The sequence below is a fragment of the Oryzihumus sp. genome, assembly GCF_054325275.1.
Genome location: NZ_JBTCWL010000030.1, coordinates 1 through 43,162, shown reverse-complemented (window position 1 = coordinate 43,162; position 43,162 = coordinate 1). Strand labels below are relative to the sequence as shown.

General features: G+C 73.0%; 49 protein-coding genes. 29 read left to right on the top strand and 20 right to left on the bottom strand.

Going from position 1 to position 43,162, the window contains the following annotated elements; all coding sequences use genetic code 11:
- Window positions 1-630 (top strand): DUF6390 family protein (locus ACXVGS_RS09845; protein ID WP_458536899.1); only part of this gene is annotated, 630 nt, incomplete at its 5' end.
- Here the strand turns inward: ACXVGS_RS09845 and ACXVGS_RS09840 are convergent.
- From ACXVGS_RS09840 to ACXVGS_RS09810, 7 genes are all read right to left on the bottom strand, one after another.
- Window positions 600-1,604 carry an ABC transporter ATP-binding protein gene (locus ACXVGS_RS09840; RefSeq protein ID WP_458529138.1) on the bottom strand — a complete coding sequence of 335 codons (1,005 nt, stop codon included), beginning with the start codon at window positions 1,602-1,604 and terminating at the stop codon, window positions 600-602. The genes ACXVGS_RS09845 and ACXVGS_RS09840 overlap by 31 nt on opposite strands.
- A gap of 34 nt (window positions 1,605-1,638) precedes the next feature.
- Window positions 1,639-3,324 (bottom strand): ABC transporter permease, encoded by a 1,686-nt coding sequence (locus ACXVGS_RS09835; RefSeq protein ID WP_458536898.1) that lies wholly within the window; start codon window positions 3,322-3,324, stop codon window positions 1,639-1,641.
- A complete protein-coding gene (locus ACXVGS_RS09830; RefSeq protein WP_458532165.1) occupies window positions 3,321-4,322 on the bottom strand; it encodes an extracellular solute-binding protein in 1,002 nt (333 codons plus the stop codon). The genes ACXVGS_RS09835 and ACXVGS_RS09830 overlap by 4 nt, the downstream gene beginning before the upstream one ends.
- A gap of 3 nt (window positions 4,323-4,325) precedes the next feature.
- Window positions 4,326-4,703, bottom strand: a complete 378-nt coding sequence (locus ACXVGS_RS09825; protein WP_458534771.1) for a helix-turn-helix domain-containing protein — start codon at window positions 4,701-4,703, stop codon at window positions 4,326-4,328.
- Window positions 4,704-4,782: 79 nt separating this feature from the next.
- Window positions 4,783-5,073: a muconolactone Delta-isomerase family protein gene (locus ACXVGS_RS09820; protein ID WP_458529134.1), complete on the bottom strand. Its 291-nt coding sequence runs from the start codon at window positions 5,071-5,073 to the stop codon at window positions 4,783-4,785.
- Between the two features lie 10 nt (window positions 5,074-5,083).
- The gene (locus ACXVGS_RS09815; protein WP_458536897.1) at window positions 5,084-5,842 is read right to left on the bottom strand and encodes a cache domain-containing protein; all 759 of its coding nucleotides are present in this window, start codon (window positions 5,840-5,842) and stop codon (window positions 5,084-5,086) included.
- Window positions 5,843-5,868: 26 nt separating this feature from the next.
- Window positions 5,869-6,627 carry a FadR/GntR family transcriptional regulator gene (locus ACXVGS_RS09810; RefSeq protein WP_458532167.1) on the bottom strand — a complete coding sequence of 253 codons (759 nt, stop codon included), beginning with the start codon at window positions 6,625-6,627 and terminating at the stop codon, window positions 5,869-5,871.
- Window positions 6,628-6,807: 180 nt separating this feature from the next.
- Between ACXVGS_RS09810 and ACXVGS_RS09805 the strand changes: the two genes are divergently transcribed.
- Genes ACXVGS_RS09805 through ACXVGS_RS09790 form a run of 4 tightly spaced genes read left to right on the top strand, consistent with a single transcriptional unit; the run spans window position 6,808 to window position 10,825 of the window.
- A complete protein-coding gene (locus ACXVGS_RS09805) occupies window positions 6,808-7,881 on the top strand; it encodes an ABC transporter ATP-binding protein (protein ID WP_458529131.1) in 1,074 nt (357 codons plus the stop codon).
- Between the two features lie 38 nt (window positions 7,882-7,919).
- Entirely contained in the window at window positions 7,920-9,140 is a 1,221-nt protein-coding gene (locus ACXVGS_RS09800) for an ABC transporter substrate-binding protein (RefSeq protein WP_458529130.1), read from the top strand.
- Between the two features lie 4 nt (window positions 9,141-9,144).
- Window positions 9,145-10,011, top strand: coding sequence for an ABC transporter permease (locus ACXVGS_RS09795; RefSeq protein ID WP_458532168.1), 867 nt, complete (start codon window positions 9,145-9,147; stop codon window positions 10,009-10,011).
- A 10-nt stretch (window positions 10,012-10,021) separates the two neighbouring features.
- A complete protein-coding gene (locus tag ACXVGS_RS09790) occupies window positions 10,022-10,825 on the top strand; it encodes an ABC transporter permease (protein WP_458534770.1) in 804 nt (267 codons plus the stop codon).
- Between the two features lie 49 nt (window positions 10,826-10,874).
- On the opposite strand, the gene ACXVGS_RS09785 is transcribed toward ACXVGS_RS09790, so the two are convergent.
- Both ACXVGS_RS09785 and ACXVGS_RS09780 read right to left on the bottom strand, forming a co-directional pair.
- Window positions 10,875-11,687: a spermidine synthase gene (locus tag ACXVGS_RS09785; RefSeq protein ID WP_458532170.1), complete on the bottom strand. Its 813-nt coding sequence runs from the start codon at window positions 11,685-11,687 to the stop codon at window positions 10,875-10,877.
- Window positions 11,688-12,734, bottom strand: coding sequence for a zinc-dependent alcohol dehydrogenase family protein (locus tag ACXVGS_RS09780; RefSeq protein WP_458529126.1), 1,047 nt, complete (start codon window positions 12,732-12,734; stop codon window positions 11,688-11,690). It lies immediately after the preceding gene.
- Between the two features lie 54 nt (window positions 12,735-12,788).
- Here ACXVGS_RS09780 and ACXVGS_RS09775 point away from each other — a divergent pair, with 54 nt between their 5' ends.
- The 5 genes from ACXVGS_RS09775 to ACXVGS_RS09755 are packed head-to-tail and all read left to right on the top strand — an operon-like array spanning window position 12,789 to window position 16,454.
- Window positions 12,789-13,160, top strand: coding sequence for a sterol carrier family protein (locus tag ACXVGS_RS09775; protein ID WP_458536896.1), 372 nt, complete (start codon window positions 12,789-12,791; stop codon window positions 13,158-13,160).
- 20 nt (window positions 13,161-13,180) lie between these two features.
- On the top strand, window positions 13,181-13,987 hold the full coding sequence (locus ACXVGS_RS09770; RefSeq protein ID WP_458529124.1) for a transporter substrate-binding domain-containing protein: 807 nt from the start codon (window positions 13,181-13,183) through the stop codon (window positions 13,985-13,987).
- 6 nt (window positions 13,988-13,993) lie between these two features.
- Window positions 13,994-14,788, top strand: coding sequence for an amino acid ABC transporter permease (locus ACXVGS_RS09765; RefSeq protein WP_458536895.1), 795 nt, complete (start codon window positions 13,994-13,996; stop codon window positions 14,786-14,788).
- The gene (locus tag ACXVGS_RS09760) at window positions 14,785-15,564 is read left to right on the top strand and encodes an amino acid ABC transporter ATP-binding protein (protein WP_458532859.1); all 780 of its coding nucleotides are present in this window, start codon (window positions 14,785-14,787) and stop codon (window positions 15,562-15,564) included. The genes ACXVGS_RS09765 and ACXVGS_RS09760 overlap by 4 nt, the downstream gene beginning before the upstream one ends.
- Window positions 15,565-15,569: 5 nt before the next feature.
- Window positions 15,570-16,454, top strand: coding sequence for an LLM class flavin-dependent oxidoreductase (locus ACXVGS_RS09755; protein WP_458529121.1), 885 nt, complete (start codon window positions 15,570-15,572; stop codon window positions 16,452-16,454).
- Between the two features lie 37 nt (window positions 16,455-16,491).
- On the opposite strand, the gene ACXVGS_RS09750 is transcribed toward ACXVGS_RS09755, so the two are convergent.
- The 4 genes from ACXVGS_RS09750 to ACXVGS_RS09735 form a co-directional block, all read right to left on the bottom strand.
- The gene (locus ACXVGS_RS09750) at window positions 16,492-17,334 is read right to left on the bottom strand and encodes an anti-sigma factor (protein ID WP_458529120.1); all 843 of its coding nucleotides are present in this window, start codon (window positions 17,332-17,334) and stop codon (window positions 16,492-16,494) included.
- Window positions 17,331-17,960, bottom strand: coding sequence for an ECF RNA polymerase sigma factor SigK (gene sigK / locus ACXVGS_RS09745; protein WP_458529119.1), 630 nt, complete (start codon window positions 17,958-17,960; stop codon window positions 17,331-17,333). Before sigK ends, ACXVGS_RS09750 begins: the two co-directional genes overlap by 4 nt.
- A 24-nt stretch (window positions 17,961-17,984) precedes the next feature.
- A complete protein-coding gene (locus ACXVGS_RS09740) occupies window positions 17,985-18,635 on the bottom strand; it encodes a fasciclin domain-containing protein (RefSeq protein ID WP_458532858.1) in 651 nt (216 codons plus the stop codon).
- An 87-nt stretch (window positions 18,636-18,722) separates the two neighbouring features.
- Window positions 18,723-20,285, bottom strand: coding sequence for a molybdopterin-dependent oxidoreductase (locus ACXVGS_RS09735; RefSeq protein WP_458536894.1), 1,563 nt, complete (start codon window positions 20,283-20,285; stop codon window positions 18,723-18,725).
- A gap of 64 nt (window positions 20,286-20,349) precedes the next feature.
- On the opposite strand from ACXVGS_RS09735, the gene ACXVGS_RS09730 reads away from it, so the two are divergent.
- From ACXVGS_RS09730 to purM, 3 genes are read left to right on the top strand one after another with little or no spacing between them, the layout of a single operon-like run.
- Window positions 20,350-20,577, top strand: coding sequence for a hypothetical protein (locus ACXVGS_RS09730; RefSeq protein ID WP_458529116.1), 228 nt, complete (start codon window positions 20,350-20,352; stop codon window positions 20,575-20,577).
- 30 nt (window positions 20,578-20,607) lie between these two features.
- The gene (purF, locus tag ACXVGS_RS09725) at window positions 20,608-22,191 is read left to right on the top strand and encodes an amidophosphoribosyltransferase (protein ID WP_458529115.1); all 1,584 of its coding nucleotides are present in this window, start codon (window positions 20,608-20,610) and stop codon (window positions 22,189-22,191) included.
- Between the two features lie 55 nt (window positions 22,192-22,246).
- Window positions 22,247-23,368: a phosphoribosylformylglycinamidine cyclo-ligase gene (gene purM, locus ACXVGS_RS09720; RefSeq protein WP_458534766.1), complete on the top strand. Its 1,122-nt coding sequence runs from the start codon at window positions 22,247-22,249 to the stop codon at window positions 23,366-23,368.
- A gap of 290 nt (window positions 23,369-23,658) precedes the next feature.
- On the opposite strand, the gene ACXVGS_RS09715 is transcribed toward purM, so the two are convergent.
- Complete coding sequence (locus ACXVGS_RS09715) at window positions 23,659-23,856, bottom strand: DUF3073 domain-containing protein (RefSeq protein ID WP_141790715.1); 198 nt, start codon at window positions 23,854-23,856, stop codon at window positions 23,659-23,661.
- Between the two features lie 249 nt (window positions 23,857-24,105).
- Window positions 24,106-25,215 carry a Glu/Leu/Phe/Val dehydrogenase dimerization domain-containing protein gene (locus ACXVGS_RS09710; RefSeq protein WP_458529113.1) on the bottom strand — a complete coding sequence of 370 codons (1,110 nt, stop codon included), beginning with the start codon at window positions 25,213-25,215 and terminating at the stop codon, window positions 24,106-24,108.
- A gap of 200 nt (window positions 25,216-25,415) precedes the next feature.
- Here ACXVGS_RS09710 and ACXVGS_RS09705 point away from each other — a divergent pair, with 200 nt between their 5' ends.
- The 3 genes from ACXVGS_RS09705 to ACXVGS_RS09695 all read left to right on the top strand — a co-directional run bounded on the left by ACXVGS_RS09705 (window position 25,416) and on the right by ACXVGS_RS09695 (window position 27,497).
- Window positions 25,416-25,634, top strand: a complete 219-nt coding sequence (locus tag ACXVGS_RS09705; protein ID WP_141790685.1) for a BldC family transcriptional regulator — start codon at window positions 25,416-25,418, stop codon at window positions 25,632-25,634.
- Window positions 25,635-25,719: 85 nt separating this feature from the next.
- Window positions 25,720-26,424 carry an SDR family NAD(P)-dependent oxidoreductase gene (locus ACXVGS_RS09700; RefSeq protein WP_458529112.1) on the top strand — a complete coding sequence of 235 codons (705 nt, stop codon included), beginning with the start codon at window positions 25,720-25,722 and terminating at the stop codon, window positions 26,422-26,424.
- Window positions 26,421-27,497 carry an S-adenosylmethionine:tRNA ribosyltransferase-isomerase gene (locus ACXVGS_RS09695; protein ID WP_458532855.1) on the top strand — a complete coding sequence of 359 codons (1,077 nt, stop codon included), beginning with the start codon at window positions 26,421-26,423 and terminating at the stop codon, window positions 27,495-27,497. Before ACXVGS_RS09700 ends, ACXVGS_RS09695 begins: the two co-directional genes overlap by 4 nt.
- A 107-nt stretch (window positions 27,498-27,604) precedes the next feature.
- On the opposite strand, the gene ACXVGS_RS09690 is transcribed toward ACXVGS_RS09695, so the two are convergent.
- The 3 genes from ACXVGS_RS09690 to ACXVGS_RS09680 form a co-directional block, all read right to left on the bottom strand.
- The gene (locus ACXVGS_RS09690; protein WP_458536893.1) at window positions 27,605-28,159 is read right to left on the bottom strand and encodes a sugar O-acetyltransferase; all 555 of its coding nucleotides are present in this window, start codon (window positions 28,157-28,159) and stop codon (window positions 27,605-27,607) included.
- 145 nt (window positions 28,160-28,304) lie between these two features.
- Complete coding sequence (locus tag ACXVGS_RS09685) at window positions 28,305-29,429, bottom strand: alkaline phosphatase family protein (RefSeq protein WP_458536892.1); 1,125 nt, start codon at window positions 29,427-29,429, stop codon at window positions 28,305-28,307.
- The gene (locus ACXVGS_RS09680) at window positions 29,426-30,688 is read right to left on the bottom strand and encodes an alkaline phosphatase family protein (RefSeq protein WP_458532853.1); all 1,263 of its coding nucleotides are present in this window, start codon (window positions 30,686-30,688) and stop codon (window positions 29,426-29,428) included. Before ACXVGS_RS09680 ends, ACXVGS_RS09685 begins: the two co-directional genes overlap by 4 nt.
- Before the next feature lie 92 nt (window positions 30,689-30,780).
- On the opposite strand from ACXVGS_RS09680, the gene ACXVGS_RS09675 reads away from it, so the two are divergent.
- The 5 genes from ACXVGS_RS09675 to ACXVGS_RS09655 all read left to right on the top strand — a co-directional run bounded on the left by ACXVGS_RS09675 (window position 30,781) and on the right by ACXVGS_RS09655 (window position 34,588).
- On the top strand, window positions 30,781-31,305 hold the full coding sequence (locus ACXVGS_RS09675) for a 2'-5' RNA ligase family protein (protein WP_458529107.1): 525 nt from the start codon (window positions 30,781-30,783) through the stop codon (window positions 31,303-31,305).
- 5 nt (window positions 31,306-31,310) lie between these two features.
- A complete protein-coding gene (locus ACXVGS_RS09670; protein ID WP_458532258.1) occupies window positions 31,311-32,126 on the top strand; it encodes a hypothetical protein in 816 nt (271 codons plus the stop codon).
- A 66-nt stretch (window positions 32,127-32,192) separates the two neighbouring features.
- Window positions 32,193-33,251 (top strand): maleylacetate reductase, encoded by a 1,059-nt coding sequence (locus ACXVGS_RS09665; RefSeq protein WP_458529149.1) that lies wholly within the window; start codon window positions 32,193-32,195, stop codon window positions 33,249-33,251.
- An 11-nt stretch (window positions 33,252-33,262) separates the two neighbouring features.
- Window positions 33,263-34,078: a maleylpyruvate isomerase family mycothiol-dependent enzyme gene (locus ACXVGS_RS09660; RefSeq protein ID WP_458536891.1), complete on the top strand. Its 816-nt coding sequence runs from the start codon at window positions 33,263-33,265 to the stop codon at window positions 34,076-34,078.
- 9 nt (window positions 34,079-34,087) lie between these two features.
- On the top strand, window positions 34,088-34,588 hold the full coding sequence (locus tag ACXVGS_RS09655; protein ID WP_458529104.1) for a VOC family protein: 501 nt from the start codon (window positions 34,088-34,090) through the stop codon (window positions 34,586-34,588).
- A gap of 157 nt (window positions 34,589-34,745) precedes the next feature.
- On the opposite strand, the gene ACXVGS_RS09650 is transcribed toward ACXVGS_RS09655, so the two are convergent.
- A complete protein-coding gene (locus ACXVGS_RS09650) occupies window positions 34,746-36,323 on the bottom strand; it encodes an MFS transporter (RefSeq protein ID WP_458536890.1) in 1,578 nt (525 codons plus the stop codon).
- Between the two features lie 123 nt (window positions 36,324-36,446).
- Here ACXVGS_RS09650 and ACXVGS_RS09645 point away from each other — a divergent pair, with 123 nt between their 5' ends.
- Together ACXVGS_RS09645 and ACXVGS_RS09640 are read left to right on the top strand one after the other, a co-directional pair.
- On the top strand, window positions 36,447-37,217 hold the full coding sequence (locus ACXVGS_RS09645; protein WP_458532261.1) for a TetR/AcrR family transcriptional regulator: 771 nt from the start codon (window positions 36,447-36,449) through the stop codon (window positions 37,215-37,217).
- 41 nt (window positions 37,218-37,258) lie between these two features.
- The gene (locus tag ACXVGS_RS09640; RefSeq protein ID WP_458532852.1) at window positions 37,259-38,215 is read left to right on the top strand and encodes a CapA family protein; all 957 of its coding nucleotides are present in this window, start codon (window positions 37,259-37,261) and stop codon (window positions 38,213-38,215) included.
- A gap of 18 nt (window positions 38,216-38,233) precedes the next feature.
- On the opposite strand, the gene ACXVGS_RS09635 is transcribed toward ACXVGS_RS09640, so the two are convergent.
- The gene (locus ACXVGS_RS09635) at window positions 38,234-38,461 is read right to left on the bottom strand and encodes a hypothetical protein (protein WP_458529100.1); all 228 of its coding nucleotides are present in this window, start codon (window positions 38,459-38,461) and stop codon (window positions 38,234-38,236) included.
- A 123-nt stretch (window positions 38,462-38,584) separates the two neighbouring features.
- On the opposite strand from ACXVGS_RS09635, the gene ACXVGS_RS09630 reads away from it, so the two are divergent.
- The 6 genes from ACXVGS_RS09630 to ACXVGS_RS09605 all read left to right on the top strand — a co-directional run bounded on the left by ACXVGS_RS09630 (window position 38,585) and on the right by ACXVGS_RS09605 (window position 43,057).
- Window positions 38,585-39,448 carry an alpha/beta fold hydrolase gene (locus ACXVGS_RS09630; protein ID WP_458532851.1) on the top strand — a complete coding sequence of 288 codons (864 nt, stop codon included), beginning with the start codon at window positions 38,585-38,587 and terminating at the stop codon, window positions 39,446-39,448.
- A 10-nt stretch (window positions 39,449-39,458) separates the two neighbouring features.
- On the top strand, window positions 39,459-39,944 hold the full coding sequence (locus ACXVGS_RS09625) for an N-acetyltransferase family protein (protein WP_458532264.1): 486 nt from the start codon (window positions 39,459-39,461) through the stop codon (window positions 39,942-39,944).
- A gap of 7 nt (window positions 39,945-39,951) precedes the next feature.
- Window positions 39,952-40,860: an AEC family transporter gene (locus ACXVGS_RS09620; RefSeq protein WP_458534794.1), complete on the top strand. Its 909-nt coding sequence runs from the start codon at window positions 39,952-39,954 to the stop codon at window positions 40,858-40,860.
- Window positions 40,861-40,946: 86 nt separating this feature from the next.
- Window positions 40,947-41,693, top strand: coding sequence for a hypothetical protein (locus tag ACXVGS_RS09615; protein ID WP_458532266.1), 747 nt, complete (start codon window positions 40,947-40,949; stop codon window positions 41,691-41,693).
- A 75-nt stretch (window positions 41,694-41,768) separates the two neighbouring features.
- Window positions 41,769-42,164, top strand: coding sequence for a nitroreductase family deazaflavin-dependent oxidoreductase (locus ACXVGS_RS09610; protein ID WP_458529095.1), 396 nt, complete (start codon window positions 41,769-41,771; stop codon window positions 42,162-42,164).
- Window positions 42,165-42,214: 50 nt separating this feature from the next.
- Window positions 42,215-43,057 carry an SMP-30/gluconolactonase/LRE family protein gene (locus ACXVGS_RS09605; RefSeq protein ID WP_458536889.1) on the top strand — a complete coding sequence of 281 codons (843 nt, stop codon included), beginning with the start codon at window positions 42,215-42,217 and terminating at the stop codon, window positions 43,055-43,057.
- Window positions 43,058-43,162 lie beyond the last annotated feature (105 nt).

The following is a 43,162-nucleotide window of genomic DNA, read 5'->3' as shown; positions in this document are numbered from 1 at the left end:
CGGCAGTTCGAGGGCGCCTGGCCCTACCTCGAGCTCATCGCGGGGGCGGTCGGGGTCGCCGACCCGCTCGACCCCCGGGTGGTCGAGGCGTACTGGGTGGGCAACGGGCTGCTGCCACGGGTGGGCACCGCCGTGGTCGGCGACTCGATGGAGGACCGGTTCCGCCACCGGGCCGGGTCGCGGTTCGCCAGCCTCGCCGAGGGGGTCCTGGCGGGCGGGCTGCCCACGCACAGCTTCCACGTGCTCTGCATCTACCCCTGGATCGGGCTGCTCGGCGACGACCGCCGGCACCAGGCCGCGCTGACCGTCCTCGACCGGTGCCGGATCCGGTGGGGTCAGGTGCTCTCGGTCACCGGCGACCAGGTAGTCGTGGAGTCGCGGGCGCTGACCTGGGACGGCCGCCGCCTCGAGCTCGGACCACCGGGGGTGGAGACCGCGGTGCGGGCCCTCGACGGGTTCACGCTCGCGCCCGACCTCGTGCCCGGCGACTGGGTGGCGCTGCACTGGGAGTGGGTGTGCGACCGGCTCAGCGCCCGGCAGCTGGCCTCCCTGAAGCACTACACCCGGCACCACCTGGGGATCGTCAACAACGGGGTCGATCACCCCGGGCCGGCAGCGGTGCTGGGCTGAGGCACCACCCCGGCGCGGGCCTGGTCGGCGGCACCCGGCAGCACCCAGCGGTGCAGCAGCCGCCAGGTCAGCGGCTCGCCGACCGACCGCGGGCTGTACCCCGGCTCGCGCAGGAGCAGCTCTCCGCCGGCGGTCTCCACGACCAGGTCGGTCCACGGCCCGCGGTAGCGCAGGGCCACCAGCCGTCCGGGCTCCGGACCGTCCGGGGCTGCCCACTCCGGTCGCACGAGGACCCGCCCCTCTGGCAGGTCCAGCACCGCGCCCGGACCGGTGATCCGCGCGGCCCACTCGTGCACCGGGTGGTCGTACACGTCCTGCGGCGTGCCGACCTGCACCACCCGGCTGGCGTCCAGCAGGGCCACCCGATCGGCCAGCGCCAGGGCCTCGGCGGCGTCGTGGGAGGAGTAGACCGCCGCCGCGCCCGTCGCCCGCTGCCGCTCCGCCATCTCCTGCAGGAACACGTCCCGCACGTGCGTGTCCAGGTGTGCCGTGGGCTCGTCGAAGAGGTAGAGCGAGGCACCGCGCGCCAGGGCCCGGGCCAGCCCGACCCGCTGCTGCTCGCCGCCGGACAGCTCCGCGGGGCGCCGCGCGGCCAGGTGCCCCACGTGCAGCCGCCCCAGCAGCTCGGCCGCCTGGCGCCGTGCGGCCTCCCGGGGCACGCCCCGGCGCCGCAGCGGGTAGGCCACCGTGTCGACCGCGCTCAGGTGCGGCCACAGGGCGTTCTGCTGGAACACCACGGCGACGTCGCGGCGCTCCGGCGGCACGGTCTGCCCCGCGCCGGCGACCACCCGACCGCCCAGGAGCACCGTGCCCGAGCGGGGCTGGACGAACCCGGCGACGGTGTCCAGCAGCGTCGACTTGCCCGACCCGGACGGCCCCAGCAGCGCCAGCACCTCCCCGGTGGACACCTGCAGGTCGACACCCTGCAGGGCGGGGACGCCGCCGTGGTCCACGGAGAGGTCGCGGACCTCCATGCTGTATTCGCGGGTGGTCCCGACCGGGGGCGGCTCACCGCGCACGGTGCGCCCCCACCGCGTCCGCGGGCGTGGGGGCGCCCGCGGACGGCATACGCAGGTGTCGGGCCAGCAGCCAGACCAGCAGCCCGGGCACGAGCACCAGGAGGGTCAGCAGGACCGACAGCGCCGAGGTGACGCCGATGCCGCCGAGCTCCTGCGCATTCAGCACCACCACGGCCACGGTCTGGCTGCCCGGGCCGTAGAGCAGGGAGGACATCGTGAGCTCGTGCAGGCAGGTCAGCAGGCAGACCAGCCAGGCGGTGAGGAGGGCGGGGGCGAGGGGGCGCAGCGCGACGGTCCGGGCCGCGGTGAGGGGCCCGGACCCGGAGACCCGGGCCGCCCGCAGCTCGTACACCGGCATCCTGTCGAGCGCGCCGGAGACCGGACGGTGGGCGTAGGCCCAGAGCTTGGTGACGTAGGCGAGCAGGATGATCGCCAGCGTGCCGCCCAGCCACCGGCCGTAGGCGATGAGCAGGGCGACCGCCACGGTGGACCCGGGCAGCACCAGGGTGAGCGTGACGACGGTGCCCAGTAGGCGGCCGCCCCGGCGTCGTTCGAGGACGGCCACGGCGCCGCCGAGGAGGGTGAGGAGGGTGGCCGCCGTGACGCCCAGGAGCACGCTGCGGCCGATGGCGGCCAGCGTGTCCGGGCCGGCCGCGGCGCGGAAGTGGTCAAGGGTCCAGTTCGACGGGGTGGGGGGCACGCCGACGGCGCGGGTGACCGACGCGGCGCCCAGGGCAAGGAGCGGGACCACTGCCGTGAACAGCAGCCAGAGCGCCAGCACCCCGGCCACGACCCGGCCGGCCGCCCGGCTGCCCTCGGCGGACGCGACGGGCGAGGTGTGGCCCTGACGCGCTGCCCTCAGCCGCGGGGCGAGCACGACGTCCGCGGGGGCGACGACGGCGGCGGCGATGACGACGAGCAGGAGGGCGAGGGCGACCGCCTCGGTGAACGAGCCGGGGGCGGACCCGAGGGCCAGGTCCGAGTAGATGCGCGTGGTGACCGTCGTGAAGGACGCGGGTGCGCCGAGCACCTGCGGGACGGCGAAGCTCTCCAGCGTCACGACGAACACCAGCACTGCCGCGGCGGCGATGCTCGGGCGCAGCAGGGGCACGGTCACGGTGCGCAGGGTCGCCAGCTCGCCGGCGCCGCTGGCCCGGGCGGCGCGGGCCATCTCTGGCTCGGCACGGGCGGCGAGCCCGGCCGCGGTCACGGCATACACGATCGGCACAGCCGTCACGACGAGGACCACGAGGACCCCGGCGACGCCGAGCACCGCAGGCCAGTGCACTCCGAGGAGCTGGTCGGTGAACCCGGCGCGGGCATAGGCCTGGGTCCAGCTGTAGCCGAGGACGAACTGCGGCACGAGCAGGGGGAGCAGGACGGCCACCTGCCAGAACCGGCGCGCCGGGACGGCGGTGTGGGCCAGCGCAAGGGCACACGCCGTGCCGAGCGGGACGGCCACGAGGGTCACCCCCACCGCCAGCAGCAGTGTCCGCAGGACCGTCGCACCGAGACCGGGTGAGCCGGCGAGACCCGCCACCGTGTCAGGACCCTCGGCGACGGTCTGGACCAGCCGGGCCAGGGGCACCACCACCAGCGCGAGCACGGCGGCGACGACGAGAGCGGCAATGAGGCCCGGCACGGACGGGCCGCGACGCCGGCCGGTGCGGCTCATCCGCCGAAAACCCGCCGGTAGTCCGCGAGGAGCTCAGGCGCCCGGTCACCGAGGCCGGCCCAGTCGGGGGACACCACCGCGGCGCCGGCGGGCACCGGCGGACCGCTCACACCCGGCAGCGTCGGGTAGGCCCCGGTGGACGCCAGGGCCTGCTGTCCGGGCCGGCTGACCACGAACGTGATGAGGTCCTTGGCGGCGGCGGGGTGCTTCGAGCTGCGGGACAGCGCGACGGGTCCCCAGACGGCGATCGCACCCGGCTTCGGCCAGACGACCTCAACCGGCGAGCCAGCCTTCTTCGCGGCGTTGGCGGAGCTCGAGATCGTGATGCCGGCGCGGTAGACCCCCTGCGCGACACCAGTGGTCACCTCGTCGGGCGTCTTCACGACGACGGCGCCGTTGGCCTTGAGCGCTGTGAGGTACGCCGTGCCGAGCGAGGGGTCCTGCGCGAACCAGCCGAAGGCCCCCAGCGCGGACGCGGCGAACGAGGGGTCGGCCAGGGCGACGGCGTCACGGTAGGCCGGCGTGGCCAGGTCCGACCACGAGGTGGGCGCGGGGGTGCCGGTGTGGTGCACCGCCACGACGTACAAGAGCGCACCTCCCACCGCGTCCCTGGTGCGGTAGGCCGCCGGGATGGCGCCGGCGTTGGGCGGCGCCCAGCCGCCGACCAGGCCCTGCGCGGCATAGTGCTCCACGGTCAGCGGGTCGCAGGCCCACACGACGTCGGCACGCAGCCCGCCCGAGCGGACGTCCCCGGCGACACGGGCGTTGATCTCGCCGGTGGGCGCGCGGAAGACCTGGACCCTGACGTCGGGGTGCTGCTTGGCGAACGCGGCAAGGACCGCCTTCTGCGTCGTGTCGGTGACACAGGTATAGAGCGTCAGCGAGGTCGGCGCATGGGCATCGGGGCCGGAGGCGCTGCCATGACAGGCGGCTGCGACCAGCGACGCCAGCGCGAGGCCAGCCATCGAGATGGTCCGGGTGCGTCCTCGCGCGGCCACGGCTCAACCCTCCGGAGGCAGTGGCCCGAGGATCCACGAGCGGCGGGCAGCCGCCGTGACGCTGCTGGCTGCGACCGGGGACGCAGCCTCGAGTCCCGGGCGTGCCGAGGTGTCCGGGGACCAGCTGACGGGGTCGTCGGTCAGGCCGAGCAGCCAGGTGACCGAGCAGTCCAGGGCCTGCGCCAGCTCGGGGAGCTTGGCCAGGTCGAGGCCGGTGCCGTGCTCCAGGCTGCTGACCGCCTTGTTGGTGGTCGTGACGCCGAGCCGTGCCAGGCGGGTGACGACCTGCTTCTGGGTCAGGCCGAGTGCGCGACGCCGGAGCCGGAGCCGCTGGCTCACGACCATGTGCCGGTCCGAACCGAGGTCGCCGGGTGCACCCATGACCATCTCCCCGCCCGATTCCCCTGGGGACATTTCAGTCTCGACCCGCTCGGGGAGTCCGTCAATCAGCGAATGATGGTCACGCGGGAGTGGCGTCCTCCGGCGGCGCCGCCTCCATGTCGGCCAACGCGTGGACCTCGTAGGTGGCGTAGTTGAAGACCGGCGCGAGGCCGAGGAGCTGCTCGAACTCCTCGTGCGAGTCGACGTCGTAGATCCACGCACCGCCGTGGCTGCCGACCACGTGGTAGCGGGCCAGGACCTTGCCCTGCGCCTCCAGTCGCTGTCCGTAGGCCGGCATCCGGCCGATGGCCCGGGCCAGCTCGCCGGAGACCAGGGTGAGGTCGATGCGCCACAGCACCAGGAACTTCACGGCCGGCCCATCACGGGTGTCGCCCGGCGGCCAGCGCCTCGCCCACGACCAGGCCGAACGGCAGGTCGCCGCACGCGTTGAGGTGCAGGCCGGGCACCGCGGCGCCCTCCCACAGCCGGGCCAGCGGCAGCGAGCGCAGCAGGTCGCCGGTCACCACGCCGGGGGCGGAGGAGACCAGCACCCGGCCGTCGCGGCTGACGAAGGCGGCGGGCCCCTCGACGAGGTCGAGCCAGCCCTCGGCCAGCTGCTCGACGTGGCGCACGTAGACGTCGCAGCCCACGACCCCGGCCAGCGCCTCGCCGCGGTGCACCGGCATGGTGAAGGTGAGGGTGTACTCGTCGGTGCACAGGTAGTCGACGTACGGCCCGGTGATGTGCCGCCGTCCGGTCGTGGCCGGCACCGCGAACCACGGCAGGGTCGTCCAGTCCCGGAAGGTGTCGCCGGCCGGGTCGGTCTCGACGACCAGCCGCTGCGGTGCGTCGCCCGGCTCGTCGGCGGTCCACCACTCCAGCCAGTACGCCGTGTCGTCCAGGGCCGCGGGCGCGGCCACGAAGCCGGCACCCACCACGGCGAGGTCGGTGTCGGCGAGCAGCCGCGTGGCCACGGGGGCGACCAGGCGCGCCATACCGGCGGTGGTCGGCTCCTCGGCGAGCGCACGCCGGGTCGCGGCTTGAAGGGGCGCGAGGCGGGCGAAGTGGTCCTCGGCCCAGGCGAGGAGGGCACCGGCCGCGCGAGCGGGGCCGTGAGCGGCCGTCGGGGCGAGGCTCATGGTCTCCACGGTAGGTCCGGCGAGGCTCATGCGCGTCGTCCTTGTGCCTGACGTCGCAGGCTGAGGGCCAGCCCGACCGCGTCGGCGACGTGCGCCTCGGCCAGGGTGCGCGCCCTGTCGGCGTGGCCGCGGCTGATCGCCCGGGTCAGCGTGCGGTGCGCGGTGCAGGCCGACTCGTGGGCGTCGCCGTCGTCGAGGGCCAGCCACAGCAGCGGGCCGACCTCGGACTGCAGCCGGATCTCCTCCCGGGTCAGCCGGGGCGACTGGGCCGCGGCGGCCACCTCGACGTGGAACTGGCCCTCGGCCCGGCGGCGCTCGCGGGCGGTGGCGGCGTTGTCGAGGTCCTTCATGGCCTCCTCCAGCCGGGCGAGGTCATCGGGCCCGGCCCGCTCCGCGGCCAGCCGGGCCGCCGAGCCGGACAGGGCGGCGTAGTGGTCGCCGAGGTCGCGCAGGTCGCGCGGGGACACCTCCTCCAGTCGGGCCAGCAGGGCCGAGGCGGCGGGGTCGGGTGGCGCGGTGACGAAGCTGCCGCCGCCCCGGCCGCGGCGGGTCTCGACCAGCCCGCGGTGGCGCAGCGTGGTCAGCGCCTCCCGCACGGTGACCGTGGCGACGCCGAAGCGGGCGGCCAGGTCGGCCTCGCTGGGCAGCTGGGTGGCGTCGGGCAGCAGGCCCAGCGCGATGGCGTCGGACAGGCGCCGGGCGACGATCTCGGCGCGGCTCTCCTGGGCCAGGGGGGCGAAGACGGCGCTGCGGGCGCGCTGGCTCAGGTGCATGGCCTCCGGCACGTTGCGTCCTCCTCACTTCGCCGCGGTCCCCCGAAGGGTAGGCGACCGGCCGCGGGTCACAGTGTGGTCACTCGCCCTTTCGACCCTTGTGCAATGACCTATGAAGTCATACGTTAAGCGCCACGTCCAGAGCCTGTGGACCGATTTCCGCACGTCCCCACATCGCACAGGAGCTCACCGATGGCGCAAGCAGCGACGCCCGGACAGCAGACCCGGTCGGCGGTGACCGCCCCAGCCATCCGCCTCGAGGCGGTGCGCAAGTCCTTCGGCGAAGTGGACGCGGTGCGCGGGGTGGACCTCGACATCGCCGACGGCGAGTTCTTCTCCATGCTCGGCCCGTCCGGCTCAGGCAAGACCACGGTCCTGCGGATGATCGCCGGGTTCGAGGCGCCGACTGGCGGCCGGATCGTGCTCGACGGCCAGGACGTCACCCGGGTGCCGCCGTTCGACCGCGACGTGAACACGGTCTTCCAGGACTACGCGCTCTTCCCGCACATGACCCTGGAGCAGAACGTCGCCTACGGGCTGCGGGTCAAGGGTGTGGGCCGCGCGGAGCGGCACCGGCGCGCCAACGAGGCGCTAGAGCGGGTGCAACTGCCCGGCTTCGGCGGGCGTCGCCCGTCCCAGCTCTCCGGTGGCCAGCGCCAGCGCGTGGCCCTCGCCCGGGCCCTCGTGAACGAGCCCAAGGTGCTCCTGCTCGACGAGCCGCTCGGTGCGCTCGACCTCAAGCTGCGCCAGCAGATGCAGGTCGAGCTCAAGGCGATCCAGCGCGACGTCGGCATCACCTTCGTCTTCGTCACCCACGACCAGGAGGAGGCGTTGACCATGAGCGACCGGATCGCCGTCTTCAACAACGGCCTGGTCGAGCAGGTCGGCACGGCCACCGAGGTCTACGAGCAACCGAAGACGCCGTTCGTCGCCGGGTTCGTCGGCACCACGAACCTGGTCGACGGATCCGCCGCCGAGATCCTGTTCGGCCAGCCGGGCACCTGGAGCATCCGCCCGGAGCGGGTGCGCGTGGTCGACCGGTCCACCGGGGCCGGCCCGACCGAGCGCAGCGTCGACGGCACCGTGCGCGAGGTGGTCTACCTCGGCTCGGCGATCCGGCTGCTCGTGGACACCCCGGCCGGCACCTCCCTGGTGGCCACCCAGCCCAACCTGGCCACGGCACACACCCAGCTCGACGACTGGCTGGGCCGCCCGGTCCGCCTCGTCTGGCACCAGGACCACGCCCACCGCGTCGGCGCGGCCTGAGCCCTCCCGTCACCACCCGGAACACCTTGGAGGTCACCATGTTCAAGCCCCGACCGCTCGCGGCGGCCGTCGCCGCCGTCGGTGCGCTCGCGCTGGCGGCGTGCGGCTCGTCCACCAGTGGTGGCAGCAGCGCCGGCGGATCCACCCGTCAGCCCCCGCCCAAGGTCGCCATGGCCCAGAAGGTCGGGCCCGGCGAGGGCCAGCTCAACGTCGTGGCGTGGGCGGGCTACGCCGAGGACGGCTCCAACGACCCGACCCAGGACTGGGTGCACCCGTTCGAGAAGGCCACCGGGTGCCATGTCAACGTCAAGGTCGCCAACACCTCCGACGAGATGGTCACCCTGATGCACACCGGGGACTACGACGTGGTCTCCGCCTCCGGCGACGCCACGCTGCGGATGATCTACTCCGGCGACGTGGCCCCGGTGAACACCGCGCTGGTGCCCAACTACGCGACCATCTTCCCGTTCCTCAAGGACCGCGACTGGAACTCGGTCGAGGTGAACGGCAAGCGCCAGATGTACGGCATCCCGCACGGCTGGGGCGCCAACCTGTTGATGTGGAACGAGGGCGTCGTCAAGACCCCGCCGACCTCGTGGGGCGCGGTCTTCGACCCGAACTCGCCGTACAAGGGCAAGATCACGGCCTACGACTCGCCGATCTACATCGCCGACGCCGCGCTGTACCTCATGAAGACCAAGCCGGACCTGGGGATCAAGAACCCGTTTGCGCTGGACGACAAGCAGTTCAAGGCCGCGGTCGACCTGCTCAAGGCCCAGCGCCCGCTCATCGGGGAGTACTGGGCCGACTACACCAAGGAGGTCCAGGCCTTCGAGTCCGGCACCTCGGTGATCGGCACGACCTGGCAGGTCATCACGAACCTCGTCCAGTCCGACAAGAAGGTCAAGGTCAAGGCGATCGTGCCGACCGAGAACTCCACCGGTTGGTCGGACACGTGGATGGTCTCCTCGAAGTCCAAGCACCCGAACTGCTCCTACCAGTGGATGAACTACATCGTCTCGCCCAAGGTCAACGCCCAGGTCGCGGCGTGGTTCGGTGAGGCGCCGGCGCAGTCCGGGGCGTGCACTCAGCCGGGCATGCAGGAGCAGTGCGCGACGTACCACGCCGCGGACAAGGCCTACTCGGACAACATCTACTACTGGACCACGCCGACGAAGGCCTGCCTGGACGGGCGCACCAACGTGACCTGCGTCGACTACAGCAAGTGGACCCAGGCCTGGACCGAGATCAAGGGCTGACCGTATGCCGGGTCGTTCCGTCTCCCGTGTGCTCCACCAGCACCCGCGGCTCCGGCTGGGAGGGCTGCTCTCCCTGCCGGGGCTGTGGCTGGTGGTCGCCTACCTCGGGTCGCTTGCGGCCATGTTCGTCACCGCGGTCTGGACGACCGACACGTTCACCGGCGAGATCATCCGCCAGTTCACCTGGGAGAACTTCCAGACCCTGCTGTCGGACTCCGTCTACCGCACCGTCGCGCTGCGCAGCCTGGGCGTGGCGGCGGCGGTGACGGTGGTCGACGCGCTCATTGCCCTTCCGATCGCGTTCTACATGGCCAAGGTCGCCGGGTCGCGCGCCCGTCAGGTGATGGTCGTCGCCATCCTGACCCCGCTGTGGGCCAGCTACCTGGTCAAGGCGTACTCGTGGCGGATCATGCTCGGCGACAACGGAGCGATCAACTGGGCGCTGGGGCCGTTCGGGATCCACGGACCCGGCTACGGGCTGTTCGCGACCGTGCTGACCCTGGCCTACCTGTGGCTGCCGTTCATGATCCTGCCGGTCTACGCCGGGCTGGAGCGCGTGCCCGACTCCCTGCTGGAGGCCTCGAGCGACCTCGGGGCGTCGTCCACGAGGACGTTCCGCTCGATCGTCATGCCGCTGCTGTTCCCGGCGCTGGTGGCCGGGTCGATCTTCACGTTCTCGCTGAGCCTGGGTGACTACATCACGGTCAAGATCGTCGGCGGGGCCACCCAGCTGTTCGCCAACGTCATCTACGACAACATCGTGACCGCCAACAACCTGCCGTTCGCCGCCGCCGCGGCGACGTTCCCGGTGCTGGCCATGGTCATCTACCTGCTACTCGTCCGGCGCACCGGCGCCCTGGACAACCTGTGAGGAGCGCCCCGTGATCCTGTCCACCCGCGCCAAGATCCTGCTGCGGGTCGCCGTGGTGCTCGGGCTCGCCGCGATCTACGTGCCGCTGTTCGTGGTGCTGGTCAACAGCTTCAACACCTCCCGCACCTTCGGCTGGCCGCCCTCGGGGTTCACGCTGGAGTGGTGGCAGCGGGCCGCGGCCAGCGAAGGCGTGCTCAACGCGGTGGCCACCAGCGTCAAGGCGGGTCTCGGTGCCACCGCCATCGCCCTCGTCCTCGGGACGATGGCGGCGTTCGCAGTCCAGCGATTCCGCTTCTTCGGGCGGGAGTCGGTGTCGTTCCTGGTGCTGCTGCCGATCGCGCTGCCGGGCATCGTCACCGGCATCGCGCTGAACAACGCCTTCCGGTCACTGCTCGGCGGGCTCAGCCTGATGACCGTGATCATCGGCCACGCGACGTTCTGCATCGTCGTGGTCTACAACAACGTCCTCGCCCGGCTCCGCCGCAGTGGCACGTCGCTGGAGGAGGCCTCGGCCGACCTGGGGGCGGGCCTCGGCCAGACGTTCCGGCTGGTCACCCTGCCGGTGATCCGCTCGGCGCTGTTCGCCGGCGGCCTGCTGGCGTTCGCGCTGTCCTTCGACGAGATCATCGTGACCACGTTCACCGCCAGTCCGGGAGTGCAGACCCTGCCGCTGTGGATCTTCGGCAACCTGTTCCGCCCCAACCAGGCGCCAGTGGTCAACGTCGTGGCGGCGGTGCTCATCGTCGCCTCGTTCGTGCCGGTCTACCTCGTGCAGCGCATCGGCGGTGGCGAGAGCGCCGGCGGCCGCATCTGACGCGCCCGACACTGCGGACGACTGAGCGGGCGGTATGCCGGGTGGCTGGCTAGAGCACCCGCCACCCCTTCGCCGGTGGCGGGGGAGGGGACATCCCGGGGTCGGCGTCGGTGAACGGACGGGCCGCCTGTGCCATCCGGGCCAGCTCGGCCGCCCCGCGCACGCCGGCCGGGAACGGCATCCGGCGCACCCGGCGCAGCAGCTCGTCCTCGTCCGGTGGTGTGCGTCCGGCGACCAGCACCGTGTTGCCGAACCGCCGGCCCTTGAGCACCTCGACGCTGGCGACCAGGGCCAGCTGCGGCAGGCTCGGCCGGCCCGCGGCGGCCACCCGGGCGACGTAGCGCAGCCCGGGCTCGTCGGCGAGGTTGGCCAGCAGCACGCCACCGGGCTTGAGCACCCGGGCCACCTCGGCCAGGAACTCGCTCGTGGTGAGCTCGGCGGGGACCCGGCCCGCGGCATACGCGTCGAGGACCACCACGTCCGCGCTGGCGTCGGCGAGCTGCCCAACGCCGGTGCGGCCGTCCAGCGGGCGCACCCGGATGCGGTGCCGGCGGGGCAGCGGCAGCTCGCGGCGCACGGCCTCGGTGAGTGTGGTGTGCGGCTCGAGCACGATCTGCGGGGAGCCGGGGCGCTCGGCGTTGACCCAGCGCGCCAGGGTCATGCCGCCGCCGCCGATGTGGGTCACGCCGAGCGGTCCGGGCGGCAGCGTCTGCAGCACGCACGCGAAGTACTGCACGTAGTCGAAGACCAGGTGGGTGGGGTCGCCCGGGTCGACGTGCGACTGCGGGGTGTCGCCGAGCATGACGGTCACGCCGCCCCGCCCGTCGTCGTCCGGGACGAACCCGACCTCCTCGGCACTCAACTACGGACGCAGCATCGTCTTGATGGCGCGGCGCTCGTGCATCGCGGCGTAGCCCTCGGCGACCTCGGACAGCGGGATCTCGAGGTCGAAGACGAGGCCGGGGTTGATCGCCCCGGAGAGCACGTCGTCGCGCAGCTGCGGGAGGTACTCGCGCACCGGGGCGATGCCACCGGCGAGGCCGACGTTGCGCACGAACATGTCGCGCAGCGGCAGCTCGATGCCGTGCGGCACACCGACGTAGCCGACGGTCGCGCCCGGGCGGGCCACGGCGATCGCGGTCTTCATGGCCTGGTCGGTGCCGACGCACTCCAGCACCGCGTCGGCGCCGACGCCCTTGGTCAGCTCCAGCACCGCGGCGATGCCCTCCTCGCCGCGCTCGGCGATGACGTCGGTGGCGCCGAACTCGCGGGCGATGGTCTGGCGGGCGGCGTGCCGCGACATGGCCACGACGCGCGCGGCGCCCATCCGGTGCGCCGCGAGCACGCCGGAGAGGCCCACGGCGCCGTCACCCACGACGACGACCGTGTCGCCCTCGGCGACCTGCGCGGCGACCGCGGCGTGCCAGCCGGTGCCCATGACGTCGGACAGGGTCAGCAGCGAGGCGACCATCGACTCGTCGGGGACCTCAGGAGTCGCGACGAGCGTGCCGTCGGCCAGCGGCACGCGGACGATCTCGCCCTGCCCGCCGTCGACCAGGCCGCCGTCGTGGTCGTGCCCGCCCCAGAACCCGCCGGTCGAGCAGGCGGACTGGATGCCGTTCTGGCAGTGCGGGCACGTGTTGTCGGAGTACATGAACGGCGCGATGACGAAGTCACCCGGCTTGACCGAGGCGACCGACGCGCCGACCTCCTCGACGATGCCGACGAACTCGTGGCCGATCCGCGAGCCCTCGGTGATCGGGTTCTCGCCGCGGTAGGGCCACAGGTCGGAGCCGCAGATGCACGAGGCGGTGACGCGCACGATGGCGTCGGTCGGCGCGAGCAGGGTCGGCTCGGGCACGTCGGAGAGTCGGATGTCGAACGGGGCGTGGATCGTCGTGGCCTTCACAACCCGACAGCATCCGTGGCGAGGCGGACCCGATGCAAATGCGACGATGCGCGCATGCCTCCTCGTCGTCGCATCGCGCCCACCGCCGGACTGCAGGCGCTGCAGGTATGGCGCGCCGACCCCTCCGCCGCCGACCGCACCACCGTGGCCACCGCGGTGCGGTTCACGCTGGAGGAGCTGGCCGCCCGCGCACCGGGACGGACGCTGGAGGTCCGCGTCCCGCCATACGGCGCGGTGCAGTGCATCGAGGGGCCGACCCACACCCGCGGCACGCCGCCGAACGTCATCGAGACCGACGCGCCGACCTGGCTGGCGCTGGTGACTGGTGAGCTGGGCTGGGCCGAGGCCGAGTCGGGTGGGACGGTCCGGGCCAGCGGCCAGCGCGCGGACCTGTCGGGGCTGCTCCCACTGATAAGCAAAAGTTGAATGCTTGATAACCTCGCCTTATGCATCGTCGTCTCGCCGTCATCCCGCTTGCCCTGACCTCCGTCCTCGCCCTGGCCGCCTGTGGCTCGGGCAGCAGCGCCAAGACCGACACGGCGAGCGGCCTGGCCAAGGCCGGCGTCATCACGACCTGCACCCACCTGCCCTACCCGCCGTTCCAGTCCGAGCAGGGTGGCAAGGTCGTCGGGTTCGACGTCGACGTCGTCGACCGGGCGGCGAAGGACCTCGGGGTCAAGCAGGCCTTCCTCGACACCCCGTTCGAGAACTTCAAGACCGGCGCGTTCCTCAACACCCGGCAGTGCGACGTGGCCGCCGCGGGCATCACGATCACCGACGAGCGCAAGAAGAACGTCGACTTCTCGGAGCCGTACTTCGACGCCACGCAGGCGCTGCTGGTCAAGAAGGGCAGCAGCATCGCGAACCTCGCCGGGGCCAAGGGCCACAAGATCGGCGCCCAGACCCAGACCACGGGTGAGGAGTTCGCGACGAAGCAGGGGCTGGACCCGGTCTCGTTCGAGTCCAGCGACGCGCTGCTCAACGGTCTGCGCACCGGCCAGGTCGAGGCGGTCATCACCGACTACCCGGTTGTTGCCGGCTGGTTGAAGAAGCCCGACCTGGCCGCCGAGTTCGAGGTCAAGGACAACCTCAACACCAGCGAGCGGTACGGGATCATGGTCCGCAAGGGCAACACCAAGCTCGTCGCCGCGCTGAACAAGGCGATCGAGGAGATGAAGGCCGACGGGTCCTACAAGGCCAGCTACGAGAAGTGGATCGGCCCCTATGTGCCGGCCACCACGGCCACGAAGTAGCCGGTCGTGGCGCTCTCACCCCGCCAGCGACGACGGTGGTCGCGCGGCGCGCAGTATGCCGTGTTCGTCGCCGTGGTCGTGCTGGTCGCGGTCAAGGCCGACTGGGCCCAGCTGCAGAACCAGTTCGCCCAGGGCGACCTGGCCGGCCAGCTGTTCCCTGACATCATCACCGTCGCGCTGCGCAACACCGTCATCTACACCCTCGCCGGGTTCGTCGTCGGCCTGGCACTCGGAGTGGTCATCGCGCTGATGCGGCTCTCGTCGGTCGGGCCCTACCGGTGGTTCGCCACGGTCTACGTCGAGCTGTTCCGCGGGCTGCCGGCCGTCATCGTCTTCATCCTCATCGGCGTGGCCATCCCGCTGGCGTTCCCCACAGCCGTCATCCCCGGCGGCACCATGGGCAAGGTGGCGCTGGCGCTGGGACTCGTCGCCGCGGCATACATGGCCGAGACGATCCGGGCGGGCATCCAGGCGGTGCCGCGCGGGCAGGTGGAGGCGGCGCGCTCGCTGGGCTTCAGCCACGCGAAGGCGATGCGCTCGATCGTCATCCCGCAGGCGTTCCGCATCGTCATCCCGCCGATGGCCAACGAGCTCGTCCTGCTGTTCAAGGACTCCTCGCTGGTGCTGTTCTTCGGCGTGACCATCGCCGAGCGCGAGCTGACCGCGTTCGGGCGCAACCTGGCCAGCGAGAGCGCCAACTCGACGCCGATCCTGGTGAGCGGGCTGTGCTACCTGCTGCTGACCATCCCGCTGGGCTTCCTCGCCCGGTGGCTCGAGGCGAGGGGAGCCCGGTCCCGATGAGCACCGACACGACACCCGAGATCAGGCTCACCGGCCTGCGCAAGAGCTTCGGCGACCTCGAGGTGCTGCGTGGCATCGACCTCGAGGTCACCAAGGGGCAGGTGGTCTGCGTCATCGGCCCGAGCGGGTCGGGCAAGTCCACGCTGCTGCGCTGCGTCAACCTGCTGGAGCATCCGAGCGCCGGCACGGTCACCGTCGGCGGCGCCGAGCTGACCGACCCGGACTGCGACCTCGACCGCGAGCGACGGCGGATCGGCATGGTGTTCCAGCAGTTCAACCTCTTCGGGCACCTGTCGGTGCTCGACAACGTCGCCCTGCCGCAGCGGCGGGTCCTCGGCACCGACAAGGCCACCGCCGAGCGGGTTGCTCGCGACAACCTGTCGCGGGTGGGCCTGGCGGACAAGGCGAGCGCCTTCCCCGCCCAGCTCTCCGGGGGCCAGCAGCAACGGGCGGCCATCGCCCGCGCCCTTGCGATGGGGCCGGAGGTGATGCTCTTCGACGAGCCGACCTCGGCGCTCGACCCCGAGCTGGTCGGCGACGTGCTGGCGGTCATGCGCTCGCTGGCCGAGGAGGGCATGACGATGCTGGTCGTCACCCACGAGATGAGCTTCGCCCGCGAGGTCGCCGACCGGGTGGTGTTCATGGACGGCGGCCACGTGGTCGAGGACGGCCCGGCCCGCGAGGTGATCGGGGCTCCCCGGCACGAGCGCACCCGCGGCTTCCTGGCGCGGGTGCTCGACCCGGCTGCTGCCCCTCTGGCGGGCGGGGCAGACTGAGCCGCATGCGATTCGGCCTGACCATCCTGCCCGAGCACCGCTGGAGCGACGCCGCACCGATGTGGCGGCAGGCCGACGAGTGGGGCTTCGACCATGCCTGGACCTATGACCACCTCACGTGGGCGGGGCTGCCGGACGAGCCGTGGTTCGGCACCACGCCGACGCTGACCGCCGCGGCGCTGGTCACCGAGCGGGTCCGGCTGGGCACGTTCGTGGCCTCGCCGAACTACCGCCACCCGGTGACGTTCATGCGTGACCTGCTCGCCCTCGACGACGTCTCCGGGGGGCGGGTCATCGCCGGCCTGGGCACCGGCGGCGACCTCGACTCGCGCCTCCTCGGCGACCCGGGGCTAAGCGTGAAGCAGCGGGTCGACCGGTTCGAGGAGTTCGTGACCCTGCTGGACCGGGTCCTCACGCAGGACCACGTCGACCACGACGGGGAGTACTTCCGGGCGCAGGACGCCCGCACGCTGCCCGGGTGCGTGCAGCAGCCGCGGATCCCGTTCGTCATGGCCGCCAACGGCCCGCGCTCACTGCGGCTGGCGGCCCGGTTCGGCGCCGGGTGGGTCACCACCGGCCCGAAGGTGGACACGCTGGAGGAGTGGTTCACCGCCGTGGGTGCCCTCTCGGAGCGGCTCACTCAGACCCTGGCGGACGCCGGTCGCGACACCGCGGGCTTGGAGCGCTACCTCAACCTCGACTCCTCGCCGCAGTTCTCGATGGAGAGCGTCGGCGCATTCGAGGACCTGGTCGGGCGGGCGGCCGAGCTCGGCTTCACCGACGTGATCAGCCACTGGCCGCGGCCCGAGGGCGTGTATGCCGGTCGGCGTGAGGTCCTCGAGCAGGTCGCCACCGAGGTCGTCCCCCGCCTGCGCCGCGACCTCGCCTGACGTCATGCCTTCGACGGGATGACTCGGCGGCGTCGCGTCAGGCGAAGGGGAACAGCGCGATCGGCGGTGTGGTTGGGCTCGTGGAGCCACCAGCGGGCTCGACCGTGATGCCGGCACCGACCGCCTGGGCGGCGTCGCCGTCGAGCACCATGCTCACCTGCTTCTGGCTGCCCTCGGGCATGAGGCCGGCCTTGACCATGGTTCCGTCCTTGTGCTGGAGCCAGACCTCGTAGACGTGGCCGGCCGGTGCCGCCGGCATGTTGTCGGCGACGATGACCGCCTTGCCCATGCTCGGCGAGCGCACGATCGTCGCGCGGGCCCCGCCGAGGGTCTTGGCGAAACGCTGGGCGTCAGCGGCCGCCAGGACGCGCTGGGTGGCGTCGAGCGGCGTGCTGGAGTGCTGCCACGGCTGCCACACAACGGCCAGCGCGAGCAGGGCCGCGGCAGCGACCCCGATCAGCCACCGGGCAGGCGTGGCGAGGCGGCGGGCCCGCCGCTGGGCGAGCTCGTCGGTGGCGGCGGGGGCAGCCGGGGCGTCCGGCGCCGGGTTGACCGGCTCCTTGGCCTCGGTCACCGGCGTCTCGGGCACCGGCACCACGACCACGGCGGGCTCGGCGAGCTGGAGGGCGCCCTCGGGTTGGTCGACGACCGGCGGCAGGGGGCGGACGGAGGAGATGTCTCGCAGCACGGCGGCGCGCAGGGACGGCGGAGGGGTGACCTCGGTCAGGCCCGCGAGCTCGCCGGCGGCGGCGCGCAGGGTCGCGACCTCGTCGCGGCACTGGCTGCACACCGCGAGGTGCTTCTCGAACGCGACCCGCTCCTCGCCCTCGACCGCGTCGACGGCGTAGGCGCCAGACAGGCCGTGGATGTCGTCGTTCATGACTCGAGTCCTAGCGTGTCGCGCAGACGGATCAGGCCATCGCGGATGCGGGTCTTGGCCGTGCCGACAGGTAGTTCCAGCATGGCTGCCACCTCCCGATGTGTGTAGCCCCCGAAGTAGGCCAGCTCGAGCGCTCCGCGCTGGGCCTCGGTGAGCGTGTCCAGTGCCCGGCGCACCCGTTGGGCGTCCAGGCGGCGATGAGCCTCCTCGCTCGTGGCGTCGTAGGCCGGGGACTGGTTCCGGGCCTCGTACGCCGCATCGCGTCGCCCCGCTGCCTCGGCCGAGCGGACCCGGTCGACCGCCTTGCGGTGGGCGATGGTGAGCATCCAGGACAGTGCCGACCCGCGGTCGGCGTCGAACCGCGCGCTCATCCGCCAGATCTCCAGGAACACGTCCTGGGTGACCTCCTCGGCCTGCGCGCGGTCACGGACCACGCGCAGGACGAGGCCGAAGAGGCGGGAGGAGGTCGCGTCATACAGCCGGGTGAAGGCCTGCTCGTCCCCGAGCGAGCAGCCCTTGAGCATCTCCGCGAGCTCGGTGGACCGGGCGTCGCCCGGGCCGCCGGTGGGCACACTCGTCCCCCCGAGCGACGGATCGACCGGAGGGACCAGTGCCATGCGGACCATGATGCTCTACCTGGGCAAATCCGCTCAGGCCTTGGGGACCAGGACGTTGTCGATGATGTAGACGGTGGCGTTGGCCGTCGGCACATTGCCGCAGATGACCTTGGCGTTGCCGTCCACGGTGAAGTTCGCGCCGGAGCCGGCCACCGTGATCGAGCCGCCGCCGAGGGTCTTGTGCGTGCCCGCGAGCTGCTCGGGGGCGAGCTTGCCGGCCACGACGTGGTTGGTCAGCACCTTGGTCAGCAGGCCCTTGGGGTCCTTCATCGCCTTGTCCAGGGTGGCCTTGTCGAGCTTGCCGAAGGCGTCGTTGGTCGGGGCGAAGACGGTGATGCCCTGGGCCGAGTTCAGCGTGTCGACCAGGCCGGCCTGCTTGACCGCGGTGACCAGCGTGGACAGCAGCGGGTTGTTGCTCGCGGCGGTGGCGACCGGGTCGGTGGCCATGCCGTTGAAGCTGCCCTTGCCGTCCTTCGGCACCGCCGCGCAGCTGGCGCCGAAGACCATGGCCGAGGCGTCGCTGGACGAGGACATGGTGTCCGAGGGGCTGGAGGTCATCGAGTCGGAGGACGTCGAGGACGAGGAGCTGCTGGCAGCGTCGGTGCCGCTGTTGCCACAGGCAGCCAGGCCGAGCGGGAGGGCGAGGGCGAGGCCGGCGATGGCGCTGGCGCGACGGATCTTCATGGCGTGGTCTCCTTGTGTCTGATGTCCTGCTTGCACTGGTAGTTCGATGCTGATCTGCGGCTGGATTGGTCTGAGGCGCAATAGTTTTCAGCGACCAGGTCGCGTCTCAGCCGACCAGCACGATGACTTCCTGGATGCCGCTGGAGCCGCTGGGAAACGGGGTGGCGCGCTGGTCGGTCTGCACCGCGCCGGTGCGGTCGATGGCGCGTGCGCGCAGCTGGTGACGGCCGGAGGTGGCCTTCCACGGCAGGTACCACTGGCGCCAGTAGTCGAGGCCGACGTCGGGCCCGAGCGTGGCCTGCTGCCACGGGCGGCCGTCGATGCTGACCTCGACCCCGGCGACCCCGCGGTGCTGCGCCCAGGCGACGCCGCCGATGGCGTGGTGCCGGCCTGGATGGTCGACAGCGGTCGCGGGGTGTCGATGCGGGCCGAGGTCTTGATCGGTGCGTCGGTCGCCCACTTGCGCCGGGTCCAGTACGCCTGGTCCTTCGCGTAGGTGGTGGCCGTCAGCGTGGTCAGCCACTTGGTGGCACCGACGAAGCCGTACAGCCCCGGGGTGACGAGCCGGGCCGGGAAGCCGTGCTTGTCCGGCAGCGGCTTGCCGTTCATCCCGACCGCCACGAGCGCGTCGCGGCCGTCGCGCACGACCTTCATCGGGGTGCCGATGGTGAACCCGTCGACGGCGGTGCTCAGCAGCTGGTCCGCGTCGGCGTGGACGCCGGCCCGCTCGAGCAGGTCGGACAGGCGCACGCCGAGCCAGCGGGCCGCCCCGACGTAGCCGCCGCCGACCTCGTTGCTGACGCAGGTCATGGTGATGTCGCGCTCGATGAGCGGCATCGCGAGAAGGTCGCGGTAGCTGAAGGTCAGCTCGTGGTCCACCATCCCGGTGATGCGCAGCCGCCAGCGGTCAGCGCTCACCCGGGGCACGACGAGGTTGGTGTCGACCCGGTAGAACGCGGCGTTGGAGGTGCGCAGCGGCGAGATGCCGTCGACCCTGGCCTCGAGCCCGGCGGGCAAGGCGGGTGCGGGGTCGCGCGGCGCGGGCAGGGTGGTGACCCCGGTGTCGCCGGAGCCGGCCAGCTTCTGGCCCAGGGCGGCCACGCCGACGGCTCCCACTGCCACCCCGGTCGCGCCGAGGAGGAAGCTGCGCCGGCTGTCGCCGGCCGTGGGGTATGCCGACCGGGCCAGTCCGCCGCGGGCCGCACCGCCGTCGATGAGCCGGAACAGCAGCACGAGCACGCCCAGCCCGACCACCGCGGCGGTCACGCCCGGGAGCGCGTCCGCCGGGGCGGCCACGGGACGGGTCAGCGCCGCGGCGGTGGCCAGGGCGGCCAGCACCACGACGAAGGACACGGCGACGGCGGGACGGCGCCGGCCCAGCACGCCCGCCGCCGCCGCGAGCAGGAGGGTCACGAGGGTGACGCTGCCCAGCAGGATCAGCTTGTCGTTGGTCCCGAAGTGGGCGACCGCCCACTCCTTGACCGGGGTGGGGGTCGCGTCGATGACGGTCGAGCCGACCGCCAGCACCGGTGAGGCCGCCGGGTTGGTGAGGCCGGCCACCAGGTGACCGGCCGCGATACCCGCCACGGCGGCGAGCACGCCGGTGACGGCGTGGCGCCACGAGGCGCTGACGGCGGTGCGGATCCCCATGCCTGGTCTTCGGTGCCCGGCCCCGTCCGGATGGGTCCGGAGCCGATCGCCTACCGTGGGAGGCGTGAGTGAACCGTCCCGCCGCCGTGGGCGCCGTGCGCCCAAGATCGGCCCGTTCCTGCTGACCGGGGGCCTGCTCGGCCTGGTCGCCGGGCTGGTGATCAGCGCCCTGGGGCCGGCTACCAACCGCTACGGGGCGATGGGCGAGCTCGGCTTCCTCGGCCTGGGCTGCGCCGCTCTGGGCGTGCTGCTCGGCGGGATCGTCTTCGTCCTGCTCGACCGACGCGCCTGAGCGCCCTGACCGCTGTGCGAGACTGAGCCCGTGGCACGCGGTGACGGGCACTTGTCCCACGACCTCCTCCCCGGCGAAAAGGGCCCGCAGGACGCCTGCGGCGTCTTCGGTGTCTGGGCGCCCGGCGAGGACGTCGCCAAGCTGACCTACTTCGGGCTCTACGCGCTGCAGCACCGCGGGCAGGAGTCGGCCGGCATCGCGACCAGCGACGGCAAGCGCGTGCTGGTCTACAAGGACATGGGCCTGGTCTCCCAGGTCTTCGACGAGACCAGCCTCGGGTCGCTCAAGGGGCACCTCGCGGTCGGGCACTGCCGCTACTCCACCACCGGTGGCAGCACGTGGGAGAACGCCCAGCCGACCCTCGGCGGCACCGACCAGGGCACGGTGGCGCTGGCCCACAACGGCAACCTCATCAACTCCGCCGAGCTGCGCGACCTGCTCCAGGAGCGCAGCGGGCAGGGCTTCTCGGGCCACCTCGGCGGCGAGCTGCGCCGGGGCAACACCACCGACACCGCGCTGGTCACCGCGCTGCTGACCGACGACCCCGACCGCAGCCTGGAGGCCGCCGCGCTGGACGTCCTGCCGCGGCTGCGGGGCGCGTTCTGCTTCGTCTTCATGGACGAGCAGACGCTGTATGCCGCCCGCGACCCCCAGGGCATCCGCCCCCTGGTCCTCGGCCGCCTCGAGCGCGGCTGGGTGGTCGCCTCCGAGACCGCGGCGCTCGACATCGTCGGCGCCAGCGTGATCCGCGAGGTCGAGCCCGGCGAGCTGATCACCATCGACGCCGACGGCCTGCGCTCCCGCCGGTTCGCCGAGCCCGAGCCCAAGGGCTGCGTCTTCGAGTACGTCTACCTGGCCCGCCCGGACACCACGATCAACGGCCGCGGCGTGCACGAGGCCCGGGTCGAGATGGGCCGGCAGCTGGCCCGGGAGCACCCGGTCGAGGCCGACATGGTCATGCCGACGCCGGAGTCCGGCACGCCGGCGGCGATCGGCTACGCCCAGGAGTCCGGCATCCCCTACGGCCAGGGCCTGGTCAAGAACTCCTACGTCGGGCGCACCTTCATCGCGCCGAGCCAGACCATCCGCCAGCTCGGCATCCGGCTCAAGCTCAACCCGCTGCGTGAGGTCATCCGCGGCAAGCGCCTGGTCGTGGTCGACGACTCGATCGTGCGCGGCAACACCCAGCGGGCGCTGGTGCGGATGCTGCGCGAGGCCGGCGCCGCCGAGGTGCACGTGCGCATCTCCAGCCCGCCGGTGCGCTGGCCGTGCTTCTACGGCATCGACTTCGCCACCCGGGCCGAGCTCATCGCCACCGGCCTCGGCGTGGAGGAGATCCGCGCCAGCATCGGCGCCGACAGCCTCGGCTACATCAGCGAGGACGGCATGATCGCCGCCACCGACCAGCCCCGCGAGCGGCTGTGCACGGCCTGCTTCAGCGGGGTCTATCCCGTGGAGCTGCCCTCGCAGGACCGCCTCGGCAAGGGCCTGCTGGAGCTGGAGCTGCCCATCGCGACCGGGCAGGTCGAGGCCTCCGACGCCGGCACGGTCGACGTCGAGGGCGTCAGCACCGGCGTCGGCGGCGGCGCCTCCGACTCCCTGTCCCGCCCCTGACCGGCACGACCCGACCGCACCCGGCCGCACGGCATACCGGAGGACCGATCCCGTCATGACCACCCCGAGCACCCCCATCACCTACGCCGGGGCCGGCGTCGACGTCGAGGCCGGCGACCGCGCGGTCGAGCTGATGAAGGCCTCGGTCCGGCGGGCGCAGCGCCCCGAGGTGCTCGGCGGCCTCGGCGGCTTCGCCGGGATGTTCGACGCGTCGGCCCTCAAGGGCATGGCCCGGCCGGTGCTGGCCACCTCCACCGACGGCGTCGGCACCAAGGTCGCCATCGCCCAGCGGATGGACAAGCACGACACGATCGGCTTCGACCTGGTCGGCATGGTCGTCGACGACATCGTCGTGTGCGGGGCCGAGCCGCTGTTCATGACCGACTACATCGCCACCGGCCGGGTGGTCCCCGAGCGGATCGCGGCGATCGTCTCCGGCATCGCCGCCGCCTGCGAGGTGGCCGGCACCGCGCTGGTGGGCGGCGAGACCGCGGAGCACCCCGGCCTGCTCGGGCCGGGGGAGTACGACGTGGCCGGCGCCGCGACCGGCGTCGTGGAGCACGACGACGTGCTGGGCCCGCAGCGGGTCCGGGCCGGTGACGCCGTCGTCGCGCTGGCCTCCTCGGGCCTGCACTCCAACGGCTACTCGCTGGTGCGCGCGGTCTTCGACCGCGCGGGGTGGGCGCTGGACCGCCACGTCGAGGAGCTCGGCCGCACCCTCGGCGAGGAGCTGCTCGAGCCCACCCGCGTCTACGCCCGCGACCTGCTCGCCCTGATCCGCACCCCCGGGCTGGACGTGCACGCCCTGAGCCACGTCACCGGCGGCGGCCTGGCGGCCAACCTGGCCCGGGTGCTGCCGCAGGGCACGTTCGCCCGGCTGGACCGCGCCTCCTGGACGCCGCCGGCGGTGTTCACGCTGGTGCAGCAGCTCGGGCAGGTGCCGGTCGCCGACGTGGAGCGCACGCTCAACATGGGTGTCGGCTTCGTGGCGGTGCTGCCGGCGGAGCAGGCCGACCTCGCCGTGCGCACGGCGCAGGCGTCCGGCCTGCCCGCCTGGGTGCTCGGCGAGGTCAGCGACCGCGCGACGGCGGCGGTGCAGGACGGCGTCGAGGTCGTCCACGGCGCCAAGGGCGTCGACGGTGGCGCGGTCCAGGTCGTGGGGACGCACCCTGCCTGACCGCGCCAGGGGCAGGAGGCAAGACGGGCGGCCACGCCGTGATGAGGCGCGCGTCGGCGACGGGCGCCCTGGCCGCGTCACGGCATACCGGCTCGACGCACGGTGCCCGAGGGGCTCACGGCACGCGGCCGTCAGCCACCGCTGTGCACCGTCCCGAGGGGCGGTGCACATGACAAGGTGCCGTCACCGCTCTCGCGGCAGCAGCACCCGGTGGAAGGGTGAGGGTGATGACCTGCCCGTCCGTGGACGGGACTGACGGCGCCGCGCCCCGGAGGGCGCGGCGCATGAGGTCAGCGTTGGCCTGACGCCCACTTCCCGTAGTCGTCGTCGTAGTCCTCGCCGTCGTCGACGTCGGAGCTGCGCTCCGGCTCGGTGTACGACGATCCGTGCAGTTCTCGCTCAAGCGCGCTCAAGTCAGTGTCGGGGGAGAAGTACTTCAGCTCCCGAGCGACCTTCGTCTGCTTGGCTTTGGCCCGGCCGCGCCCCATGGCGTCGACCCCCTCATGCGTCTGCCGGGACGGCATCGCTCGGTCGAGCCCACCGGTCAGCGGGTTCGACTCCACGGAGCGGTCCCGGGAATCTCGTATTTCGTGGTGGTAACGCTACAGGAGCAATGCAAATTCGCGCTGCCCGGTCGAGGGTGTGCCGTCCCACTTCGTGGCCGGATCGTGCTCCGCCGGCGCCAGACCCGTGCGGGTCCGGCGCCGGCGGTGGGGCAGATGTCCGATAGTTGGCGATCAGCGGCCGCTGGGCAGCCAGATCCGGGACGGGTTGCCGACGGTCGCCATGCGCCGCTCGGCGATCCGGTCGGCGGCCACGGCCGGGGAGGTGCCCTCCTGCTCGGCCATCCGCAGCACCGAGGCGGTCGCCTCGAAGATGCCGGTGGCGCGCTGCTTGGCCCGCTCGAAGCTGAAGCCGTGCAGCTCGTCGCTGACCTGGATGACGCCGCCGGCGTTGACCAGGAAGTCGGGGGCGTAGGTGATGCCCCGCTTGAGCATCCGGTCGGCGCTGCCGCCGGGACCCTCGGTGACGAGCTGGTTGTTGGCCGCACCGCAGACGATCTGGGCGGACAGGACGTCGACGGTCAGGTCGTCGAGGGCGCCGCCGAGCGCGCAGGGGGCGTAGATGTCGATGTCGGAGCGGACCAGGGACTCCACGTCGTCGACCACGTCGACCTGCGGGTGGAGCACGCGCAGCGCCTCCAGTGCGGCCGGGTTGACGTCGGTGGCGACCACGTGGGCGCCGTCCTCGAGCAGGTGGCCGGTGAGGATGCGCCCGACCTTGCCCACGCCGGCGACACCGACCGTGCGACCGTGCAGGCTGGGGGTGCCCCACACGTGCTGGGCGCTGGCGCGCATGCCCTGGAAGACGCCCCAGGCGGTGAGCACGGAGGAGTCGCCGGCGCCGCCGTTGGCCTCGCTGCGGCCGGTTGCGAAGCGGGTCTCCTTGCCGACGACGTCCATGTCGGCCACGTAGGTGCCCACGTCGCAGGCGGTGACGTAACGCCCGCCGAGGCTCTCGACGAAGCGGCCGTAGGCCCGCAGCAGCGCCTCGGTCTTGTCCTTCGCGGGGTCACCGATGATGACCGCCTTGCCGCCGCCGAGGTCCAGGCCGGCCACGGCGTTCTTGTAGGCCATCCCCCGGGACAGGCGCAGCACGTCGGCGAGCGCGTCCTCCTCGCTGGCGTAGGGATAGAACCGGGTGCCGCCGAGCGCCGGGCCGAGCGCGGTGCTGTAGATGCCGATGATGGCGCGCAGGCCGGTAGCCTTGTCGTGGCAGAACACGACCTGCTCGTGGCGGTCCTCGGCGTGGTCGGGCGAGGGCGGTACGACGGGTGACGCGGTCACGGTGGTGACTCCTCGGGGTGGATGGGGCGCGCGGGTCTCGCGGCGGAAATCAGCCTATTCCGCTTCCTGTCACGGCGGAGTAACTAGTTCTTTTGGGGCATCAGATATGACACGTCTTGATTGTTCCCAAGTCGTCACCAATGTCCGAAACTGATGGTGTGCCCCTGCTCAGAGGGGTGCCCAGTCCAGAGGAGACGACCATGACCGCGAGACACCTCGACGCCGAGAACTTGCTGACTCCGGCTGAGGTTGCTGCGCTCTTCCGCGTCGACCCCAAGACCGTGACGCGCTGGGCCAAGGCCGGCAAGCTCAACTCGATCCGGACTCTTGGCGGCCACCGGCGTTACCGCGAGTCCGAGGTCCGTGCCCTGCTCGAGCGCGCCAACATGGCCGCCGAGCACCAGCCCGGCGTCGCCTGAGCCAGCACCCGGCAGTGCCGGGCCTTGACATCAAGTTCGCTTTAACTTCGAGCATGGGCTCTACCACCGACCAGGAGGAGAGCCCATGCCTGTCGCCGTCATCACCGGCGCATCCCGCGGCCTCGGCCGCGCCACGGCCACCGCGCTGAGCCGCCTCGGCTGGAGCGTCGTCGTCGACGCCCGGTCCGCCGCCGACCTCGCCGCCCTGGAGCGGGAGCTGCCCGGCGGCACGCTGACCGTCCTCGCCGGCGACGTCACCGACCCAAGCCACCGTGCCGCGCTGGCCGCCGCGGTCGAGGCGCACGGCCGGCTCGACCTGCTGGTCAACAACGCCAGCCTGCTCGGGCCCAGCCCGCAGCCACCGCTGGCGAGCTACCCCCTCGACGTCCTCGCCCGCGTGTACGACGTGGACGTCCTCGCCCCGCTGGCCCTGACCCAGCTGCTCCTGCCCGCCCTGACGGCGGCCCGGGGCGCGCTCGTCAACGTCAGCTCGGACGCCGCGGTGGAGGCCTACGAGGGCTGGGGCGGCTACGGCTCGGCCAAGGCGGCGCTCGACCACGTCAGCGCGGTGCTCGCCGCCGAGCGGCCCGACCTCGCGGTCTACGCCTTCGACCCCGGCGACATGCGCACGGCCATGCACCAGGCGGCCTTCCCCGGCGAGGACATCAGCGACCGGCCCGAGCCGGAGACGGTCGTGCCGGCGCTGCTGCGCCTGGTCACCGAGCGCCCCCCGAGCGGGCGCTACCGGGCCGCCGAGCTGCTCGCCCGCGCCGCGGCGGTGACGGCATGAGCGTGGCGACGGTGCCCGAGCTGGCCTTCAGTGTGCCGGAGGGGGCGCTGGCCGCCGAGCCGCCGGAGGCGCGCGGGCTGCGCCGTGACGAGGTGCGCCTGCTGGTCGCAGACGGCTGCGGGCTCAGCCACGCGCGCTTCCACGACCTGGGCCGGTTCCTGCGGGCCGGGGACGTGCTGGTCATCAACACCTCGGCGACGCTGCCGGCGGCCCTGCCGGCCCGGCGCGGCGGGGTCGAGGTGACCGTGCACTTCGCCGCCGAGCCCGCGGCCGGGACGTGGCTGGTCGAGCTGCGGCCCGGCCCCCGCGCGGACGGCCCGCTGCGGGACGGGCGCGAGGGCGAGCGCCTCGACCTGCCGGACGGTGGCGTGCTGCGGCTGCTGGCGCCCTACCCCGACTCGCTGGCCGACCGGCCCCGGATCTGGCGGGCCAGGGTGAGCCTGCCGCTGCGCACGGACAAGTTCCTCGTCGCCCACGGGGCGCCGATCGCCTACGCCTACGTGCGGGGCGCCTGGCCGATCTCGGCCTACCAGACGGTGTTCGCCCGCGACCCCGGCAGCGCCGAGATGCCCAGCGCGGGCCGGCCGTTCAGCGCCGATCTCGTCTCGGACCTGGTGGCGGCGGGGGTGCTCATCGCCCCGGTCACGCTGCACACCGGGGTCTCCTCGATGGAGCCGGGCGAGGGCCCCCTCCCCGAGCGGTATGCCGTGCCCGAGGGTTCGGCGGCGCTGGTCAACCTCGCCCGCGCCCGGGGCGGCCGGGTGGTCGCCGTCGGCACCACCGCCACCCGGGCGCTGGAGACCGTCGCCGCGCCGGACGGCACGGTGGCGGCGGGCGCGGGCTGGACCGACCTCGTGCTCGGGCCGGACCGGCCGGCGCGCGCCGTCGACGGCATCATCAGCGGCTGGCACGAGCCGGGCGCCTCGCACCTGCTCCTGCTCGAGGCGGTCGCCGGGCCGGACGTGGTGCGCCGGGCGTACGCCGAGGCGGTGCGCGAGCGCTACCTGTGGCACGAGTTCGGCGACAGCGCCCTGCTCCTGCGCGAGGGCGCCTGCGGCGAGCTCGGCGACTGACCCGGCATACAGCGTCTGACCCACCGAACACCCGAAATCCGTCGTTTCGGGCCCGATCACGGCCCGAAACGACGGATGTGCCGTGTTCGGTCGAGGTGCAGGTGGGCTCAGGGGGTCGGCTTCAGGCGCCCTCGCTCGACCACGCTCGTCCCCGTCACGACGCTCAGCGGGGGGATGTCCCTCGCGACGACGGCGCCCGCGCCGACGACCGACCCGCGACCGACGGTCACACCGGGGGTGATCGTGGCGGCCGCGCCGATCCACACGTCGTCCTCGATGACGATCGGGGCGTGCGTGATGAAGTCGTACCGCTCGTCGGGGTCGACCGGATGGCCGGCGGTGCTCAGGGTCACCCGGGGACCGATCAGGACGCGGTCACCGATGGTGATGCCTCCGAAGTCGAGGAAGAAGCATCCCTGGTTGATGAACACGCGGTCCCCGAAGGACGCTCCGAGCCCGTAGTCGCAGTAGAACGGCGGCAGGATCGACAGGGAGTCAGGAATCGGTGAGCCGAAGATCTCGGCGAGCAGCTCCCTGCGTGCGTCGAGGTCGTCGAACGGCAGGGCGTTGAGGCGCGAGGCCAGGGTCATGACCAGCTGCACGCGCTCTGCGAACGCTCGTGACTCGGGGGTCCGGGTTCGCAGGCGTTGCTCGTGGCGCACGAGGTGATGCTGGCATGGCGAGGGCGAGCCCCCGCGACGACCCTCGCTCAGGTGGCGGCCCGGCATACCTCGACCGAGCACGCGAAATCCGTCGTTTCGGGCCGGAATCGGGGCTGAAACGACGGATTCGCGGTGTTCGGTCGCCTCAGAAGGTGCCGTTGTAGACGTCGAGGCCGAACCGGTTGAGCCCGGACGCGCCGGCGTAGCCGAGGTAGGGCAGCCCGAACAGGTCCTCCATGCTCGCCAGCAGCGAGTAGTGGTTGTACGACGTGCTGCTCACCGTGCCCGCCTTGACGAACGGCGAGAGCACCAGCGCGCCGACCTTGCCGCCGCCCATGCCGGTGATGCCCGGCAGTGCGGCGTTCGGGCCGGGGCCCTCGCCGCAGCAAGCGGTCGCGTCGGACTGCGGGCCGTCGGACTCGTCGAAGGTGATGACGAGCATCCCGTCGGCCTGGAACGCCGGCGACGACGTGATCCGCGGGACCCACGTCTTCAGCCACTCATCGGCCGAGGCCAGCCCGCCGGGACGCCCGTCGACGCACGGCGAGTCGTGGCCGTCGTCGCACAGGTTCGGCGTGATGTAGCTCAGGTTCGGGGTCGTCGAGGCCGAACCCAGGTCGGACGTCAGCGCCGACAGGTCGACCACGTGATCGGCGCAGGACGGGGAGTCGATGACCGAGTGGAAGTACATGAACGGGTTGTGCCGCGTGGCGTACTGGTCGCCGACCTTCGCCTTCTGGGTGTCATCGACGGCGCCCACCTGCGGGTGCCGGCACGGCGTGCCCATGTCCTCCATGTAGCCGCGCCAGCTCAGGCCCTTGCCGGTGAGCTGGTCGGGCAGGCTCGGCACGCTCGTGGGGAAGACGCAGCCGTTGCCGACCGCCTGCCCCGGCGCGACGGTCCCGGACCCGGTGAAGTTCGAGTAGGTCTGGCAGTCGGCCTGCATCTGGCCGTTCGGGCCCTGCCCGCTGACCTGCGCCACGTAGTTGGGCTGGCTGTTGTGCGCCGTGCCGTAGTAGCTCGAGAGCAGCACGCCCTGCGAGCGCAGCGTCTGCGACAGGTACGGCGCCGCGGACCCGGGACCCCACGTCTCGTCATACCCCTTGTTCTCCAGGTTGATGACGAACACGTGCTTGACCGGCGGCGGGTATGACGCGCTCGCCTTGGGCTTCGGGGCGGCGGCCGAGGCGGTGGTCGTCGCGGCGACCAGCGTGGTGAGGGCGGTCGCGGCGGCGGCCAGGGCGGCCGTGCGGCGTCGGGGGCGGATCATGCGGGCAGGCTCCATCCGTGCTTGGTGGCGAGGTCCTTGAGGGCGTGCCAGTCCTCGTAGTCGGCGAACCCTCCCGGAGGACAGGGGGTCCCGGCGAAGGCCGGCACGTCGTAGCGGGGTGCGGCGAGGTTGGTGGTGGAGAAGTCCAGGACCTCGGCGAGGTTGTTGGCGGCGGCGTCCCGCGGGGTGAGCGGGGCCAGGCCCCAGCGCCACTCGATCATCTTGAGCACCGAGGTGTGGTCGTAGACGCCGTGCGCCACGTGGGAGCGACGGGCCTTGGGTGAGATCACCAGGCACGGCACGCGGAAGCCGCGCAGGCTGCCGTACTCGGGGTGGGCGTCCGGAGCCGTCGTCGGCGCCACGTGGTCGTAGAAGCCGCCCCACTCGTCGTAGTTGATGACCAGCGCGGTCCGCCCCCAGTTCGGCGAGGTCGTCACGGCCTCATAGACCTGGTCCAGGAAGTACTGCCCGGCCCGGATGTCGGCGTGCGGGTGGTCGTCGGCGGAGGACCCGGTCGACTCGTCGAGAAACCTGGGGTCGACGAAGCTGACCGCCGGCAGCGTGCCGGCCTTCGCGTCGGCGAGGAACGCGGCATACGGCTGGGAGATGTCGACGTACTTCTCGCCCCACAGCGCCAGGAACGGGGTGTCGTTGTAGTAGTAGGTGCCCTTGATCCCGGCGTCCTTGAGGCGGTCCCAGATCGTCGGCATGGTCGAGATGGCGGTGGAGTTGTGAATCCGGTCGGTCTGCGCCGAGTGCTGGTAGAAGCGGTTGGGGTAGGTCTCGGCCAGGATCGCCGAGAAGTAGCCGTCGCAGACGGTCCAGTCGCGGGCGGCGCGGCCGTAGAAGGCCAGGTCGGCGTCGGTGTAGTAGCCGATGGCGAACTCGTCGTTGTCGCCCGAGCGCAGCCAGCCGTCGCAGGCACCGTCGTTGTACTGCACCCGACCACCCTCCCAGGAGTGGTCCGGGTCGGGGTGGGCGCAGCCCTGGGTGTCGGTCAGGTGGTGGGTCTGGCGCTGCACGCCGTAGCGGTCGGTGTAGGTGAGCCCGGCCTGCTTGCCGTTCGCCCCGGGCAGCCAGCCGAGGTAGTGGTCGAAGGACCGGTTCTCCATCATCACCACGACCACGTGGTCGATGCCGGAGTCGGCGGGGGCGGGAAGGGTCGGCGTGGCTGCGGACGCGGGCAGCGCCTGCTCGAGGGCGGCGGCGCCCAGGGCGGCCCCGGTGCCGGCCAGCAGCTGTCGTCGGCTGATCTCCATGACCGGGTCAACGGCGTTGCGCGGCAGGGGTTATCGCGGGCACCGGAAGTTCACGACTCGTTCACCGCGACGGCGTCCGGCACCATGGTCCCGTGGTGCAGACGGTGGAGCTGCTGCTCGACGAGGCACTCGAGGCGCAGGTGCTCGCGCAGTGGCGGGCCCTCGCCGACGCCGGGCTGCCCAGCCAGGCGCTGCACACGGGCCCGTCGAACCGTCCGCACGTCACCCTCACCGCGCAGGCGGCCATCCCCGCCGACCGCGAGCGCGGCCTTGCCGACGTGCTCGCCGGGCTGCCGCTGGGGGTGCGGCTGGGGTCGGTCACCTGCTTCGGGCGGGACCGCTACGTGCTGGTGCGCCCGCTCGTCGCCACAGTCGAGCTGCTCCAGCTGCAACGCCACGTCTTCGCGGTCGCCGGCAACGGCAACGGGGTGCGCGACCTCATGCGGCCCGGCCACTGGGTCCCGCACGTGACCCTGGCGCACCGGATGAGCGCCGAGCAGGTCGGCATCGCCCTCGCCGTGCTGCACGGGTCGGAGGAGACCGACGGGTATGCCGTGTCCGCCCGCCGCTGGGACAGCGAGGCCAGGCGCGAGTGGGCCCTGGTCGCACGGGAGTGAGTGCCGTGGGCCGGTGGCCGCGGGTGTCGATGGTGGCGGCGGGGCTGGCCATGCTGGGCAACCTCGCCGGGCTGGTGTGGGCCGGCTCGGTCTACGGCCGCGAGGTGCCGGCGTTCGTGCAGCAGGCGGTGGCCCAGGACGTCGTCGACCTGCTCGTCGTCGGGCCGGCGCTGATCGTCCTGGCGGTCGGTGTGCTGCGCGGGTCGGATCGGGCGTGGCTGCTGTGGCTGGGGGCCCTGGCCTTCATCGTCTACAACGACGTGATCTACGCGTTCACGATCCACGTCGGCCGGCTGTCGCTGCTGTGGATCGCCGTCCTCGGCCTGTCGGTGGCGGCGCTCGGTGCGGGTCTGCACCGGCTGGACCCGGAGGCGCTGCGGTGGTCCGACCGGGTGCCGCGCCGGACCGTGGGCGTCTTCCTCGTCGTGGTCGGGGCGCTGTTCGCCCTGCTCTGGCTCTCCGAGCTGCTCCCGGCGGTCGTCCGGGGCACGGTGCCACGCAGCGCCCGCGAGCTTGGCCTGCCGGCGAACCCGGTCCACGTGCTCGACCTGGCCCTCTTCCTGCCCGGGGTCATCGCAGCCGGCGTCATGGTCCTGCGCCGGCGCCCGCTCGGCCTGGCGATGGCCCCAGGCCTCTTGCTGTTCCTCGTCCTGACCGGCCTGCCGATCCTGCTGACGCCGGTCGTCGCCACGGTCCGGGGCGAGGCCGCGGCGTGGTCGGTGGTCGTGCCGATCGGCGTGCTCACCCTGGTCACTGCGGTCGTGCTCGGTCGGCTGGTATCCACCCTCGAGGTGGATCCGGCGCGGGGCCGGCAAGCGTAGGCTCGCAGCCGAGGACGACCCGGGGAGACCGCCACGACCGCGACCCGCCACTTCGAGTCACCCGCCCTGCCGCAGCGGGTCGTCTTCGGCGTGGGGTCCTTCGCCCGGGTCGCCACCGAGCTGGAGGCACTGGGTGCCCGGCGGGTGCTGCTCATCGCCTCGGCCTCGGCCAAGACCCGTGCCGACGACCTCGCCCACCACCTCGGTGACCGGCTGGCCGCGCGCGTGCACGAGGTCCGCCAGCACGTGCCGCAGGCGCTCGCCGACGACACCGTGGCACTGGCCCGCGACCGGGACGCCGACGCGGTGGCGACGATCGGCGGCGGGTCGGCGACCGGCCTGGGCAAGGCGGTCGCGCTGGCGACCGGGCTGCCGCTGCTGGCCGTGCCCACGACCTATGCCGGGTCCGAGGCCACCCCGGTGTGGGGCGTCACCGGGGAGGACAAGCGCACCGGTCGCGACCTGCGCGCGCTGCCCCGGGTCGTGGTCTACGACGCCGAGCTGCTCGCCGGCCTCCCGCCGGCGACCACGGCCACCTCCGGGCTCAACGCGCTCGCGCACTGCGTCGAGGCGCTCTGGTCCCCGGACGCGACGCCGGTGACGGACCTGCTGGCCGCAGAAGCGATCCACCTGCTGGGCAGGGCTCTGCCACGCGCGACCTGGAACCCGGGTGAGCTCGCCGACCGGGATGACACCCTGCTCGGTGCGTGGCTCGCCGGCACGGTCTTCGCCGTGGCCGGGGGAGGGCTGCACCACACGCTGTGCCACGTCCTGGGTGGCACCTGGGGGCTCGACCACGGCGCGACGCACGCCGTGCTGCTGCCCCACGTCACGGCATACAACGCGGCCGCGGCGCCGGAGGCGGTGGCGACCGTCGCGCGGGAGCTGCGCGCCGACGACGCGGCCCGCGGGCTGTGGGACCTGGCCCGCACCCTGGCCGCACCGCCCTCCCTGGCCGCGATCGGCATGCCGGCCGGGGGGTTGGACGAGGCGGCCGAGCGGGCCGTGACGGCCGTGGGGGAGCGCAACCCGCGGCCGGTGGACGTCGCATCGCTGCGACGGCTGCTGGACGACGCCTTCCACGGGCGCGCGCCCGGCGGCAGCGCACCGGGCCCTGCTGGGTGAAGGAGGCAGACATGGGCAGCTGGAACGGCATGACCTACGAGGGCAAGGACACGCTGCTGCGCGTCGTGCGCCACGAGGCGGAGGACTTCTACGCGCTGGCGGAGCAGCCGGGGGTCTGGGAGGCGCCCACCGGCTGCGCCGAGTGGCAGGTGCGCGACCTCGTCGGCCACCTCGTCGACGTCACGGAGAACTACTTCGAGCGCTTCGACGCGGCGCGCGGCGGCCTGGAGGTGGAGCCGGCCTACGGGGTGCGCGGGATGGCCGAACGGGCCGGTGAGCGCGGCCGCTCGTTCCGGGACGTGACCCAGGCCGAGCTCGTCGAACGCGGGCGGACCGACTTCGCCAAGATGATGGGCCTGCTCGAGGCGCTGACCCCCGAGGACTGGACCGGCCTGAACGTGTCGCACTACTACATGGGTCGGCTGCCGGCGCACTTCTACGCGGCGTTCCAGCTCATGGACTACGGCGTGCACACGTGGGACATCCGCGAGGGCAGCGGCCGTGAGCACGCGCTGTCCGGCGATGTCGCCGACCTGCTCGTGCCGTACATGTTCGTCCTCTGGTCGGCCACCGCGGCGCCGGACCCGGAGGCGACGCCGTTCGAGATCGGCATCCGCATCACCGGCGGCGCCAACGCCGGCGACACCCGGGTGAGCGTCGGCCCGGATGGCCTGACCTACGCGGCCGGTGACCTCGCCGACCTGACAGTGCTCGAGTTCGACGCGGGCAGCTTCGTGCTCACCGCCTTCGGCCGCTGCCACGGCGGCACCGTCCGCGGCGACCGCGAGGTGGCCGACCGCTTCCTGAACCTGTTCTTCCGGATCTGAGGAGGTCGCATGACCAGCGAGATCGACCTGGCCGCCATCGACGCCGAGCGGGAGCGGCTGCGCACGACCTACCTGCGCTCGCCGCGGGAGCGGCCGGCGTCCGCGGCGCGCGGGCTGCACCACTTCGCCGTCGTCTGCTCGGACGTGGAGGCGACCATCCGCTTCTACCAGGAGCTGCTGGAGTTCCCGCTGACCGAGATCTTCGAGAACCGGGACTACAAGGGCTCCAACCACTTCTTCTTCGACATCGGCAACAACAACCTGCTGGCGTTCTTCGACTTCCCGGGTCTGGGGGTCGGGCCCTACGCCGAGGTCCTCGGCGGGTTGCACCACATCGCCATCTCGGTCGAGCCGGAGAAGTGGGAACGGCTCAAGGGCAAGCTGCGTGAGGCCGGGGTGGACTACCAGGAGGAGAGCGGCACCTCGATCTACTTCCGCGACCCCGACGGCGCGCGGCTGGAGCTCATCGCCGACCCGCTCGGGGAGATGTACGGCACCTCGGTGCTCTAACCCCGGCGGGCGGCTCGGCTCGGCGCCCCTTTGCGCAAGAAGGGCTGCCGGGAGGCCGGTTTCGCGGCCTCCCGGCAGCCCCAACTTGCGCAAAGCCGGGTTCCTGCGCGCGCCGGTACGCCGACCGGTTCAGACGCCCGCCGGTATGCCGGCCGGCTCAGGCCGCCTCGACCAGGGTCGCCTCCGGCGCGGCCCCCTCCGCGTGCCGCGCGAGCACGCTGCGCAGCAGGACCGGCGTGAGCACGGCCGCGAGCAGGAGCAGCGCGGTCCCGGTGAGGGCGGCGACGTGGAACCCGTCGACGAACGCCTGCCGCGCGGCGCCGGCGAGCTCACGGCCGGCCGCGGCCGGCAGCTGACCGGCGGTGCCGAGCGCCCCGGCGAGGCTCTCGTGGGCCGCCTGTGCGCCCGTGGGCAGCCCGGCCAGCGCCGGCTCGACGGTCCGGCGGTAGACGGCCGCCCCGATGCTGCCCAGGACCGCGATGCCCAGCGCGCCGCCGAGCTCGCTGCTCGTCTCGCTGACCGCGGCGGCGACGCCGGCCCTGGGTGCGGAGACGCTGCCGATGACCACGTCGCTGACCAGGGTCATGACGGCGACCAGTCCGGCGGCGAGCAGCCCGGCCCCCACCATCGGCAGCACCAGCGGGGAGTCCAGCTGGACGGTGCTCATCACGGCGAACCCGGCCGCGGCGACGCCCAGGCCGCTGCCCATGACCACGGCCCGGTTGACCTTCTGCGAGACGGCCCCGGCGACAGGGGCGGCGACGGCGACGCCGACGCTGGGCAGCAGGCTCCACAGCGCCGCGGTCAGCGGGGACATGCCGAGGACGAGCTGGAGGTACTGCGTGACGAACACGGCGTGCCCCACCAGGGCGAACATCGTCACGGTGTTGACACCGATCGACCCGCTGAACCCGCGGCCCCGGAACATCGCCAGGTCGAGCATCGGGTGCGCGGCCCGGCGCTGGCGCAGCAGGAACGCCGCGCCGACGAGCAGGCCGGCACAGACCCAGGCGACCTGCGCCGCGCCGAAGCCCTCGACCGCGCCGTTCTTCATGCCGTAGACCAGCGGCAGCACCGCGCCGAGCGAGAGCAGCGAGCCCAGCAGGTCGAAGCGGCCGGCGGCAGGGTTGCGGTACTCCGGCAGCAGCACGGGGGCCAGCAGGAGCAGCAGCGCCATGACCGGCAGGTTGACGAGGAACACCGACCCCCACCAGAAGTGCTCGAGCAGCAGGCCGGACAGCACCGGCCCGAGGGAGACGCCACCGGTCATGACGCCGGTCCAGATCGCGATGGCGGTCGTGCGCTGCCTGGGGTCCTCGAACATGTGCCGCACCAGGGACGCGGTCGACGGCATGAGCGTGGCCCCGCCGACGGCGAGCACGGCCCGGGCGGCGATGAGGGCGCCGGGGCCGGGGGCGTAGGCGGCGGCCAGCGAGGCCGCTCCGAAGGTAAAGGCACCCACCATGAGCAGGCGGCGACGGCCGACCCGCTCGCCCAGTGCCCCCATCGTCAGCAGCAGGCCCGCCAGGACGAAGCCGTAGACGTCGAGGATCCACAGCTGCTGGGTCGCCGTGGCCCCGAGGTCACGGCTGATCTCCGGCACCGCGAAGTAGAGGACCGAGACGTCCATCGAGACCAGGAGCAGGGGCAGGGCCAGCACGCCCAGCCCGACCCACTCCCGGCGGCCAGCGCGACGGGGTGCGCCCGCCGCGGGACCGAGATCCGTGCTTGTCATGACCACTCTCCTTGACTGCGTACGACATACACTGTGTATGGCGTAAGCAGAAGATAGCGCCCTTTTGCGTAAGGTGTAAACAGATCTAGGATCGGGCGTCGCCGTCCCGCTGGAAGGAGCACCATGAGCACAGCCGACGAGGTCGAGGTCCCGCGGGTCCTGCGGCTGCTCTGGGGCCTGGAGGAGCCGTCGCGGCGCGGGCCGAAGCCGGGCCTGAGCCTGGATGCGATCGCCGACGCGGCGGTGCGGCTGGCCGACGCCGAGGGGCTCGCCACCGTCTCGATGAGCCGGGTCGCCGGCGAGCTGGGCTTCTCGACCATGTCGCTGTACCGCTACGTCGACTCCAAGGACGACCTGCTGCTGGTCATGGCCAACGCCGGCTACGGCCGGCCCGAGCTGCACCACGGACCGCGCGCCGCCTGGCGCACCCGCCTGGAGGAGTGGGCGCGGGCCATGCGCGCCGGCCTCGCGGCCCATCCCTGGCTGCTGGAGATCCCGGTCAGCGAGCCTCCGCTCGCGCCCAACCCGCTGGCCTGGATGGAGGCCGGCCTCCAGGCGCTGTCGGCCACGCCGCTGCGCGATCAGGAGAAGCTCTCGGCGATGCTGCTCACCGACACGTTCGTGCGCGGCCAGACCCAGCTCGCGCTGCAGGTGGACGCGGCCGCCCGACGGTCCGGGTCCACCCCGCAGGAGGCCGACGCCCGCTACGCCCGTGTGCTGGGCCAGCTGGTGACCCCCGAGACCCACCCCGGCCTCGTCGGCGCGCTCAGCTCGGGCTCGCTGGAGGACGGCAGCGAGGACTTCGCCGACGATGAGTTCGCCTTCGGCCTCAAGGTCGTCATGGACGGCATCGCGGGCCTGGTCGAGGCGCGGTCACGCCGCCGCGGGACGTAGTTCCCTGCACCGGGGTGGGCTGCCCCGCCGAGCGTGGGGGCGTGACGGTCACCCTGGCGCTCGCCGGCGACACGATGCTCGGGCGGGGCGTCGGTGCGCACCTGGCCGACCACCGGGTGCGTGACCTGTTCGGCGACGCGCTGCTGGAGGTCGTCCGCGGCACGGACGGGGTGGTGCTCAACCTCGAGTGCTGCGTGTCCACCCGGGGCCGGCCCTGGCCGGGGCGGGTCTTCCACTTCCGGGCCCCGCCGCGGGCCGTCGAGGCGCTGGCCCTGCTCGGCGTGCGCTGCGTGACCCTGGCCAACAACCACGCGCTCGACTACGGCGTCGAGGCGCTGCTCGACACGCTCGACCTGGTGCGGGCGGCGGGCATCGCGGTGGCCGGCGCCGGCGCGGACGAGGCGGAGGCCCGCGCCCCGGCGCGGGTCACCGTCGGGGGCCAGCCGCTGACCGTGGTCGGGCTGACCGACCACCCGGAGGAGTACGCCGCCGCCGCGGACCGCCCGGGCGTGGCGTGGGCGGACCTGCCTGCCGGGGTGCCCGGGTGGGTGACTGAGGCGGTGGCGACAGGACGGCACACCGGGGCGGTGCTGGTGATGCCGCACTGGGGACCGAACATGACCCGCGAGCCCCCGGCCCACGTGCGGGCCGCGGCGCGCGCCCTCGTGGCGGCGGGGGCCACCGTGGTCGCCGGGCACTCGGCGCACGTCTTCCACGGCGCGGTGGCCCCGGTGCTGTACGACCTCGGGGACTTCCTCGACGACTACGCCGTCGACCGCCGCCTGCGCAACGACCTCGGCGTCCTGTGGCTGGTCACGCTGGACGGCGGGCGGCTGGCCCGCGCCGAGGCGGTGCCGCTGCGGCTGGACTTCGCCCACACCGACGTCGCGACCGGGGACGACGCCCGCTGGGTGGAGCGCCGGCTGCGTCGGGCCTGCGCCGCCCTGGGGTCCGAGGTCACCGGGAGCGCCGACCGCCTGGAGCTCGTCCTGCCCTGAGCTGGGATCAGGCGGGCGTCACGCGCGGCGCCGGGTGCCGGTGCGGCTGCCGTGGGTGGCGTCGGGACACAGCTGTTCCACCGCTACCAGACCCGAGCGGAAGAAGTCGAGCGCCTCGTCCGGGTCGAGGACCATCTCGTCCCAGCGCGAGGTGAGCAGGTTGTCGATGTAGCGGGTGGTGGGGACGTGGATCCGGCCGTCGTCATCGAGCCGGACCCGCCGTCGCATCGACCGGTGGGAAGCCATGGCGCCAGCCTTGCAGCGAGGCGGGTGGGTTGGCCCGGGACCTCCGGCCCTGTCATGGTGTGCCCTGCCTCACCCCGGCGTGTCTCAGGCCGGTGTCGGTGCCTGGTCCTAGGTTCGGCGCCCGTGAGCGACTTCGTCGACGCCCTCGGTGTCCAGGTGCACCACGTGACCCGCGGACCGGCCGCGGGTCCCGACGTGCCGACCGCCGTGCTGCTGCACGGGTTCAGCCCCGACCACCGGCTGATGACCGGCTGCTTCGAGCCGGTCTTCGAGCGCCGGCAGGAGTGGCGCCGCACCTACCTCGACCTGCCCGGCATGGGTCGCACGGTGGCCCCGGACTGGGTGCGCGGCACCGACGACGTCTTCCGGGTGGTGCAGGCGGCGGTCGCCGCGCTGGTGCCGACCGGCCCGTATGCCGTGTGCGGGGAGAGCTTCGGCGGTTACCTCGCGCGCGGGCTGGCCGCCGCCGACCCGGAGCGGGTCGAGGGGCTGGCACTGGTGGCTCCGATGGTCGTCGCGGAGCACGCCGAGCGGGACGTGCCCGGGCACCAGGTGCTGCACCGTGACGAGGCGTTCATGGCGAGCGTCGGCGGTGGCGGCGGGGAGTTCGACGAGATCGCGGTGGTGCAGGACGCGGTGACGTGGCGGCGCACCCAGGAGGAGGTCGTCGCCGGCCTCGATGTGGCCGATGCCGTGGCGCTGGACCGCATCCGCCAGGGCTGGACCGGGACGTTCCCGCTCGACGGCGACCGGCCGTTCGAGCGGCCGGCGGTGTTCGTGACCGGCCGGCAGGACAGCTCCACCGGCTACCGCGACCTGTGGCAGGTGCTGGAGCGCTATCCGCGCGCCACCTTCGCGGTGCTCGACCGGGCCGGCCACAACGTGCAGATCGAGCAGCAGGCCGTGTTCGAGGCGATGGTGCACGAGTGGCTGGACCGGGTCGATGAGGCGCGAAAGGCGGTGCAGGACGGGCAGATCGGCCGGTAGCGTCGCGACCGTGATCATCCGCGACGCCACCGACGACGACTGGCCCCGCATCTGGCCGTTCTTCCAGCAGATCGTGGCGTCGGGGGAGTCCTACGCCTTCCCGCTCGACCTCGACCTCGACACCGCCCGGCCGTGGTGGATGGAGCAGCCGCCCGGTCGGACCGTCGTCGCCGTCGACGGCGACCGGGTGCTCGGCTCGGCCAAGATGGGCCCGAACCGGCCCGGCCGCGGCTCGCACGTGGCCACGGCGAGCTTCATGGTGGACCCGACGGCGACCGGCCGTGGGGTCGGACGTGCCCTGGGCGAGCACGCGCTGGCGTGGGCGCGGGCGGCGGGCTACCGCAGCATGCAGTTCAACGCGGTCGTCGAGACCAACACCCCGGCGGTGACGCTCTGGAAGGCGTTGGGGTTCACCGTCATCGGCACGGTGCCGGAGGCGTTCGACCACCCCCGCCACGGCCTGGTCGGTCTCCACGTGATGCACCAGGAGCTCTGACCGGGTCGTGCTCTCGGCGTTCCTGCCCATCTGGGCGCTGACGCTGCTCGGCTACGTCGCCGGACGGTTCCGCCTGCTCGGGGGCTCCGACGCCGACCGCGTGCTGGGCAGCTTCGTGTTCCACCTGGCCATGCCGGCGGCGCTCTTCACCTCGCTGTCACGGACCCCGCTGTCCCTGAGCGGGCGCGGGATCCTCGCCTTCGCCGTGAGCACCGTCTGCGTGATGGGTGCGGGCTTCGCCCTGAGCCGGGTGGCCTTCGGCCGCAAGGAGGGCGAGTCGACGATCGGCGGGATGGCCGCCGGCTACGTCAACTCCGCCAACCTCGGCATCCCCGTCGCGCTGCACGTCCTCGGCAACGCCTCGTTCCTGACCGGCGTGCTGCTCTTCCAGGTCCTCGTGGTGACGCCGCTGATCCTCGTGCTGCTCGACCGCGCGGCCGACCGGCGGGCCCTGCACCCGACCCGGCTGCTGACGCTGCCGCTGCGCAACCCGGTCATCATCGGCCTGGCCGCCGGCGCGCTCTGCTCGGCCTTCGGCTGGCGGGCCCCTGCCGTCGTGGCCGGCCCGTTGGCCCTGCTCGGGGCGGCGGCGGTGCCGTCCGCGCTGGTGGCGCTGGGCCTGTCGCTGACGGTGCGCGGTCCGGCCCTGCACGGCGAGGGTCGTCAGGTGGCGCTGCTCTCGGCGCTCAAGCTGGTCGCCCAGCCGCTGGTCGCCTGGCTGGTCGGCCTGGCCCTCGGCCTCGGCCGCGTCGAGCTGCTGGCCCTGGTGGTCTGCGCGGCGCTGCCCACCGCCCAGAACACCTACATCTTCGCCCGCGAGTATGGCCAGGGGACGCCGGTGGCCAGGCGCACCGTCGTCGTGACCACGGCGGCGTCGATGGCCACCCTCGCCCTCGTCGGCTGGGCCCTGGGCTGACTGCGGCAAACCCGCCCGCGGACCCGGCCACACGGCATACCCTCGCGCGCGGTGCCCGCGCCGCGGGCCGGAGGTGAAGGAGCCCGATGTCCCTGCCCGAGTGCACGCTGGTCCCGGTGGCCGAGCGCCCCGACCTCGAGGCGCTGGTGCCGGAGCTGTTTGCCGAGCACTGGCCCGAGTTCATCTTCCACGACCTCGGCGTCAAGCCCTACGTCGCGCGGCGGGCGGAGTACTTCGGCGACCTCGACTTCTGGGCGCTGGACGCCTCGGGCCGGCTGGTCGGCTGCTGCTACGGCGTGCCGATCGCCTGGGACGGCACGGTCGAGGACCTGCCCTCGGGCTACACCGAGTCGCTGGCCCGGTCGGTCACCGGTCACGAGGACGGCGTTGCGGCCGACACCCTCGTGGTGATGGGCGCGATGGTCCGAGGCGACGAGCAGGGCCGTGGCTGGGCCTCCGCCGTGCTGCTCGCTCTGCGCGAGGCTGGCGTCGCCAGCGGGCTGTCCCGGGTCATCGCCCCGGTGCGCCCGACCACCAAGAGCCGCTACCCGCTCACGCCGATCGAGGAGTTCATGTCGTGGACCCGCGAGGACGGCCTGCCCTTGGACCCGTGGCTGCGGACCCACGCCCGGCTCGGCGCCACGATCATCGCGCCGGCGCCGCGCAGCCAGACCATGACCGGCACGGTGGCCGAGTGGGAGAGCTGGACCGGGCTGCTACTCCCGGGGTCAGGTGACTACGTCATCCCGGACGGGCTGGCGGTGCTGCACGTCGACCGGGACGCCGACCTTGGCGCCTACCACGACCCGAACGTGTGGATGCGACACCTCTGAGGCCGCTTCCGCCGGGGCCGCGCCGGTGCTTGGCTGGGGTGCGTCGCCCCGGTGGGGTGGCGCAGGGAGAGTGTCATGACCGAGGACGCGAACCGCGGCAAGCCACCGGCCCGCCTGGTGAAGGCCACGGCCCCGATCGCCGCGCGGCTGGCGGGGCACCGCTGGTTCCCGGTGTGGGCGGTGCTGCGCCACCGCGGCCGCCGGAGCGGACGCGACTACGCGATCCCGGTGGCGGTGCTGGTGACCGGTGACGGCTTCGTCATCTGCCTGCCGTGGGGGCCGCAGACCAACTGGGTGCAGAACGTCCTGGCCGCCGGCGGGTGCGGTCTGCGCTGGAAGGGGCGCGAGCTGCGGCTCACCGACCCCCAGCTCGTCGACACCGACGTCGCCCTCGCCGCTGCAGGTCCCTTCGAGCGACTGGTGATCCGCCGGCTCGGCTTCCCCGGGTTCCTCCGGCTGCGCCGGGCCTGACGCCGGGCCCGGCGGGCCGGCGACGTGGCTGGGGTCGTAGGTTCGTCGGCATGCTCGCCGTGGAGAACGTCACCGGACCGGTCGCCTACCACGCGGAGGGACCGGTGTGGTCGCCCTCCTGGGGCGGCCTGCGCTGGGTCGACTTGACCCGCGGCGACCTGCTCACGCTGCGCGACCACGGCGTGCACCGGCTCCACGTCGGCGACGTCGCGGCCTTCCACCGGCCGCGCGCCGGCGGCGGGTTCGTCGTCGGTCTGGAGCGCGGGCTGGGCCTTGCGGACAGCCCCGAGGGCCCGGTCCGCGCGCTGCCCGAGGTCTGGTCCGACCCCGGCGTGCGGTTCAACGACGGTGGCTGCTCCCCGGCCGGGACCCTGTATGCCGGGACGATGGCCTACGACGCCGCGCCGGGGCGGGGGCAGCTGCTCCGCATCGGCGCCGCCGGTGGGCGGAGCACGGTCCTGGATGCGGTCGGCATCTCCAACGGCATCGCGTGGTCCCCCGACGGGACCCTGGCCTACTACGTCGACAGCCTCACCGGCCGGGTCGACGTCCTCGACGACGAGGACGACCAGCTCGTGGGGCGGCGCCCGTTCACCACGGTCGAGCGCGGTGGCCCGGACGGCCTGACCGTCGACGCCGAGGGTGGGGTGTGGGTCGCGCTCTGGGGCGGTGCCGCCGTCCACCGGTATGACGCGTCGGGCACCTTGAGCGCGGTCGTCGAGATCCCCGCGGCGCAGGTCAGCGCCTGCACGTTCGGTGGTGACGACCTCGGCACGCTCTTCGTCACCACCTCCCGGGAGAACCTGCCCGACGGGGAGGACCCGCAGGCGGGGTCGGTGTTCGCGGTCGAGGCCGGTGTCCGCGGCCTGCCGGTCCTGCCCTACGCCGGCTGAGGCGGCGCGGCTCCGGTCGGGCGGCCACCTGCCCGACCCCGCGAAGGTGGCCCAGCCATGGCGGGACATGGGGGTCGAGGTCAGCGACGCCCTGGCGCGCGCACG

Coding starts and splice junctions, on each gene's coding strand:
- ACXVGS_RS09825 (WP_458534771.1), bottom strand. CDS start 4,703: ATGGGTGCACCCGGCGACCTCGGTTCGGACCGGCACATGGTCGTGAGC.
- ACXVGS_RS09815 (WP_458536897.1), bottom strand. CDS start 5,842: ATGAGCCTCGCCCCGACGGCCGCTCACGGCCCCGCTCGCGCGGCCGGT.
- ACXVGS_RS09695 (WP_458532855.1), top strand. CDS start 26,421: ATGAGCGTGGCGACGGTGCCCGAGCTGGCCTTCAGTGTGCCGGAGGGG.
- ACXVGS_RS09735 (WP_458536894.1), bottom strand. CDS start 20,285: ATGGGGATCCGCACCGCCGTCAGCGCCTCGTGGCGCCACGCCGTCACC.
- ACXVGS_RS09760 (WP_458532859.1), top strand. CDS start 14,785: ATGAGCACCGACACGACACCCGAGATCAGGCTCACCGGCCTGCGCAAG.
- ACXVGS_RS09740 (WP_458532858.1), bottom strand. CDS start 18,635: ATGAAGATCCGTCGCGCCAGCGCCATCGCCGGCCTCGCCCTCGCCCTC.
- ACXVGS_RS09685 (WP_458536892.1), bottom strand. CDS start 29,429: ATGATCCGCCCCCGACGCCGCACGGCCGCCCTGGCCGCCGCCGCGACC.
- ACXVGS_RS09795 (WP_458532168.1), top strand. CDS start 9,145: ATGCCGGGTCGTTCCGTCTCCCGTGTGCTCCACCAGCACCCGCGGCTC.
- ACXVGS_RS09655 (WP_458529104.1), top strand. CDS start 34,088: ATGACCAGCGAGATCGACCTGGCCGCCATCGACGCCGAGCGGGAGCGG.
- ACXVGS_RS09605 (WP_458536889.1), top strand. CDS start 42,215: ATGCTCGCCGTGGAGAACGTCACCGGACCGGTCGCCTACCACGCGGAG.
- ACXVGS_RS09715 (WP_141790715.1), bottom strand. CDS start 23,856: ATGGGGCGCGGCCGGGCCAAAGCCAAGCAGACGAAGGTCGCTCGGGAG.
- purM (WP_458534766.1), top strand. CDS start 22,247: ATGACCACCCCGAGCACCCCCATCACCTACGCCGGGGCCGGCGTCGAC.
- ACXVGS_RS09805 (WP_458529131.1), top strand. CDS start 6,808: ATGGCGCAAGCAGCGACGCCCGGACAGCAGACCCGGTCGGCGGTGACC.
- ACXVGS_RS09650 (WP_458536890.1), bottom strand. CDS start 36,323: ATGACAAGCACGGATCTCGGTCCCGCGGCGGGCGCACCCCGTCGCGCT.
- ACXVGS_RS09660 (WP_458536891.1), top strand. CDS start 33,263: ATGGGCAGCTGGAACGGCATGACCTACGAGGGCAAGGACACGCTGCTG.
- ACXVGS_RS09835 (WP_458536898.1), bottom strand. CDS start 3,324: ATGAGCCGCACCGGCCGGCGTCGCGGCCCGTCCGTGCCGGGCCTCATT.
- ACXVGS_RS09610 (WP_458529095.1), top strand. CDS start 41,769: ATGACCGAGGACGCGAACCGCGGCAAGCCACCGGCCCGCCTGGTGAAG.
- ACXVGS_RS09750 (WP_458529120.1), bottom strand. CDS start 17,334: ATGAACGACGACATCCACGGCCTGTCTGGCGCCTACGCCGTCGACGCG.
- ACXVGS_RS09770 (WP_458529124.1), top strand. CDS start 13,181: ATGCATCGTCGTCTCGCCGTCATCCCGCTTGCCCTGACCTCCGTCCTC.
- ACXVGS_RS09705 (WP_141790685.1), top strand. CDS start 25,416: ATGACCGCGAGACACCTCGACGCCGAGAACTTGCTGACTCCGGCTGAG.
- ACXVGS_RS09840 (WP_458529138.1), bottom strand. CDS start 1,604: ATGGAGGTCCGCGACCTCTCCGTGGACCACGGCGGCGTCCCCGCCCTG.
- sigK (WP_458529119.1), bottom strand. CDS start 17,960: ATGGTCCGCATGGCACTGGTCCCTCCGGTCGATCCGTCGCTCGGGGGG.
- ACXVGS_RS09700 (WP_458529112.1), top strand. CDS start 25,720: ATGCCTGTCGCCGTCATCACCGGCGCATCCCGCGGCCTCGGCCGCGCC.
- ACXVGS_RS09635 (WP_458529100.1), bottom strand. CDS start 38,461: ATGGCTTCCCACCGGTCGATGCGACGGCGGGTCCGGCTCGATGACGAC.
- ACXVGS_RS09800 (WP_458529130.1), top strand. CDS start 7,920: ATGTTCAAGCCCCGACCGCTCGCGGCGGCCGTCGCCGCCGTCGGTGCG.
- ACXVGS_RS09615 (WP_458532266.1), top strand. CDS start 40,947: ATGTCCCTGCCCGAGTGCACGCTGGTCCCGGTGGCCGAGCGCCCCGAC.
- ACXVGS_RS09680 (WP_458532853.1), bottom strand. CDS start 30,688: ATGGAGATCAGCCGACGACAGCTGCTGGCCGGCACCGGGGCCGCCCTG.
- ACXVGS_RS09775 (WP_458536896.1), top strand. CDS start 12,789: ATGCCTCCTCGTCGTCGCATCGCGCCCACCGCCGGACTGCAGGCGCTG.
- ACXVGS_RS09755 (WP_458529121.1), top strand. CDS start 15,570: ATGCGATTCGGCCTGACCATCCTGCCCGAGCACCGCTGGAGCGACGCC.
- ACXVGS_RS09645 (WP_458532261.1), top strand. CDS start 36,447: ATGAGCACAGCCGACGAGGTCGAGGTCCCGCGGGTCCTGCGGCTGCTC.